The organism is Spirosoma migulaei, assembly GCF_054776855.1.
The window spans coordinates 346,343-404,013 of sequence record NZ_BAAHBG010000027.1; the positions used below are offsets into that span (position 1 = coordinate 346,343).

The 57,671-nt window shown below is 45.9% G+C and carries 46 protein-coding genes, 2 tRNA genes and 1 other RNA gene (1 of these 49 cut by a window edge); 23 read left to right on the plus strand and 26 right to left on the minus strand.

The features are described from left to right. Window positions 1–142 precede the first annotated feature (142 nt). The 3 genes from ACYVGO_RS26330 to ACYVGO_RS26340 all read left to right on the plus strand — a co-directional run bounded on the left by ACYVGO_RS26330 (window position 143) and on the right by ACYVGO_RS26340 (window position 4,135). Window positions 143–1,138 carry an XdhC family protein gene (locus ACYVGO_RS26330; protein WP_460971830.1) on the plus strand — a complete coding sequence of 332 codons (996 nt, stop codon included), beginning with the start codon at window positions 143–145 and terminating at the stop codon, window positions 1,136–1,138. A 160-nt stretch (window positions 1,139–1,298) separates the two neighbouring features. Further along, window positions 1,299–3,488: a penicillin acylase family protein gene (locus ACYVGO_RS26335; protein WP_460971831.1), complete on the plus strand. Its 2,190-nt coding sequence runs from the start codon at window positions 1,299–1,301 to the stop codon at window positions 3,486–3,488. A gap of 161 nt (window positions 3,489–3,649) precedes the next feature. Next, window positions 3,650–4,135 carry a GNAT family N-acetyltransferase gene (locus ACYVGO_RS26340; RefSeq protein WP_460971832.1) on the plus strand — a complete coding sequence of 162 codons (486 nt, stop codon included), beginning with the start codon at window positions 3,650–3,652 and terminating at the stop codon, window positions 4,133–4,135. A gap of 127 nt (window positions 4,136–4,262) precedes the next feature. Here the strand turns inward: ACYVGO_RS26340 and ACYVGO_RS26345 are convergent, their stop codons facing one another. After that, window positions 4,263–6,134 (minus strand): M61 family metallopeptidase, encoded by a 1,872-nt coding sequence (locus tag ACYVGO_RS26345; RefSeq protein ID WP_460971833.1) that lies wholly within the window; start codon window positions 6,132–6,134, stop codon window positions 4,263–4,265. Window positions 6,135–6,356: 222 nt separating this feature from the next. Between ACYVGO_RS26345 and ACYVGO_RS26350 the strand changes: the two genes are divergently transcribed. From ACYVGO_RS26350 to ACYVGO_RS26360, 3 genes are all read left to right on the plus strand, one after another. Next, window positions 6,357–9,428, plus strand: coding sequence for a tetratricopeptide repeat protein (locus tag ACYVGO_RS26350; RefSeq protein WP_460971834.1), 3,072 nt, complete (start codon window positions 6,357–6,359; stop codon window positions 9,426–9,428). A gap of 90 nt (window positions 9,429–9,518) precedes the next feature. After that, window positions 9,519–11,195, plus strand: a complete 1,677-nt coding sequence (locus tag ACYVGO_RS26355; RefSeq protein ID WP_142773013.1) for a TonB-dependent receptor — start codon at window positions 9,519–9,521, stop codon at window positions 11,193–11,195. Between the two features lie 20 nt (window positions 11,196–11,215). Next, window positions 11,216–12,373 carry an HU domain-containing protein gene (locus ACYVGO_RS26360; RefSeq protein ID WP_460971835.1) on the plus strand — a complete coding sequence of 386 codons (1,158 nt, stop codon included), beginning with the start codon at window positions 11,216–11,218 and terminating at the stop codon, window positions 12,371–12,373. Between the two features lie 116 nt (window positions 12,374–12,489). Here ACYVGO_RS26360 and ssrA read toward each other — a convergent pair. The 7 genes from ssrA to ACYVGO_RS26395 form a co-directional block, all read right to left on the minus strand. Next, window positions 12,490–12,863: a transfer-messenger RNA gene (gene ssrA / locus ACYVGO_RS26365) on the minus strand. A 188-nt stretch (window positions 12,864–13,051) separates the two neighbouring features. Continuing rightward, entirely contained in the window at window positions 13,052–13,252 is a 201-nt protein-coding gene (locus ACYVGO_RS26370) for a hypothetical protein (protein ID WP_142773011.1), read from the minus strand. 524 nt (window positions 13,253–13,776) lie between these two features. Beyond that, window positions 13,777–14,640 carry a sigma-70 family RNA polymerase sigma factor gene (locus tag ACYVGO_RS26375; RefSeq protein WP_009282104.1) on the minus strand — a complete coding sequence of 288 codons (864 nt, stop codon included), beginning with the start codon at window positions 14,638–14,640 and terminating at the stop codon, window positions 13,777–13,779. A 75-nt stretch (window positions 14,641–14,715) separates the two neighbouring features. Further along, window positions 14,716–16,842, minus strand: coding sequence for a polyribonucleotide nucleotidyltransferase (locus ACYVGO_RS26380; protein WP_460971836.1), 2,127 nt, complete (start codon window positions 16,840–16,842; stop codon window positions 14,716–14,718). Window positions 16,843–17,031: 189 nt separating this feature from the next. Further along, window positions 17,032–17,307 carry a 30S ribosomal protein S15 gene (gene rpsO / locus ACYVGO_RS26385; RefSeq protein ID WP_142773009.1) on the minus strand — a complete coding sequence of 92 codons (276 nt, stop codon included), beginning with the start codon at window positions 17,305–17,307 and terminating at the stop codon, window positions 17,032–17,034. A gap of 106 nt (window positions 17,308–17,413) precedes the next feature. Then, complete coding sequence (locus ACYVGO_RS26390) at window positions 17,414–18,922, minus strand: LptF/LptG family permease (RefSeq protein WP_460971837.1); 1,509 nt, start codon at window positions 18,920–18,922, stop codon at window positions 17,414–17,416. Window positions 18,923–19,035: 113 nt separating this feature from the next. Continuing rightward, the gene (locus tag ACYVGO_RS26395; RefSeq protein WP_142773007.1) at window positions 19,036–19,431 is read right to left on the minus strand and encodes an START-like domain-containing protein; all 396 of its coding nucleotides are present in this window, start codon (window positions 19,429–19,431) and stop codon (window positions 19,036–19,038) included. A gap of 109 nt (window positions 19,432–19,540) precedes the next feature. Between ACYVGO_RS26395 and ACYVGO_RS26400 the strand changes: the two genes are divergently transcribed. Beyond that, a tRNA-Met gene (locus tag ACYVGO_RS26400) sits at window positions 19,541–19,614 on the plus strand. Between the two features lie 444 nt (window positions 19,615–20,058). Here ACYVGO_RS26400 and ACYVGO_RS26405 read toward each other — a convergent pair. After that, window positions 20,059–20,130 (minus strand) — tRNA-Arg (locus ACYVGO_RS26405). A gap of 596 nt (window positions 20,131–20,726) precedes the next feature. Between ACYVGO_RS26405 and ACYVGO_RS26410 the strand changes: the two genes are divergently transcribed. Next, the gene (locus tag ACYVGO_RS26410) at window positions 20,727–21,128 is read left to right on the plus strand and encodes a LytR/AlgR family response regulator transcription factor (RefSeq protein WP_142773006.1); all 402 of its coding nucleotides are present in this window, start codon (window positions 20,727–20,729) and stop codon (window positions 21,126–21,128) included. A 93-nt stretch (window positions 21,129–21,221) separates the two neighbouring features. Here ACYVGO_RS26410 and ACYVGO_RS26415 read toward each other — a convergent pair whose 3' ends face one another. Further along, window positions 21,222–21,947, minus strand: a complete 726-nt coding sequence (locus ACYVGO_RS26415; protein WP_460971838.1) for a LytR/AlgR family response regulator transcription factor — start codon at window positions 21,945–21,947, stop codon at window positions 21,222–21,224. Then, window positions 21,919–23,013 carry a sensor histidine kinase gene (locus ACYVGO_RS26420; protein ID WP_460971839.1) on the minus strand — a complete coding sequence of 365 codons (1,095 nt, stop codon included), beginning with the start codon at window positions 23,011–23,013 and terminating at the stop codon, window positions 21,919–21,921. The genes ACYVGO_RS26415 and ACYVGO_RS26420 overlap by 29 nt, the downstream gene beginning before the upstream one ends. A gap of 277 nt (window positions 23,014–23,290) precedes the next feature. Between ACYVGO_RS26420 and ACYVGO_RS26425 the strand changes: the two genes are divergently transcribed. Next, window positions 23,291–24,553, plus strand: coding sequence for a retropepsin-like aspartic protease (locus tag ACYVGO_RS26425; RefSeq protein WP_460971840.1), 1,263 nt, complete (start codon window positions 23,291–23,293; stop codon window positions 24,551–24,553). A gap of 67 nt (window positions 24,554–24,620) precedes the next feature. Continuing rightward, window positions 24,621–25,397, plus strand: a complete 777-nt coding sequence (locus ACYVGO_RS26430) for a hypothetical protein (RefSeq protein ID WP_460971841.1) — start codon at window positions 24,621–24,623, stop codon at window positions 25,395–25,397. A gap of 1,093 nt (window positions 25,398–26,490) precedes the next feature. Here ACYVGO_RS26430 and ACYVGO_RS26435 read toward each other — a convergent pair. The 8 genes from ACYVGO_RS26435 to ACYVGO_RS26470 form a co-directional block, all read right to left on the minus strand. Then, window positions 26,491–26,967 carry an FKBP-type peptidyl-prolyl cis-trans isomerase gene (locus tag ACYVGO_RS26435; RefSeq protein ID WP_460971842.1) on the minus strand — a complete coding sequence of 159 codons (477 nt, stop codon included), beginning with the start codon at window positions 26,965–26,967 and terminating at the stop codon, window positions 26,491–26,493. A 1,685-nt stretch (window positions 26,968–28,652) separates the two neighbouring features. Further along, a complete protein-coding gene (locus ACYVGO_RS26440; RefSeq protein WP_460971843.1) occupies window positions 28,653–28,841 on the minus strand; it encodes an ATP-binding protein in 189 nt (62 codons plus the stop codon). Window positions 28,842–28,912: 71 nt separating this feature from the next. Continuing rightward, window positions 28,913–29,044, minus strand: coding sequence for a hypothetical protein (locus tag ACYVGO_RS26445; protein WP_460971844.1), 132 nt, complete (start codon window positions 29,042–29,044; stop codon window positions 28,913–28,915). Window positions 29,045–29,132: 88 nt separating this feature from the next. Next, window positions 29,133–29,369 (minus strand): hypothetical protein, encoded by a 237-nt coding sequence (locus tag ACYVGO_RS26450; RefSeq protein WP_460971845.1) that lies wholly within the window; start codon window positions 29,367–29,369, stop codon window positions 29,133–29,135. Window positions 29,370–29,479: 110 nt separating this feature from the next. Then, window positions 29,480–29,764 (minus strand): osmoprotectant transporter permease, encoded by a 285-nt coding sequence (locus ACYVGO_RS26455; RefSeq protein WP_142772999.1) that lies wholly within the window; start codon window positions 29,762–29,764, stop codon window positions 29,480–29,482. Between the two features lie 135 nt (window positions 29,765–29,899). Then, on the minus strand, window positions 29,900–30,829 hold the full coding sequence (hemF, locus tag ACYVGO_RS26460; RefSeq protein WP_460971846.1) for an oxygen-dependent coproporphyrinogen oxidase: 930 nt from the start codon (window positions 30,827–30,829) through the stop codon (window positions 29,900–29,902). Between the two features lie 21 nt (window positions 30,830–30,850). Continuing rightward, window positions 30,851–31,477 carry an AlbA family DNA-binding domain-containing protein gene (locus tag ACYVGO_RS26465; RefSeq protein ID WP_460971847.1) on the minus strand — a complete coding sequence of 209 codons (627 nt, stop codon included), beginning with the start codon at window positions 31,475–31,477 and terminating at the stop codon, window positions 30,851–30,853. Between the two features lie 232 nt (window positions 31,478–31,709). Then, window positions 31,710–32,198 (minus strand): hypothetical protein, encoded by a 489-nt coding sequence (locus ACYVGO_RS26470; protein WP_142772996.1) that lies wholly within the window; start codon window positions 32,196–32,198, stop codon window positions 31,710–31,712. Window positions 32,199–32,833: 635 nt separating this feature from the next. Between ACYVGO_RS26470 and ACYVGO_RS26475 the strand changes: the two genes are divergently transcribed. The 3 genes from ACYVGO_RS26475 to ACYVGO_RS26485 all read left to right on the plus strand — a co-directional run bounded on the left by ACYVGO_RS26475 (window position 32,834) and on the right by ACYVGO_RS26485 (window position 36,889). Then, window positions 32,834–34,744 carry a sensor histidine kinase gene (locus ACYVGO_RS26475; RefSeq protein ID WP_460971848.1) on the plus strand — a complete coding sequence of 637 codons (1,911 nt, stop codon included), beginning with the start codon at window positions 32,834–32,836 and terminating at the stop codon, window positions 34,742–34,744. Between the two features lie 171 nt (window positions 34,745–34,915). Beyond that, a complete protein-coding gene (locus ACYVGO_RS26480; protein ID WP_460971849.1) occupies window positions 34,916–35,854 on the plus strand; it encodes a sugar phosphate isomerase/epimerase family protein in 939 nt (312 codons plus the stop codon). Between the two features lie 96 nt (window positions 35,855–35,950). Continuing rightward, a complete protein-coding gene (locus ACYVGO_RS26485; RefSeq protein WP_460971850.1) occupies window positions 35,951–36,889 on the plus strand; it encodes a dienelactone hydrolase family protein in 939 nt (312 codons plus the stop codon). 605 nt (window positions 36,890–37,494) lie between these two features. On the opposite strand, the gene ACYVGO_RS26490 is transcribed toward ACYVGO_RS26485, so the two are convergent. The 5 genes from ACYVGO_RS26490 to ACYVGO_RS26510 form a co-directional block, all read right to left on the minus strand. Continuing rightward, window positions 37,495–37,722, minus strand: a complete 228-nt coding sequence (locus ACYVGO_RS26490; protein ID WP_460971851.1) for a hypothetical protein — start codon at window positions 37,720–37,722, stop codon at window positions 37,495–37,497. Window positions 37,723–37,883: 161 nt separating this feature from the next. Next, window positions 37,884–38,441, minus strand: a complete 558-nt coding sequence (locus ACYVGO_RS26495) for a hypothetical protein (protein WP_460971852.1) — start codon at window positions 38,439–38,441, stop codon at window positions 37,884–37,886. Between the two features lie 43 nt (window positions 38,442–38,484). Then, the gene (locus tag ACYVGO_RS26500; protein ID WP_460971853.1) at window positions 38,485–40,881 is read right to left on the minus strand and encodes a TonB-dependent receptor; all 2,397 of its coding nucleotides are present in this window, start codon (window positions 40,879–40,881) and stop codon (window positions 38,485–38,487) included. A gap of 210 nt (window positions 40,882–41,091) precedes the next feature. Beyond that, window positions 41,092–41,853: a LytR/AlgR family response regulator transcription factor gene (locus ACYVGO_RS26505; RefSeq protein ID WP_460971854.1), complete on the minus strand. Its 762-nt coding sequence runs from the start codon at window positions 41,851–41,853 to the stop codon at window positions 41,092–41,094. 6 nt (window positions 41,854–41,859) lie between these two features. Further along, on the minus strand, window positions 41,860–43,134 hold the full coding sequence (locus tag ACYVGO_RS26510) for a histidine kinase (protein WP_460971855.1): 1,275 nt from the start codon (window positions 43,132–43,134) through the stop codon (window positions 41,860–41,862). 194 nt (window positions 43,135–43,328) lie between these two features. On the opposite strand from ACYVGO_RS26510, the gene ACYVGO_RS26515 reads away from it, so the two are divergent. Both ACYVGO_RS26515 and ACYVGO_RS26520 read left to right on the plus strand, forming a co-directional pair. After that, window positions 43,329–44,966: a trypsin-like peptidase domain-containing protein gene (locus ACYVGO_RS26515; RefSeq protein WP_460971856.1), complete on the plus strand. Its 1,638-nt coding sequence runs from the start codon at window positions 43,329–43,331 to the stop codon at window positions 44,964–44,966. A 91-nt stretch (window positions 44,967–45,057) separates the two neighbouring features. Next, window positions 45,058–45,990 (plus strand): SPFH domain-containing protein, encoded by a 933-nt coding sequence (locus ACYVGO_RS26520; protein ID WP_460971857.1) that lies wholly within the window; start codon window positions 45,058–45,060, stop codon window positions 45,988–45,990. Between the two features lie 82 nt (window positions 45,991–46,072). Here the strand turns inward: ACYVGO_RS26520 and holA are convergent, their stop codons facing one another. After that, on the minus strand, window positions 46,073–47,107 hold the full coding sequence (gene holA, locus ACYVGO_RS26525; RefSeq protein WP_460971858.1) for a DNA polymerase III subunit delta: 1,035 nt from the start codon (window positions 47,105–47,107) through the stop codon (window positions 46,073–46,075). Window positions 47,108–47,406: 299 nt separating this feature from the next. On the opposite strand from holA, the gene ACYVGO_RS26530 reads away from it, so the two are divergent. The 8 genes from ACYVGO_RS26530 to ACYVGO_RS26565 all read left to right on the plus strand — a co-directional run bounded on the left by ACYVGO_RS26530 (window position 47,407) and on the right by ACYVGO_RS26565 (window position 55,973). After that, window positions 47,407–49,233, plus strand: a complete 1,827-nt coding sequence (locus ACYVGO_RS26530; RefSeq protein ID WP_460971859.1) for a CocE/NonD family hydrolase — start codon at window positions 47,407–47,409, stop codon at window positions 49,231–49,233. Between the two features lie 331 nt (window positions 49,234–49,564). After that, window positions 49,565–50,236, plus strand: coding sequence for an acyl carrier protein (locus tag ACYVGO_RS26535; RefSeq protein WP_460971860.1), 672 nt, complete (start codon window positions 49,565–49,567; stop codon window positions 50,234–50,236). A gap of 199 nt (window positions 50,237–50,435) precedes the next feature. After that, window positions 50,436–50,879, plus strand: coding sequence for a VOC family protein (locus ACYVGO_RS26540; RefSeq protein WP_460971861.1), 444 nt, complete (start codon window positions 50,436–50,438; stop codon window positions 50,877–50,879). Window positions 50,880–51,002: 123 nt separating this feature from the next. Then, window positions 51,003–51,626, plus strand: coding sequence for a class I SAM-dependent methyltransferase (locus tag ACYVGO_RS26545; protein ID WP_460971862.1), 624 nt, complete (start codon window positions 51,003–51,005; stop codon window positions 51,624–51,626). 347 nt (window positions 51,627–51,973) lie between these two features. Continuing rightward, window positions 51,974–52,732, plus strand: coding sequence for a DUF6597 domain-containing transcriptional factor (locus ACYVGO_RS26550; RefSeq protein WP_460971863.1), 759 nt, complete (start codon window positions 51,974–51,976; stop codon window positions 52,730–52,732). Window positions 52,733–52,762: 30 nt separating this feature from the next. Further along, a complete protein-coding gene (locus ACYVGO_RS26555) occupies window positions 52,763–53,923 on the plus strand; it encodes an FAD-dependent oxidoreductase (RefSeq protein WP_460971864.1) in 1,161 nt (386 codons plus the stop codon). A gap of 116 nt (window positions 53,924–54,039) precedes the next feature. Next, window positions 54,040–55,050: an aldo/keto reductase gene (locus tag ACYVGO_RS26560; RefSeq protein ID WP_142772979.1), complete on the plus strand. Its 1,011-nt coding sequence runs from the start codon at window positions 54,040–54,042 to the stop codon at window positions 55,048–55,050. 2 nt (window positions 55,051–55,052) lie between these two features. Further along, complete coding sequence (locus ACYVGO_RS26565; RefSeq protein ID WP_460971865.1) at window positions 55,053–55,973, plus strand: helix-turn-helix domain-containing protein; 921 nt, start codon at window positions 55,053–55,055, stop codon at window positions 55,971–55,973. A 149-nt stretch (window positions 55,974–56,122) separates the two neighbouring features. Here the strand turns inward: ACYVGO_RS26565 and ACYVGO_RS26570 are convergent, their stop codons facing one another. Next, window positions 56,123–57,671 carry the 3' portion of a serine hydrolase gene (locus ACYVGO_RS26570; protein WP_460971866.1) on the minus strand. Its footprint extends 977 nt past the window's final position, so the window shows 1,549 of its 2,526 coding nt (coding positions 978–2,526); the start codon falls outside the window, past its right edge; the stop codon is at window positions 56,123–56,125.

Consider the following 57,671-nt stretch of genomic DNA (forward strand, 5'->3'; position numbering starts at 1 on the left):
TTTGCCTTACGGAATGCGGTGCTGGCGTTCAATCCATCCGCTACTATTCCGTTTGATGCCCCCATGACGCCCGAAAAAGTCCTGCTGGCTTTATACAATGCCCCCCCTGCTCCTTGCCCCACGCCGTAATGACGGACCACCGATGCCAAGACCCAAACAGCTAACGACCTGGCAGTTAATCCATAAAAGTGGCCAACAGAACTTACCCGTCATGCTGCTGTACGTGCTCGAAAGCAATGGCAGCAGCCCCGGAAGGCAGGGCTTTCTAATGGCTGTCAATGCAACTGGTAAGATGGAAGGCTCCATCGGTGGGGGCATCATGGAGCATAAGTTTGTGGAAATGGCTAAAGAAAAGCTGAATCACGGTCCGGCGTTCCGGCACGGCCCTGAGCTTTCTATTCGAACCCAATACCACGATAAAAGTGCAGCCCGTAATCAAAGTGGCATGATCTGCTCCGGCGATCAAACCATTCTGTTATATCGTGTCCAGCCGAGTGATATGCCTGCGATTCAGACGATTATCACCTTTCTGGAGCGGAACCGTAATGGGTTACTCGAACTATCGCCCTCAGGCATTCATTTCTTCGCTGATCATCTGCCCGAAACCAATTATCGGTTCACGATGGAATCAGAAGAAAATTGGTTGTATCAGGAGCGACTAGGCTATAAAAACCAGCTTTTCATCATCGGTGGCGGGCATTGTGCGCTGGCATTATCGCGCATCATGGGCCAGATGGATTTCTATATCCGCCTGTTCGATGACCGCCCGGATTTGCATACCGTGGAATTGAATGACGCAGCCCATGAGAAAATTGTGGTCAGCAGCTATAGTGAACTAACCAATCAACTACCTTCCGGCGATCACCATTACGTCGTCGTGATGACTTTTGGTTACCGGACTGATGATCTGGCCATACGGGCATTGCTGGATAAGGAACTTACTTACCTGGGCGTGCTAGGCAGTAAGACCAAGATTGATAAGCTGTTTAGCGAATACCGAGCGGAGGGACTGGATGAAGAAAAGCTAAATCGTATTCATGCACCCATTGGCTTACCCATAAACAGCCAGACACCGGAAGAGATCGCCATTAGCATTGCGGGTGAGATTATCCGGGTGAAAAATGGAGCGAACCAATAATAATCTGTAAGTTTTAAAAAAACATGTCTACACAAGTAAATACACTCATATTATTCTACTAATAGAGCTATATTCAAAATTATAATTTGATTTTATCTTAAATACCTCATACAGTTCCTGTTAGGCTAATGACGCCTTAGGACCCAATCACAAACGGTTTATGAAATCTGTAGCAGTACTTATTCTCCTCTTTTTAGCAATCCATGTTCAGGCCCAGCCCTTCTCTCCCGAAGAAATCGGCGGTTTGAATAAACAGGCAAAACGGATCACCATTATCAAAGACAAATGGGGCGTTCCGCACGTCTATGCAAAAACCGACGCCGAGGCCGTGTTCGGCATGATGTACGTCCAGTGCGAAGAGTTTTTTGATAATGTAGAATCGTCCATTATCAGTCGGCTGGGTCGACAGGCGGAGGTCGATGGGGAGTCTGCTTTGTATAAAGACTTATGGTCGCGCATGTTCATCGACTCCAGCAAAGCCGTTGCCCTATATCAGCAATCGCCCAACTGGCTCAGGAAACTCTGCGATGGCTATGCCGATGGTATTAATTTTTACATGATTTCGCACCCCGGTAAGAAACCTAAGTTGATCACCCGCGTGCAGCCCTGGGTTGCTTTAATGAACAATATTCCCTCGCTGGAAGGCAGTAATATTAGCGAGGCCGATTTCCGGGCTTTTTACGCAGATGGCTTGGGTAAGGCACTGTCGTTTAGCCCACTTATTACTCAGGAATATCAGGAATCCAGTGGGTCGAACGGCTGGGCGTTGGCACCGTCACGAACACAGAGTAAGAACGCCATGTTGCTGATCAACCCGCACGCGGAGTTCTACGGTCGCATCGAAATTCAGGTCGTGAGCAAACAGGGGTTGAATGCCTACGGCGCTCCGTTTCTGGGTCAATTCAACATCTTTCAGGGTTTTAACGAATTTCTGGGCTGGATGCATCCGGTTTCACTTTCCGATGCAAAAGATCTGTTTACAGAGCAGGTTGAACAGAAGAACGGGCAGTATTTCTACCGCTTTGATGGCACCATGCGCCCGGTTGACAGTACAGCTATCACGCTACAGTACAAACAGGGAGGGGGGCTGTCATCCCGAAAATTTGTTACCTACCGCACGCATCATGGACCGGTCGTAGCCTCATTCGACAAAAAATGGGTTACGCTTAAAAACCTGGATGCGAACATTGATTTGCTGGCCATGCATTGGGAAAAGATGAAAGCCCGAAATTTCAAGGAATTCCAGGCGTCGATCAATAAGCGGGCCATGACGGGCAGTAATGTGGTCTATGCCGACCGGGATGGTAACATCGCGTACTGGCACGGAAATTTTGTACCCAAAAAGAATCCTTCCTTCGATTGGAAACGACCTGTAGACGGCAGCATCCTGACGAACGACTGGCAGGGCACGCATGAGCTGGCAGCTATTCCGCAGTACATCAATCCGGCCAACGGCTGGGTGCAAAACTGCAACTCGACTCCTTTATACGGCACGGGTGTATTCGACTCGCTGATGAGCAAAAAACCGGTGTATATGCTTCCCGATGGACAGACGCCCAGAGCGGTCAGTGCCATCCGGGTGTTGACTAACCTCACCAACGCCAGTATCGACGATGTGATCACCGCTGCCCATGATCCTTATTTGCCCAATGGTGAGCGCCATATTCCGAAGTTAATTGCCGCCTACGAAACTCTAAAAGCCGATACAGCTTATGCGGCTCTGGCTGCACCTATTCAAACGTTGCAAGCCTGGAATTTTCGGGCAGATAGTAGCTCTGTAGCAACGATACTTGCCGTCTCCTGGCTGGAAAAAATCATTGAATTAAATGTAGCACGGCTGAAAAAGCCCGTTTCAACGGAGGAACGCTATTCCATCACGAACGGGGCTACGATTTCGACAGATGTACTGTCGGCCAAAGAGATGCTCGATGCCTTTACGAAGGTTATCAGCGATTTAAAGAAAGACTTTGGCACCTGGGAAATCTCCTGGGGCACGATCAATCGCTACCAGCGAGTGGATAAAGGAACGTCATTTAGTGATGCTAAACCAAGCTGGGCGGTAAATGGCACACCGGGTTTTATGGGTTCACTCAACGCATACGTCAGCAAAAAAGGCCCTCAAACCCAGAAGCGTTACGGAATCACAGGAAACACCTTTGCGGCTGTCGTTGAATTTGGTAAAACTGTAAAAGGCAAATCGATTCTTACCGGCGGCTCCAGCTCTGACCCTAACTCATCCCACTTTACCGATCAGGTGGATGGGTATCGGAAGGGCGTTTACAAAGACATTCTTTTTTACAAGAAAGATGTCATGGCCACTGCCGAAAAAACCTACCACCCTGGCGAATAACAAACTTTGGTAACTGTGTTTTTTTAACCACAGAGGCACAGAGAACACAGAGTCTTAAAAGGCAAAAGCCAACCTTTTTATTACTCTGTGTTCTCTGTGCCTCTGTGGTTAAAATTTTTGTTTAACTAGCATGCTATCTTTCTTTTTCACGAGCTAACTGTATGATTGACATAAGAAAGGCAACCCCGGCTGATCAGGAGCCAATCTGGGAAATTATCAAACCCGTAATTGCCAGTGGTGACACCTACGTGTTCGACCCAAACTCATCGAAAGAAAAAATGCTGGCTTACTGGTGTGGCCCCGATAAACATACTTATGTAGCTGAACGAAACGGCATCATCGTCGGAACATTCGTGCTGAAAGACAATCAACCTGATCTTGGTTCACACATCGCCAATGGCTCGTATATGACCGCACCTAGTGCGTCAGGGCAAGGCGTTGGGAAAGCGATGGGCGCGTTTTCGATAGAGGAAGCGAAACGACTCGGCTATAAAGCCATGCAGTTCAATATCGTGATCAAGAGCAACGAACGAGCGGTGCGGCTCTGGGAAAAATTAGGCTTTACGATAATTGGAGAAATTCCTGAGGCTTTTAACCACCAGAAAAATGGCCTAACAAACGCCTACATTATGTACCGAAAGCTTTGACGGGTAAAACCAAAAAATCAACCAATTTTTAACCACAGAGACACAGAGAACACAGAGATAAAAATGCTAGATTGTTAGCTGTTTATTTCTTTGTGTTCTCTGTGCCTCTGTGGTTAAATCCTTTTACTCACTTGACATACAACCACTTGTTATACAATGCCTTCTGCTCTGCCGTTTGATTCGGCAAGGGCTCCAGGCGGTAACTCACCAAGGGGTTTGTGGTAAGCGTAACCGGAATTTCGCGGACGAAACCAGCGCGATTCACCAATACTTTTAACGTCTCGCCAACCCGCCGACCGCTGATAACCCGAAGCAGATCATCGCCCACCCGAACTTTATCGACCGAAATAATTTCGTCGCCCACGTTCAGTCCATCATTGTAAGCCGCCGACCCACGTCGAACACTCGAAATCGTTGATTTACCATTGGCAATCGTTGTGGCCGCACCCAGAAAACCATCCTGTGTTCTGCTCGCCAGATTCACTAATTGCATCCCAACGGGCGCAAAATACGCGTCGTAATTAATGGGCTCAGCCGTGTTAACGCCGATGTTAAAAAAGTCGTCGAGTTTACGCCCCGCAACCTGTTCAGCCGCTTGCCGAAATTCGCTATCTGTAAAACCGCGCTTCTGCTTTTTATAGTACTCGTTGTACAGGAGTCGCATCAGGTCGTCCATGTTGCGTTGGCCGTTGCTCCCCGCTAGAATAGCCAGATTCAACAGGGTTCCTAATACGCTACCCTTGCCGTAATACGAAATCTGGGTGTTAGCCGAATTTTCGTTTGGTCGATACCCTTTAATCCAGGCGTCCCAACTCGATTCGGCTGCCGACTGAATGCGCGTACCCGGCTGATTTTCAATCTCCGTAATGCCGCTGGCAACCAGAGTCAGGTAGGCCTCGGGCGTGTGGAATCCGGCCCGGCGTAAAATATATTCCTGATAGAACGACGTACAGCCTTCAGATAACCAAAGCATGTGCGTGTAGTTCTCATTCTCATAATCGAACGGCCCCAACGCAACTGGCCGAATACGCTTCACATTCCAGAGATGGAAATATTCATGCGCTACCAATGACAGAAACCGTTTGTAATTGGCTTCCGTAGCATAGGCGTTACGCGTCGTTTCGAGTGTAGTGGAGTTAAGGTGTTCCAGTCCGCCCCCGCCCGGTGGAATATGATGCACAATAAAGGTGTAGTGCTTACACGGATGTTCACCCACTACAGTAGTCGCGGCTTCACAAACCCGTTTGTAATCCTCAGCTAACCGCTTTTCGTTATACTCAACATCGCCAAACATCGATACCGTATGCGGTATATCCGAAGCGGTAAAGCTGAACGTTTTATGGTTTCCAATCTCGATAGGTGAATCGACCAGCAGATCAAAATCAGTCGCTTCGTAGGTAAAGCTGGCGTCGCGTCCGACTTGCCCGGATACTGGCTCCAGCGCCGTTGCCACGTTTTTCCAGGTTTTGTACGGTTGCACAACCACGCGCAAGGGAATGTTTTTAAGCGCGTCGTGGTACATAAACACGCCAGCGGGTGTCACGTAGCCGTGATCGATATCCACAAAACTCGTCCGCACTGTCAGTTCGTTGGCATATACCTTATAGCGGATGGTGAGGTTATCTTCATTGGTAGATACTCGCCAGGCATTTTTACGAATTTTCTCGCTCGGCACTTTCTTGTCCCCAACGTAAGCATTGAAGCTATCCACGTTTTTAGCATATTCCCGAATCAGATACGAACCAGGTGTCCAGACGGGCATTTTAATGTCTAAATAGCCGTTTTTCTTGGCATTTGTTGCGGCTGCTATGTTCTTCAGCTGCATTTCAACCTCGAAATAGTGCGTCTGTGGTTCGGGCATCGAAAGCACATACGTTACACTGGGAGAAGTCGCTGGGGGATTTTCGTCATCGGCCAGTAAGCCGGTAGCAGTTGATGAAAATGGAATAAAAAATGTCCAGACAGTAAGTAAATACAGAAGCCGGGCGTTTTTTTTCATACGGAAACAGGAATACCTTCGTTTTTTGTCCAGAATTGACCTGATATTTGTCAATTCTCAGGCGAAACTACGACGCAATCGGCTTATATGGTAGTTCCAGGTTCAAAGTTTACAGTTTTCGGTTCTCGGTTTAAGGTTTTCGGTTACAGGCGAGCCAACATGCTCACGCCATTTAGCTGAATACCGTAAACCGTAAACCTCAAACCAACCATACATTTATTTATGCCCTATTCAACCACCCAATCAGATCAACACCAGTCGAACCGCAGAATTTCGTATCGATTGCTGTTCGCTCTGACTGTTGGGTTATTTACTACACTACCAGCATTAGCTCAACGTACCCAGAGTAATGCCGAACCCGATTATCACTACCGAAATGGGCTTGAGCTTTTCGAGAAAGCCAATTATGCCGCATCCCGCTACGAATTCCGACAATATCTCGAACCCCGCCGGGGCGACGGCTCTCAGACTTTACTCAATACCGGTGACCAAAATGCGGTTGAAGCCGAGTATTACATTGCGCTGACGAGCCTTTACATCGATGAGCCAGGGGCAGAGCTGCTGGTGGATCGCTTCGTCAAAAACCACAGCCAGCACCCTAAAGCCGGGCAGTTATATGGCGATTTAGGAACGTATTATTACAACCGTCAGGATTATACCAAAGCCATTAGCTTTCTGGAAAAGGCTGTAGCGCAGGGTGGTAGTAGTGCCCAGCAGATCACCTATAAATATCAGCTTGCCCTCTCCTATTATAGTACGCAGGATTTACAGCATGCCCTGCCGCTTCTGAATGAAGTCAAACTCGACCCCAATTCGGCCGATGCGCCAGCTGCGTCTTACTATGCTGGGGTAATCAACTTCAGGAATCGAAACTACAACGAGGCCGTTGCCGATTTCCGCCGGATTGAAACCAACCCAACCTACCAAAATCAGGTTCCGAACTGGATTGCGCAGACGCTCTACAAGCAGGGCCGATTCGATGATTTATTGGCTTATACGGAGCCTCTACTTAAGCGAAACAGTGGTGGTAGCCTGAACGAAGTAGCTTTATTTACCGCCGAAGTCTTTTACCAGCAGAATCAGTTTGCCAGAGCCATTCCGTATTACAAGCAATATATCAATACGGCAGGTGCCAAAGCGCCCAGTGCGGTAAAGTTCCGGTATGGCCAGTCGCTGTTCCGTACCGGGGCCTATAACGATGCCATTACTCAGCTTAAACCCTTAGCGGGCGGGAAAGACACAACGGCCCAATACGCTGCTTATACATTGGGAGTAAGCTATTTACAGACTCAGAACCCAACCTACGCCCTGACAGCATTCGATCAGGCGGGCCGGCTGTCGTTCAATCGTACGATTCAGGAAGAAGCTCGGTTCACCCATGCGAAACTGCAACTGGATCAGAATAACGGGGCCGATGCCGTGAAAGAGTTGACTGCTTTTTTGAAGCAATATCCCGACAGTAAGTTTGAAAATGAAGCGAATGAACTGGTCGGTGAAGCGTATTATGCATCCAATAATTACCCTGCGGCTATTTCCTACATTGAAGGACTGAAACGACGGACGTCCAAAATCAACGCGACTTACCAGCGCCTGACCTACAATCAGGGCGTAAACGATTTCAATGCTGAGCGTTATCCGCAAGCGGTGGCGAATCTGGATAAGTCATTAAAATTCCCGGTCGATAAAAGCCTGGAACAGGCCGCCCAGTTCTGGAAAGCCGAATCGTATTCGGCAGGAAAGCAATATGATACGGCGATTCCGCTTTATGCCAGCATTTCCAAATCAGGCTCCGGCGATTATGCCAGCAAAAGCTTATATGCCCTTGGGTATGCGTATTACAATAAAAAAGACTACGCTCGTGCGCTCCCCTACTTCCGTGATTTTGTGAGTCGTGGCGCTGGCTCCGACGACAGAGCGCAGTTTCAGGATGCAACGATCCGTTTAGCCGATACCTATTTTTCGGCCAAGCAGTATGAAAACGCAATGCGTTACTACGATCAGGCCATTGCACAGAATGCGGCCGATAAAGATTACGCGGCCTATCAGAAAGCTGTCATTTTGAGCTACGTAGGCCGCGACTCTGAAGCCAAAGCACAGTTCGATCAGGTGCAACGTCAGTTTCCGAATTCCCGCTTTGTGGATGAATCACTCCTTCAGAAAGCGAACGTCGATTTTGAGAAAGGTTCCTATCAGGCGGCTATCCAGGGCTATACAAAGCTAATTCAGGATAAGCCCAATAGCACACTCGTTCCGGCGGCTCTGTTGAAGCGGGCTATTGCTTACGGCAACGTTCAGCAATATGACCCCGCCGTAGCCGATTACAAACGCATTTTAGATAATTACGGCGATTCGGAACAGGCGCAAAGTGCGCTGCTCGGTATTCAGAACACACTGAACGACGCCGGTCGACCCGAAGAGTTTTCGCAGGTATTGGGTCAGTATAAGAAAAGCAATCCGGGTAGTACGGATGTGGAGCGGGTTCAGTTCGAGAACGCCAAGAATATCTACGCCAACGAAAAATACCCACAGGCTATTCAGTCGTTGCTATCGTTCATGCAGGAGTATCCAAACAGTCCCAGCACCAACGAAGCTCGCTATTATCTGGCCGAATCGTACCGCCAGACTAACGACCCTGCCAGTGCACTTCGGTACTATAACTTAGTTGTTGCCGATAATAAATCGGATTATCTGGTTCGGGCAGCTACACGGGCGGCCGAGCTGGAAGCTAAACAGAAAAACTACCCACGTGCCATTCGGAATTACCAGATCATCATTAGCAAAGCCAATGGCAAAGCGGAACAGGTAGCGGCTCAGTTGGGCTTGATGGATACCTATTTTGCCTATCCAAAACCTGATTCAGCCGCAGCAATGGCCCGCGAACTAGTTGCCACGGGTAATGTGGTGCCTGGCGCGCAAAACCGGGCGCAATTGATGCTCGGGAAAGTAGCCCTGGGAAAAGGCGATTTCAAAACCGCGCAGGCTGATTTCGAGAAAACCATCGCGCTCGCCAAAGACGTAAACGGTGCTGAAGCCCAATATCACCTCGGCGAGATTCTGTACAAACAGAAAAAGTACAAAGAGTCGGTGGCACTGCTGTTAAAATTTAATGAGCAGTTCAGCGATTTTGAATACTGGAAAGGCAAGGCGTTCATTCTGGTATCCGACAATAATGTCGCCCTCGACGAACCCGCCCAGGCTAAAGCCGTTCTGAATTCCATCATCGAAAACTCATCCGACGAAGCCATCGTTGCCGAAGCCAAACAAAAACTAGCCACGCTGGAGTCTAAAAACTAACCAATGGATAATGTAAAATGACTAATGGATAATGCCTTGCGCATATCGTATCATTTTACATTATCCATTAGTCATTCTACATTATCCATTATGCACTACCGTCTCACCCTTACCCTCCTTTCCCTGTCGGCAACGCTTTATGCGCAGCAGCCTAAGCCTACGCGGCCGGTGAAAGAAGGCGAAGTCGATAATCAGGAAATTACTGTCGAGAAAAGCCGTAAAATTGAGCTGCCACCCGCTAACCGGATCTTTAATAAGATTCCATCGGTAAAACCGTCGGCTGAACAACGGAAGCTGACATACGAATTCGAAGATCGAAAACTAACCATTGGCGACCCTAAAATCACGCCCGGTGTACTGGACCCCGCCCTGGGGAAGGCCGATGATACCCCTGCCTATAGCAACTATGTGAAGCTGGGTGCCGGGAACTACAGTTCATTTCTGGGCGAAGGCTTTGTGGGTATCAATGCGCTGTCGAATCTTGCGTTAGAAGGATCAGTTCGACACTTGTCTTCAGGACTTGGTCCCGTCGATGGCAAGAATTCAGCGCAAAGCGATACACGGGTTCGGGTAACGGGGAAATACCTGACCGACGCGTTCAAACTACAAGCCGATCTCGGCTTTGATCGTAACGCCTATAATTTTTACGGCTATAGTCGCGAATATGCCGCCCAATCTACCTTCAATCCTGACCTGATCAAACAGCGGCTCAATACAATCAATTTTAAACTTGGCATTGAAAATACGAATTCGGACAACGCGATTGATTACTCGCTTCGTACGGGAATTACCTCACTGAGTGACCGATTCAATGCGTCTGAAACTGACTGGGGCACAAACCTCAATGCGTCGCTTGGCATTACCGACAACGTTTACGCACTCGTAGCCGCCGATGCCTACGTAACCCAACGAACGGATGGTTCCATCATTGATAACCGCAACCTGTTTCGGGTAAAGCCGACATTTAAATACGCATCTTCACTCTTCACGATAACGGCGGGTATCAATGCCGTGAACCAAACCGATCAACGGCAGGGTATCAATGAAACACGTGCGTTTCCGGTGATTGATGTTGACGTGGCTCCAATTGGCAACATTCACATTTTTGCGGGTGTCGACGGTGATATCAATCGCAATACACTCCGCTCGTTACTCGGTGAGAATAAGTGGCTTGCTCCACAAGTCCTATTGGCTAACACTGTTAAGTCAATCGATATTTACGGAGGTACAAAAGGAGATTTGGGTGGCGGTTTTTCGTACGAAGGCAAAGTGTCTTATGCCCGGTACCGAAACTTTTCGACTTTTAACAACACCATTCCTGATACTACAAAATTCTTTGTTCTGTACGATGGTGGCATTACAAATGTGCTGACGGTATCGGGTCAACTCAGCTATGCCCAGAAAGACAAGTTCCGATCAACGCTGAAGGCTAACTTCTTCAACTACGGTCTCGACCGGCTCGAAGCCGCCTGGGGACGCCCTCGCACAACGGCAACCTGGACGAACTCATACATCCTGAATAAAAAATTATTCGTCACTGCCGATTTGTATTTTTATGAGGGCATCCAAAACAAAAACTTCACGTCAGGCATCACCTATACGCTGAAACCCATTTACGATGCGAACCTAAAAATTGACTATTTCTTAGGGAAACAGGTGTCCGCTTTTGTGGCGTTGAATAATATCTTTAGCCAGAATTACCAGCGTTATTTGTATTATCAAACACAAGGACTTAACTTTCTCGGAGGAATCAGTTATTCGTTCTAATCGCTCCACCGATGCACACTATGGCTTCCGTCAACGACTACCTTAAAAAGCTGCTGTTTCAGTACGACTGCGTAGTCGTACCTGAGTTAGGAGCTTTCCTGACCCATTATCAATCGGCAAGTTTTACGGAAACTTCTGGTCTGTATTTGCCCCCCCGCAAACGGGTTGCGTTCAATGAAGCCCTTCGTTTCGATGATGGCATTCTGGCCAACTACATCATGCTGCATGAACCCGTTACCCGCGAAGGTGCGCAACGGCATGTTAGTATGTTTGTCGCTGAATTACGGCAGCAGGTGGAGTCAACGGGGAAGTTTGAATTGGAAGGCATTGGTACTTTCACCTATAATGAAGAAAGTCGCCTGCAGTTTTCTCCAAGCTTACGTCATAACTTTTTTGGCGAAGCCTACGGGATGAGTGCCCTGTCGGTTCAGGCGATCAATCGTCAACCCCAACTTGAACCTGCTTTCGAAGCGGTACCAACTACAGCAGTTGGCCCAGTGCTGGTTCGGGAAGATGAAGTAATACTGACGCCTTATCGCCCAGCTCGCCCGTACTGGCGGGTAGCAGCCATTGCACTACTGGTTGGTTCGTTAGGCGCTATTAGTTATTTTTCAGTTATTCAACCAGGACAACCTTTTCAAAGCAGTCTTGATCCAGCCAGCCTGTTCCGTGTTACGGCTTCTTTCTTCGAGCGAACAACGGACGTAAAAGAAACAGCAAAGCTGGCTGTCGTAGAAAAAACGACTCCTGTTGTCAATCCAGACGTTAAATCGACAACTACCCTGCCAACGGAGCCGGTAGCCGTGACGCCGACTCCAGCACCAGCTGAGACACCGGCACCTGCTTCGGTTGACGTAAAAGCGAAACCTGAAGCGCTACCCGTTGTAAAATCAGAAGCAGTGGCAAAAGTCGTAGCGCCTGCTATCAAGCCTGTTCGAACTGGGCCCCACTTCACTGTGATTGCCGGTGTTTTCCTGAGCAAGCATAATGCGTTGAAATTACGACGTCAATTACGTAAAGCGGGCTATGACGATGCGTTTGTTATTATGCCTGCTCCCAACGAGAAAGAATTATATAAAGTGGCTGCGGCTGGCTCTGCCGTTCGGGATGAAGCGGTTGCCAAGATGGCGGCCATCAATGAGCTATCCGGTGCAGAATCCTGGATTTTAAAGAATTAAAATTTTATCCTTATACACAAAAAAGACAGCTATATATGGCTGTCTTTTTTGTGTATAAGGAAAGATATATACAACGAAAAGCCCAAAATCAAGTGAATTTTGGGCTTTTCGATTTAAAGTGGAGACGGAGGGATTTGAACCCTCGTCCAGTCAAGGAAACCAACGCGCTTTCTACATGCTTAGGTACACTTAGGATTGTCGGGAATCGGCCCGGTGTATACCAGACCAAGCTTCATCCGTAGGTGCTTGTGTCTCACTCGGCCGTTAACACCATAAACCGAGCCAGCGCTGCGAGTCGATGCCTCCTGATCCAGCCAGCAGCACGTAGGCCGGGGAGACAATGGCTATTGCTTAATCCTCCGGATTAGGCAGCCATGGCGTAGTTATATTCGCCAGTTATTGTTTTGACGATTTGTTTGGGCGGGAAATACCGTCAACTCCCGGCATGCTTACACGCGACCTCAGCAAGCTGTCAATTCCAGTCGCCCCCATATTGACCACATCACAACAAAAAGCGTTTATAGCCATCTTATCATGACGTGTGTTTGAATTAACTGGTACCCCGCCTGTTTAGTTCACCAGCAGGTGCTTTTTGTTCGTATAAAAATGGACTATAATGATACCTAGTTGACATTCAGCTGAGTCGCTGACTCGTGGTCTTGATCTACCAGGCCTCCATCAATCAGGCATTTCGTTAATAAACGATTGAGCTGCTTCGGCAGGTGATAGGTCGTACTTATCCCAGGTAGTAAAGAGCCAGTTGCGTTCTTTGATCGTTAGCTCCTCAAGGTGGCCAAACTCAGAGAGTTCACTGATGACTTGTTCCAGCCATGGTCCAAAGGGTTGTGATTCAGATAAAGGATTATAATTAGATGTCATAATGGATTAGATTAATCATGCCAAAGGTAAACTTATTACCTACCTATTTTCTGGGCCTTTGTGGAATGAACCTGAATAGCCAACGAACCGCCATTAGCAATCACAGCGTTCTGGCTAGCTATAAAAAAACCGGCCACAGGGTAGCCGGACTTTCCGGATTATTCCACACCGTGAGTGAAAACTAGTTAGATAGCTTCCACTCTACTAACGTTGGCCTTTCAGCCTATACGTATCGTGTTCAAGATAGGGGCTACAAAGCGAAAAACGTATATAGATTATCGTCCAATTTATTAAACGGCAAAACTAGCTGATGTTAAAGGAGATCAGATTAGTAAAACGGGGTGTACAGAACGGGAATAGAAGTCATTTAGACCGGTAGCCGTGTTATGTAAAACCATCCAGCGCTAGTCTACGGAGACAGAATTGCAAATTGAGTCATGTCCGTGTCTGTTTCCAGAACCTCTTTAAAAAACAAAACGGATCCCACTTTCGCAGGAACCGCTTTGCCTAAGCAAACAGGAAGTTTAGCCCAAGTAAGTCTTCAACGCCTTTGACCGTGAGGTATGGCGCAGACGACGGATGGCCTTTTCTTTTATCTGCCGAACCCGTTCGCGGGTCAGGTTGAATTTTTCACCAATTTCTTCAAGCGTCATGGCATGCTCACCATTCAGACCGAAGTAGAGTGTGATTACATCGGCCTCACGCTGTGTTAGCGTTGAGAGAGCACGTTGTACTTCTTTACGAAGCGAATCGTTTATAAGGCCCGAATCAGGCTTATCCTCGCCGTCGTTTTCGAGTACATCGAGCAGGCTGTTTTCTTCACCCTGTACAAACGGTGCATCCATTGATACATGGCGACCCGAAATCTTGAGGGTATCGACAACCTCTGCCGCCGAAATCTCCAATACAGCCGCCAGTTCTTCGGGCGATGGTTCGCGCTCGAACTTTTGTTCCAGATCAGAGAACGTTTTAGAAATCTTATTCAGCGAACCAACCCGATTTAAGGGCAAGCGTACAATCCGGGACTGCTCGGCCAAAGCCTGTAGAATAGACTGACGAATCCACCAAACAGCGTAGGAAATGAATTTAAATCCACGCGTTTCATCGAACCGTTGGGCGGCTTTAATCAAACCAAGGTTACCTTCATTGATCAAGTCACCCAGAGATAAACCCTGATTCTGATATTGTTTGGCAACCGAGACCACAAAGCGCAGGTTTGCCTTCGTTAACCGTTCCAGCGATAGTTGATCACCTTCCCGGATCTTTTGGGCCAGAGTTACTTCCTCATCGGGCGTAAGCAGGTCCACTTTACCAATCTCCTGTAAGTACTTGTCTAACGACTGACTTTCACGGTTGGTAATCTGTTTTGAAATTTTTAGCTGTCTCATATTACGTTGCCTCCGGTGGAGTGACTATATAACGCTAACTTTTGACGTTGCATTACACAAAAAAGTAACAATGACTTACGCATTTTTGTTCTCTGGCTTAGGTAACAAAACTTTGCGCGACAAACGGTACTTTCCTGTCTTTTTATCCACGTCAATCAATTTTACCGTTACTTCCTCCCCTACCTGCAAGACGCCATCCATCGTTTCTAAGCGTTCCCACTTAATCTCGGAAATGTGCAATAACCCATCCTTGCCTGGCATGAATTCCACGAAGGCACCAAAGGGCTGAATTGTTTTAACTTTACCTACATATGTTTCACCAACTTCCGGTACTGCCACAATACCTTTTACACGCGAAACGGCTTTGTCCATGCTTTCTTTGCTCGTTGCAAAGATGCTTACCCAGCCGGCATTGTCGTGTTCATCAATGTTCACTACAGCACCCGAATCTTTCTGGATATCCTGAACAACCTTACCACCGGGTCCGATCACGGCACCAATCTGGTTGGTGTCGATCTTGATAACCATGGCACGGGGTGCATGCGGTTTCAGATCAGCACGCACTTCGGCAATGCCTTTCTTCATTTCCCCAAGAATGTGCAACCGGCCTAAACGAGCCTGTTCCAGCGCCTGGGCCAGTACTTCGTACGACAACCCATCCACTTTCAAGTCCATCTGGCAGGCAACGATCCCTTTTTCGGTACCAGTTACTTTGAAGTCCATATCGCCAAGGTGATCTTCGTCGCCGAGGATATCCGACAATACAGCATATTTGTCACCATCCGAAATCAGCCCCATCGCAATACCGGCTACGGGTGCTTTGATTTTGATACCGGCATCCATCAGCGCCATTGTTCCGGCACAAACCGTCGCCATCGACGATGAACCGTTCGATTCCAGGATATCCGATACAATCCGAATGGTGTATGGGTTATCTTCGGCTGGTGGCAATACTTTCTTCAGTGAGCGGTGCGCCAGGTTGCCGTGACCAATTTCACGCCGACCGGCTCCCCGGTTTGGTTTTACCTCGCCGGTGGAGAAACCAGGGAAGTTATAATGCAACAGGAACTTACTGTATCCCTGATACATAGTCTGATCCACAATTTGCTCGTCTGTTTTGGTTCCCAGCGTTGCCGTAGTCAATGACTGCGTTTCGCCACGGGTAAATAGGGCCGAACCGTGCGGACCCGGCAAAAGGCCAGCTTCAGCAGTAATTGGACGAATTTGATCCAGCTTCCGACCATCTAAGCGTACACGCTCATCAAGCACTAATCGACGGGATGCTTCCCATTCCAGATCGTGGAAATAAGTCTTTATAAGACCCACGTTCACGTCCGAACCTTCCGGAAATGACGCTATATATTCATCACGAATCGCTTTAGCCGCTTCAGAACGGCCTTTTTTGCTTGGATTCTGCCGACTAACCGCTTCATAGATTTTATCGTACGTAGCAGCACGAACTGCGGCACGAAGTACTTCATCGTGCGTTTCGTGGCTGTACTGCCGTTTTTCGGTTTTGCCTACTTTGGCTTCCAGTTCTTTTTGAGCCTGGCACTGTTGTTTGATGGCATCATGAGCGACTTTGAGAGCCTCCACCACTTCGGCTTCAGAACATTCGTCCATTTCGCCTTCTACCATACAAATGTCTTTCTCGGTAGCCGCTACAATCAGATCAATGGTAGCGCGTTCGAGTTCCGACGTTTTAGGATTGATCTTATACTTGCCGTCAATTTTGGCAACGCGTACTTCCGAGATCGGACCGTTGAAGGGAATATCCGAAACAGCCAGAGCCGACGAAGCAGCCAGCGCGGCCAGCGCATCGGGCTGAACTTCGGGATCAGCCGAAATCAGAGTAATCATTACCTGCGTGTCCGCATGGTAATTATCCGGGAAGATGGGCCGCAAGGCGCGGTCAACTAAACGGCTAATCAGGATTTCGTGGTCCCCCAGGCGGCCTTCACGCCGTTGGAAGCTACCAGGAATCCGGCCAGCCGAAGCAAATTTTTCTTGATAATCAACAGATAATGGAAGGAAGTCAACACCTTCTTTGGCATCTTTACTCGATACGACAGTGGCTAACAGCATCGTGTCGCCCAACCTGACAACCACCGCTCCGTCGGCCTGACGGGCCATTTTTCCGGTTTCGATGGTAATTTCCCGCCCGTCGGGCAGCGCAACGGATTGCGTGGTGATTTGAAACATACAGCAGATTTTGAATACGTCTTCTTACAGCTTTAAACCGCTTCGGCGGCCCAGCGCACCGGAAATCTCCGACTGTCGGGCCTGCCGTTTTTTTTTTAACTCTTAACGGGTTTTCACCACATCCCTGTAGAAACAACAAAAATGAGGGAATCTACTATGTAGCAGATTCCCTTTTTTTGAAGTAGCCGATTACTTCCGCAATCCTAACGCGGCCAGAATAGCCCGGTAACGCGTGATGTCTTTGTGAAGGAGGTAATTCAGCAACCGCCGACGCTTACCTACTAATTTTAAAAGACCCAATTGGGTGCCGTAATCGTGCTTGTGAACTTTTAGGTGCTCAGTTAAATGACTGATCCGGTAAGTGAACAGCGCGATCTGGGATTCGGCCGACCCGGTGTCCGTTGCGCTTTTGGCGTGGCCCGAGGTGGAGAATATCTCCTGTTTTTTTTCGGTCGTTAGATACATCTTCAGACAGCTAATAAAATGAAAAAATGAATTTGGGTGCAAAGATAGGGAAATTAGCCAATAAACGATAGCCTAAGTCGATAGTTTTCTAAGACGCATACCCTATCTATTGACTAACGACCATTGCCTGCTGGCTTTTTCGCTCATTCCATTTCCGTTTCAATCGTTCCCAGGCAATTACGTACACATCTTTATCAAACAATCGGGAATCGTGTCGGGCTCGCTGCATAAGTAGCAGGCCAATGGGTAGTAACACGATGTTGGCCAGCCAGGCACCCAATGGGACCCAGACTAATCCGTCTTTGGCGTACTTATCACCTGCAATAGTCAATACATACAGGAAAATAAAAAATACAATCGCAATCAAAACTGGCAGGCCAAACCCACCTTTTTTAATAATAGCGCCCATGGATGCTCCAATCAGAAACATCACAAAAATTGAAAACGACTGTGTGAATTTGTGATGTGTTTCTAACTGATATTTCCAGACTCCCTTTTCTTTTTCGGTCAGGTAGGTTACGTTAGACGTTGAATAAGACAGAATATTTTGAGCCTGGCTCAAGGCCGCCTGTGCTAAATCGGGAGTAGCAACAGCCCGCTTTTTTACTAAGGAGTCAACCCACTTTCCATCTTTCACTACCTTTTGCCGAAGGGCTGCATCGGCCTTAAATTGATAATTATAGTATTGTCTCGATGTGCTGGCTACATTCAGGCTTGTCTTCGTGTAATCTTTTCGTAAAGAGTCGGTTAGCGTTGATAGTTCGTTCAGGTTTTTCATGTACTCATGGTACTCAAACTGATTTTCATCCGTACGCTTAATACCAAACGACTCAAGGCTAATGACAAGCCGGTAATCCTTAAAGCCATTCCGCATGAACTGGGCGCCTTTGTTAGGTACTCCACCGCCGGTGAAACTAACAGAATTATTGTCTGAATATTCCTGATAATCGTTGCCGTTGAACAGCTGAAAAACAAGATACGAGCGGTCTTTATCGGTATACATCCGCCCCGAATCGGCCAGGATAATTTCGCGATTGCCAGCATCCAACCCATTTGTCGGATGTTTGTAAATAACCAACCCTTTCAGCAAATCACCATTTTTACTGTCTTTCGGCCCCTTAATTTTATGGTCTACCTTAATACTATAACCAGGCAAATCATTGTAAAAAATACCCTCTTTTAAGTTCAGCGTAGCTTTGGCGGTTTTTATATCGTAGAGCAGACTGTATCCTTTCAGGTTTGCCCAGGGAGATACCGAATTATTAAACCAGAACGAGAAAGCACTAATACCTATGGCGACAATAAGCAGCGGCCGCATGGCTCTTGTAAGCGAAATTCCAGCGCTTTTGAGGGCTGTCAACTCAAAAAATTCACCCAGATTTCCGAATGTCATCAACGATGATAGTAATACAGCTAATGGCAGTGCAGTCGGGATAGTGAGGAGGGCAAAATAGAAGAGCAATCGACCGAAGGTGGCCAGATCGAGGTCTTTAGAAACAAAATCGTCAATATAAAACATCAGTAGCCTCATCAGAAAAATAAAGATGACGACACCGAGAGTCAAAAAAAACGGCCCCCAAAACGAGCCGAGTATTAATTTATCTATTTTTTTCATTCTAATGTATAATGTGCCACACAGGCGGCTCCGAATGAGAAATGGCGATTGGCTTACTTATAGAACGTCAATCAGTTGTTCATTAATCATTTTCCATTATTCATTAACAAAATTTAACTCCCCACAATTTCCTTCAGTTTATCCATTAAACCATCCCAAAGATCTTTGAGTTCTTCTTCGTCGGTAGTACTGGAGTAGTCGGTTATGCGGAGAAAGGTCGATTGGGTTAATTCGCTCTGATCAACCCGAAAATCCACATAGTTATTGTCGGAAGCGTTATTCTCATCTGTATCTAAAAATTCAAAGCGTACTCCTTTGTTTTGCCGCATAGATACCTGACGGGCGATGTGGCTTTCATTGTCCCACTGAAAATCGAACCGTTGTTCGGGCATGGTATTCACTTTGCTGGCAAACCATTGCGACAGGCCTGATGCCGTGCTAATGTAGGGAAACAGCATTTTGGGAGAGGCCCGAAGTTCATATTCGGTGATGAATTTAAATTTCTCCATAACTTATTATACTAAAAGGGACATTGGCAAAGGTAAACGATTTTTTTTGCGAAAGTCAACGCTGTTTTTTGTCTTAAGCCGATTTTTCCTTACTTTTGTGAAATCAAACGGCGGGGTAGCTCAGATGGTTAGAGCGTAGGATTCATAACCCTAAGGTCGGCAGTTCGATCCTGCTCCCCGCTACAGCTAAACGCCTAATCAATTGACAACTAATTGATTAGGCGTTTTCTTTTATCCAAAAAGTACGGATTGGCATACAAACTCAATCCTTTCTCTCCCGCCAATTCGGCGTATCCATATGCTTCTTCTGGCCGCTTATAGCTATTATCCGGGCTTACGGCCTGCTTTAAAAAGCCGTATTATCCGCGAGTCAAGCAAAAAATAGACGTTTCGAGAAGTCTCCGGTTTTTTTCATTTACGATGGCCTTGAGGATACGAATTCGAATGACGACGAAAGTATCAGCGTAAAACCCGGAATTGATTAGTAGGTAGGGTTGCCAAGCTGATTAGAACAAGTCAGTTTTAACGTATCTGGCTAGGCACGTGCAGTTGAAGGAGTTACCTTGGGTCTACCAATAAACCAGCACAGCCCTCTCGGTTAAAATACCAAGAGGGCTGTGCTAATAGTGGCCTTATAGGGACTCGAACCCCAACCAACAGTTCCGAAGACTGTGATGCTATCCATTACACCATAAAGCCATCTCTGCAAAAGTAAGCCAATTTCCCTGATTTCTCAGAAAAAAGGTCATTGATTTAGGCAAGGACTTTATGGTTAGGATAAAAAGCTTGATTTTCAGAGGTCAAGTACCTCACGTTTAGACTTACTTATAAACCCATCTTTTAAATACAAAATACAGCGGCCGGATAACTTACGGAAAAATTTTGGGCCGTTTAATCAAGTTTTGAAGCTGCGGCCTTGGGAGACTAATTCGACACCCATTATATCCAAAATGTGCATTTATAGCGTCTTTGGTCTTTTTTTATGTAAACTATCAAGCATATTATTGGACTATTTCAGAAGTTTCTATTATACTTGTATGTATATACTTTACAAAAAGTGTATCAAACTCCTCAAAAATCACTTTCCAGTTCTCTAATATTAGTTATATTCGCATAACTATATAACTTATTACCTTTACTGAACATGTAGTAACTTACCTGCAAGTACATACTAGTTTAATTCTTTGTTTTTGGATTTTATTTGTGCTTCTCAGTTACCAGTTCCTGTTGTATTTTCCTATTTTTTATCGATACGTATTGTAGAAATTTTACCACCCATTTTAGCCATTTATGTCATGAAGCGATTAGCTGCTGCTCAACTTCAGCATAAGTTTGATCCAAATCAGGTCCTCTATTTAACGGGGGATGTAAATTACTGTTCCGTACACCTCCTGAATGGTAAAGCCATCTTATCCAGCAGGACATTAAAATGGTATAATGATCGCTGGCCCCATTTTATTCGTATTCATAAAGCCAATCTTATTAACCCACAACATATTCATAGCTGTATAGTCGTTTCTTCCATTGTTGCCCATTTGATTATGCGCAATGGCGCTCGGCTTCCTATAGGGCGTAGACGAATAAGTGCGGTTGTCGATCAATTAGGTATTGAACTCCCCAAGAATTCCTATACCGGTTCATACCAGGCCAAACCAGAATGGCGTGATTATGTGCAACCCCATTCAAAAGCTGCCTAGACCAAACGAACATAAACTATACTTATCTAGCCGATGACGATATAATTTACCTGTTTACCAGTAACCAGATGGACCAACAGGAGGGTTTTCAGGTTAAACCTGGCCCCGCCTGAAGAAATGCCGTACCTGTAACTGCTCTAACACCTGGTTCCTATAGTTTCTCCCAACTGGAAGTGTCTGCCCAGGCACCTCCAGTTGACAATCAGTAATTGCCCTGATTTTAGCTAAGGCCACCAAAAATGATCGGTGTATCCGCATAAACTGTTCGGCGGGCAGCAGTTCTTCATAGTAGCTGATAGACTGGCGGGTTACGATCTCCTGCGTACTAGTTCTGATCTTTACGTAGTCTCGTAAGCTTTCCAGCGATATAATGTCGCGGAGATCGACACGCACTAATTTCCGGTCTTCCTTCACAAAGATAAATGGCTCTTCATCGGGTTGTGAGTTCGGGAGCGAAATGGCCAACCTCTGAGTTATCATCTTCCCCACCGCCTTAATAAACCGGTCAAAAGGTATTGGCTTAATTAGGTAGTCCAGTACATCTAATTCATATCCTTCTACTGCGTATTCGCGGTAAGCGGAAGTAATGATGGTTTTGGGTGGGTTGGAAAGTGTTTTGAGTAAATCCAGGCCCGAAAGCTGGGGCATCTGAATATCCAGGAATAATAGATCGACAGGTTTGCTTTGTAAAATGGTAAAAGCCTCAACCGCCGAACTACATTGACCAACCAAGTCCAGTATGTCTATTTTCTGAACGTAAGCCGCAAGTATGGTCAATGCAATGGGCTCGTCATCTACGAGCAAACACTTGATTTTCATAGCCTTTCTGTAGACAGTAATCGTCAGCGGTTAATCCGATAGTCAACGTACTTAAAAACGAGCCCACGCCATTTAGTTGCCGAAGCCGGTGGCGGTCGGGATAAATTAATTGGAGCCGTTTGGCAACATTGGGCAGACCTATACCGGGGGACGTTGCTGGGCCAGCCAACTCGGGCTTGCTGTTTTCAACCTTGAAGGTCAACTGCGTGTGGGTCACGTTTAGCTGAATCTGTAGCCAGGCATCACCCAATTGACGGCTTAGGCCATGTTTAAACGCATTCTCGACAAATGGGAGTAACAGCAATGGGGCAATCATTAATTTCTCGGTAGGCCCACTGATCTGAAATGCCAGTTGTAGACCCTGGCCATAGCGAATACGCTCCAGGGCCAGGTAGTTTTGTAAATACTCGATCTCTTTGAAAAGTGGCACCTTTGTCAGGCTTCCCTCATAGAGCATATACTGCATAAGTTGCGATAGTCGTAAAACTACTTCGCCGGCTTTATCGGGGTTACTACCGGTTAGACCATATAAGTTATTGAGGGTATTAAACAAAAAATGCGGGTTGATCTGGTCTTTAAGCGATTTCAGCTCAACCGCCTGATTGACAATCACTAATTGCTGGTTTAGTTGTTGCTGTCGAAAACCGTACCGGATCATATGGAAAGCAATCAATAGACCGCTGGTACAGAGCATATAAAATGACGACAGAACCAATCGGTGGAGATCCCATGGACTTTCCTGATCAAGTTGAGCCGGGTCAAACTGGGCTAAAAACAAATAATAATATCCCTGCCAATACAACACTCCGCTAACAGCCAGTACTACTAATGTCAGCAAGCCAAATGTCACATATTTCAGCGTTAACAGATAGGTCGGAATCAACCAGTAAAGCGTAGTATAGGTAAATAGAAGCTGGGCAGGCAGCTCTGATAACGCAATCAGCAAATGATCGATATACTGATGTTCAAATTGATCAGTTGCCAGAATTTGCAGATTCATATAACATAGCCAGGCTACTACATGGATAGTGATTTCCCGATAGCTGAGCGTCTGAAAATGAGTCATCTTCCTGGCGTTAATAAGCAAATTTACTGAATAAACACGACTGTCGGCTCAGGATCCCATCCCCTATCCTGCTATAACGTCAAACAACAGGTCAGGTAAGATAAAGGCAGATCAGAGCGCGATAAACGACGTTGGTAGCTCTCAGTCATGCGTTTGTCGATATGATGATGTTCTCTATCTGATTAAGTTGATAAGTCCAGTCACATACTGAAGATTTAACGGACGATTCGAAAAAACATCAGATGACTGATATTCATATTATCATATATATTAAAAAATGAAAACCGTATCATTTATACTGATTTTGCTGGTTGTCACTCAGGTTACTAAAGCTACCGATCAATCCTGTAAAATCATTGATGATACATATGGTTTTTTCTTCACTGGTAACCGTACCCAGACACGCATTCCTTTTCAGTTTCAGTCAAATCTGATTATTGTTTCGGTGTGTATGAATGATGTTGACTCACTGCGATTACTTGTTGATACAGGAGTTGCTCATACGATCATTACGGATCGGCATGCGTTCAAAAAACGTCCGCTTACTTTAAGTCGCCAGATTAAGCTTACAGGTATGGGTGCAGGCAGCGCAACAACAGCATCTGTGTCTATTAACAATACGCTGAGCATAGGATACCTCCGGGCAGAACATCACAATGTAGTTATTCTGGAGGAGGATGTATTAAAATTGTCAGAGTATGCGGGTCTATCCATCCACGGCCTAATTGGCTATGAACTATTTGCCGATCTCGTTGTAACGATTGACTTCCAGCGTCGAGAGTTGGTCCTAATGCAACCCCAGCAGTATCGATACCACCACCGGAAAGGTGAACGCTATCCAATTACAATTCTGGATCGAAAAGCCTATCTGGATGCGCTGTCAATTTTTGACGGGATTCGGTTCAGGCCGCTCCGTGTAGTGCTTGATACGGGTGCGGGTCAGGCATTATTACTCAATCGGTTTCATAACGGACCAACGCTACCACTCCCCGATAAAGTTGTACAGGTTCCGTTGGGATCGGGATTCAACGGATTGATTAGTGGGGCAGTTGGCCGGTTTCAAAAGGTAAACGTTGGTCGCTTTCAATTGGATGATATGCTCGTCTCGTTTCCTGATAGTTCGGATTTTAGTCTTAAGATCCGAGACATGCCCGAACGACAAGGCAATATAGGGTGTGAACTGCTGCGTCGGTTTCTCGTTACGATCAATTATCCGAATCGGTATATTGTATTAAAGCCAGTTAGGCGAATCATGCGGGAGCGTTTTGAACACGACATGAGTGGGCTGGAACTTCGGGCTAAAGGCGAAACGCTCCGTACTTATTTTATTAACAACGTCAATTCGAACTCACCAGCAGAACAAGCAGGGTTACAGGTTGGAGATGAATTATTAGTGGTGAATAGAAGCCTGGCTACTACAATGACTATCAGCGATATATACCGAATGCTTCAGGCAGGAGAAGGAAAGTTGGTTGCGTTGGTTATCCAGCGAAATCGCCAGCGCTTTACGGTTCGCTTTACGCTAAAACGACTTATATAAGTTCTCCTGACTTATCTCGAAAAGTTGCCAGGAGTTGGTTAGGTCAGGATCATTATAGAAAAATACGATGTATAAACTGATTAAGTCAGGCCCTTATCTGTATGGCTCTTCTATCTTTTTGCTGGGAGTTGAACAATTCATTACAGGCAATTTTCCTGTAGCCTTACTACCAGTTCCTTCTGATACACCAGGCCGACTTATTCTGGTGTATGTTGTAGGAGCTATCCTGGCGATTGGCGGCCTGGGTATAATTATCCAGAAAAAGCCGACCTGGGCTTCTATCTTGTTAGGTTCACTGTTCATCCTGCTCGATCTGGTTATTCATTTACCCAAATTGTTAGCCAATCCATATAATGGAGGTGAATGGACGGTATTTACGGAACTCCTTGCACTAGCTGGTGGGGCTTTTCTGCTTGTTGAGCACTTCTCCGCGGATTTTTCAGCTATACATGTAAGCCGCATTAGTAGTTCACTCATCCGTTCAGGACTTCTTGTATATTCGTTATCTCTTCTAATTTTTGGAATTCAACACATCCTGTATGGCCAATATGTGGCTACGCTCATCCCGTCGTGGATTCCAGTACATTTGTTTTGGGCATATTTCGTAGGAATTGCCTTTCTGGCGGCAGCGATAAGTTTTCTGTCGAAAAAATTGGCTCAGTTGGCGGCAACGTTGCTGGGAGTTCTATTTACCTTATTGGTCATTGTTCTGCATATACCTCGGGTTGTGACCCGTTTACATACAGAAACTGAGTGGACTAGCCTACTTATCGCTTTGGCAATGGGAGGAATTTCATTTACCCTGGCAGCTAGTTCAATGATCAGGAGTACAGTAAAGAGATAAGCATATACAATTAGCTATGGGTAGCTAATCTGGAGTACTTGTTGATTAATTTTTCTGTAGGCTTCAAAACTAGTGACGTATATACCCTGTTGTAGCATTTTCTCTATCGCAGCCTTCTGCTTACAGTTGAACCTTCTATATTGACTTCATTTTCTGTATCCCAATTACTCGTTAACTGTCGGATAGCACGAGATACATTTTATTTTTAACAAAATGTGACTTTCCGTTTTTTTTCTTGTCTTAAATCCGAATTTCACCATCGACCGTACGTACGTAGTGAATCTGGTCCATACCCATCATTAAGTTTTTACACCTCAATTAATTCCATGGTTATGAATCGTTTGCACATCACTTCGCCTGACCCTATCCGGGCAATAACCTGGTCAGTTGTTTTTGGCATTAGTCTTATTTTCTTCATGGAAGCAGTTGCCTTATTGTTCCATTCGTAAGCTTTTACGGCCATGAGACTTACTCCTAAAATTTTTTTTTTCGGCCCTGGCCGCCATTGCTTCACATTACCTGTTAGTGTAACTGGCTCTCTCTGGTCTGGATTCGGTGGCTGGCACTACCGCGCCTGCTCGTTTTCACTCATTGATCCCACTCATCGACGCTCCCGAGTATCCCCTACAGCTTGCCAAGTTATCCAGCCGGGTGTTGATTTTCTGGCTAGCCTTCCTTGAAGTTAATACTCTCATTTTCAAGTTTTTACGTAATTCCTACCAACAAATAGGCTTCTTATCGGGTAAAAGTGAGTAGAAAGTGTAATGTTCCTGTTTTCATGGATTTATTTGTTACTATTTTTTCCTTTTCCTAACCATGAATCGCCTACAACGTTCAACTTCTTTTGATCTAGTAAACTTTATAACCTGGGCATTAGCGGCCATTATTTGTTTGTTGTATGCTTATGGCCTGTTGACGTTGCTGCTATAATCACTCTATTATAAATCGCCCAGCATTAATCAGATTTTCATTCTACAGAGAGAAATATCTGGAAGTCTATATTACCTCAAGGGTGATACTTTTTACTACCTCCCTCCTGTTTAGATTCCGGTAGCTTTGTCTGGTCCAGCTAGGTTACACCTTTACAACTGCTCTAATTAATTTTAATAAGGTCAATCTTAAAAACAAGAATTGAGTTAGCTGGAATATCATTCTGCTCCTGAGATCCATAGGCCAGACTTGGCGGTAAATAGAGTGTAATACTACCGCCTGGCGCCACGAGCGGTATACCTTCCTGCCAGCCCACAATTAGTTGATTTAAGTCAAAGCTTATGCCACTACTGCTATCAAATGTTGCCCCATTCGTCAGCATACCTGTGTAGTTAACAGTCACATTAGAGCAAACGGTTGGCTTGGCACCCAAGCCAGGCGACTGAATAGTATAATAAAACCCACGATTATCCGCTTTTGCCGCAATCCTGTTAGTGCCGATATACTGTTTCAGGGCGGCAATCTCCTCTTGCGGTGCTTTGGTGGTAACGGTTGTTAGGTTGCAAGGTGACTGGTCGGCTTGCCGACAACTACCAGCGAGTAGCCAGCAAACGGCCAGCACATATCCGTATTTATTCATTAGCAAACGCCTGATGGCAGGTTATTTTTATTGATAACGGATTTTACGATTGAACGTTCGTGCATAATACCCAAACCATGTGCGTATCCTTATTTATTTTATGGTAACATCTATACCCTACATTGGCGTAGATATTGCTATTTCTGGTCTAAAAAACACAATGGTATGGCTACAAAGAATTCGCTTATACCTAACCCATGGGCAATTTGCCTGCTTATTATCTTCTCATTGCTGCTATTAACCTCAAAATGGCTCTGGGCAAACCTGTAGTCAGTTGGCCTCTTAATGGATGCAGCTTATTTAGAGCTTTCTAAATTTCTGTTGTCCCGTTTAATACCATTTTTTCGAATCAGGAGTCAACTCAGCGCATTTTTTGTTTAATTGTATACCAGGACAGTTCGTACTATGGCTATACGATTTTTCATGACATCAGTCAACCTAATCAAAGTTTTGGTCTGGTTGTGTATGCTGAGTATCTCCATACTGTTCTGGGTGATGATCATCCGGTTTTTCTTTTAATCAGTTTCCAGGATTCAGACAATCCGTACCAGTCCATTTTACGTAAATGTTACAGATTTACTTGTAGCATTGCACGCATGTCTATTAAAAATTTCCTGAATCGCACTAGGTTGGGTTATTGGAGGACGTTTACTGATCAGACCACCTTTTCTCCTACTTGATGCACTCCTACTTTGTATATTCTGAAATTTATTAAGTCAATTCCAGTGAAAACCAATGATAAATAAGGGTTGCCAGAATACTTTATCCCGCATTTATAACGTTTATTCTTTATTTCATCTTAAATTTGTATACTTTTCACTTGTGTTTTGGTCTCTATGAGACGTTTTTTTGAGGAATTTGACTTTGTTGCGTTTATCGCCTACCTGCTTGCGTTTGTTGCTATGCTGGGTATTGCTTTTTGGCTCGTTAAGGCTGTCGAGTAAGTTTGCCCTACTATACCTACATGTGCATATACCTCTCACTATCAGCATGTTATTAAAAAATATAACACGGATCTATTTTTGGCATTAGAATTGCTTTAGGTTATTGGTATCGCTCTCTCTTTACCATGACTATTCGCATTCGTATTACATATTCTGACGCCATAAGTGTAGGTATCTGGTTAGGTATGTTAGCTTTTTCAATAGCCTGCTGGGTAGGTATCATTAAACTCATTTTTTAACATCCATCCATCCCAGCGCCTATAGGAACCGCTTCTGACGCGGTCATTAGGTCTGATATTGAGCGCCTTATGGTGACTTATTCCACCGAATAATAAATTCAAACTACATATTCTTACTACTATCAATTGTTGTTGTTCAATTGATCTATCTTGCTCTCACAACCTGATAGATAAGCTATGCAACCACGACTGACACTTCCGCTTGTCGCTACTAGCTTTCTGCTTTTTTTGGTCTATCTGTATCGAAAAATTGCGTTAAAAAAACAGTGCCCGATCTGTAAAGACAATTATCCGGATCGAGTGCCAAGACCTAAGTTGTTAAAATCTTTGCTGGGTATTGTACCTTTAAAGGCGTATCACTGCAAGGCCTGCGGACATCACTTTTACATGATTTAATCCTGCCTGGCCTGGAACTTATTCTTCTCTAAGCCTCTATTTTCCGGCAGCAATGTTTGGGTATATTCTCACTCCCAGGTCGGAGCTATAATCCTTTTTTACTAGGCTAACAATCCAAGTGTATAGTTGCCCAGTTAATCTGCTTAACTGGGAATAAAATATAAAAGGTTGTGCCCTGATGTTCAATTGAGGTTGCGTAAAGCTTGCCACCATGATTCTCAACGATCCGTCGACAAATTGTTAATCCAATACCATGTCCTTCGTAGCTGTTTCGGTTATGAATCCGCTGGAACATGGTAAAAATCTTTTCGGCTTACTCAAGCCTGAAACTAATCCCATTATCCTGAACGATGATTTCATCACAGTTTAGGTTCGTTGTAGAACAAGTTCATCCACTTGTTTCTGTGCCATCACCTGCTCAGTTACTTTATTGGCGAAGGCAAGAATGCCATCTGTTTCTCCGTAGTGGGTAAATGTGGGCTGATAGATTATATCCACATATGCATCTCTTGCATTTCCTGATGTACCATCTAACTCGATTAAAATTTCTTGCCAATAAAGGACTTACGGGTAGTATATACGTTATTCAAAAGTCCATAAAATTATTAACAGGAATTGGCGCTTCCAGCATACTTACTTTCTCGTATTCATACTGAATTAAAGCATGGCTATAAATCCACTTACCAACAGGGCAGGCATACTGCGATAAAACAGTTGTGTCTTCAACATCGCCCTCATCGTACAGAATAGCTCGTAAACGACTTTTGAAAAGCAAATGCCTGGTTTTCGCCTGCTGAAAATCGAAGGTTGTAAACGGTTCCACTAAGAGTAAAAAATGATGGTACGGCTTAGTGGTAAAACTAATAAATTAACTAACCTCAGTAGTCAGCTTTACCTAACAGGTGTTGAGAATATCCTGGTTACATAATCAGGTTAGTTCCAGCGGGGATTGGTCAGAATAAGAATTAAAAAGAAAAGGCCACATAAGAGACCTGGTATAGCCAGTAAACCTAACAAAATCTTAGCTCCTTGCTCATGTTGATGGGTATGAAGCCAATACCCTCCTATTAATACTGCTCCCAGAACAGTAAGTAGTAAAAACCACAAGCCCGCATTAAAAGATGATACAGAGCCATCAGCTATACCGACAAAAAAGAAATAAAAGAAAATGAGAGCAATCACAGCGTCGATACCCCAAAAAATCCAGAAGAAGTTCATGTGTTTTACGGTTTAATTGGATACGTAGCTCATGTGCTTTTGTTAGCCTACGTTCTGTTGGTAAAATTGACCCGTAAAACCCCGACATGCCAGGATGGATAAACAACTGGTAGGATTGAGTAAATAACTAACTAATTACACCCAGTTGATTCCTTTTTGAAGTTGACGTACCGTTTTTTCTTCCTGACTACCAGCTTCGGTTCGAAAATCATAGATCCAGTTGGCTTGTGGCGGCATACTCATCAGGATAGACTCGGTACGGCCGTTGGTTTCGAGACCAAATTTTGTTCCCCGGTCCCAAACCAGATTGAATTCTACGTAGCGCCCCCGACGTAGCAGTTGCCAGTCTTTCTCTCGTTCGCCAAATGGTAGATCCCGATTCTGCTTCATAAAGTGCGTGTAAATTGGTGCAAATGCGTTGCCCACATCCTGTACAAAGGCAAATAGATCCGCTTTATGGGCCGTATCTGTCGGTTTAAGGTAATCAAAGAAAATACCACCTATGCCACGCGTTTCCTGTCTGTGAGGAATGTAAAAATAATCATCGGCCCAGGGTTTAAATTTAGTATAATACGCCGGGTCATGACGGTCGCAAACCGTTTTGAGCGATTGATGAAACCAGCGAGCGTCCTTGTCCACTACATAGTGGGGTGTCAGGTCAATACCACCACCAAACCAATTATGGCCAGTACTCATCTCAAAATACCGCACGTTCATGTGAATAATGGGCACCATTGGGTTGCGCGGATGCAGTACTATTGACACACCAGTAGCATAAAAAGTAGGTAAGGCTGTATCGGTTCGATCCATCAACTGCAAGGCCCGCAGAGTAGCTTCTGTAGCCTCACCATGTACTGCCGAAAATCCGACACCACCTTTTTCAATTACACTACCGCCAGCCAGGATTCGTGAACGCCCACCACCCCCGCCCGGCCGCTCCCAGCTATCTTCGCGAAACCGGCCCGTACCGTCGGCTTCTTCTAAAGACTGGCAAATACGGTCCTGCAAACCCTGAAAAAACAGGGTAACTGTTTCTTTTGTTAATTCTTGTTCTGATGTTATCATGTTGGCAAAGATACGGCTTGATTAGTCGGTCAGCTTAAGCGAATAACGTACAGGCCGGGGTTTATCAATTAACATTAGCAAACCTCGCTCAGCTAATTGGCGCAATAGTTTACCTGCCCGGTAGTCAGAAATATTAATGAGCTTGGCAAATTTATCAGCTGTGATGTGGTCGTTCTTACGTAGGTACTGAATCAATGTCCGAGCCATTGGCGATCTGAGCAATTCAGTTGTTGCCATATCCGGCGTGATAATGAGTTTACTGGTTGGTACAGATTTATCCTTCGCCCGAATATAAATTGTGCGCTTTCCTGCTTCATCTACTACATAATGTGGTTTTTCATCGCTTTCCTTAACGTTGATTATCAATACAATTCGTCCATCGGGAGTGATTGTTTCATAACTCACAAGCAGTGCAGGTTCAACTAGTTGATCTGTTGCTTTTTCAATTTTTTCAATTTCCCGAAACTCCGACGAAACGCCTACAATGTTGCCATTATCAGCAACACCAATAAGTATTGTTCCGCCCGAGGTGTTCGCAAAAGCAGCTAGTGTACGAGCAATACGGTCGGCAGCCGACAACTGTCGTTTAAATTCTAATCGGGTGTGCTCGCCCTGTGAAATAAGATTATCGAGTTGATCGCGGGTCATAAACAGAAAACCTTGTCTGTAGCCTGTTGTTCAAGTTTTAAACAGATCGATGGCATTCACGTAAATTGCCAAAAATCTAATTTTTAGGTTGATTTTTAATGAATAGTGCTGCTAAATAACATAGATTTTTTCTTTATTTGGCAGCACTATTCATTAAAAAAGCGGACATATGTCCGCTTTTTTAATGAATACAGAAAGTACATTTTTAGGTGTACGTGCGCTATAAAATTCCTTATTCAGCCGCTGGATTCAGGCGCTTACGGCCTCGTGGTTTGCCTGTATATTCTGGCTTAGGGCCTGTGCTTTCAGCAGCTAGTTTGAGTTCGTAGCCAGTTACGCCATTATCATAATCAAATGGCTTAACAGTAAATGTATGTTTTGTATTTGCAAAGTCGATTCCCCCTTTTTGAAGAATATAAGGTAATGAAATACTGTGACTTTTGGCAGCTTTCTCTAGTTCAAATGCTTCCTCGTTTTCGCCCGCACCAGGTATAAGGTATAATGATTTTATTTTCCGCTTACCGTCCTGTGTACCTACCTTAAAAAGGTTGTTTTGCGGATCAAACCCTAATTGAGCGATCGTTTTGTCGGGAAATACGACCTTGCCAGCCGACGAAATATACCCTGTAACAGGAACAGGTTTAGCGGCACTTTTCTTCTTCTGTTTTTTAGATTCGCTGTTCTCGTTAGGAGAAAAGAACCGAATTTGCTTTGCTTTCATTCGACAAATATTTATTGTTAATGGGATTCCTCAGCTGCAAATATAGTAAGTATGGATACGAAAAAGTCAAATCTATTACTAAGTATTATTAATTTAAATCTACAATTTATTTTCAGGCGCGCATATTAAGGAGATAATACGCAATAAATTTGTTTTATAGAGATTGTGTCAATAGCGCACTCAATATATTTCGTTTCCTAATTCGTAATTTTTACTTACTAACTCGAACTAGCACGTAGTATCGGATAAGATGAATTAGAAGTAGTTAGCTAATATCAAGTTTCTTTCAATAGATACATTACTTGATTTTCTTAGACAAAAATAAAACCCTTAGTACCCATTCTTCATGCTTTCAGTAAGTAAAGACGCCAACTTTCTTTAGTGGAATTTTGCTATATTCCAACTAAATTAGACTGGTCGTAACCGGTAAATTTTCCACATAAATTGACAGTATAGTCAAAATCCTAACCGATTTAACGTAAGCTGGTCGATTTACAGTCTATGTAGTTAGGTGGTAATTAAGCAACTAACAAAGAATCGCATTTTCACGTATTTTCCGATTATACTTGTAACCTTTATATCAATTCCTGTAGGTATCAATAAGTAGCGTACGGTGGTTTATTGATTTATTAATCATGAAAAGGTTCTTTCTCTGTAGCCCTGTACTTCGGTTTATTCTGTTTTTCACCTTAGCTGCTATTTCCCTACAAGCTCAGGTAATTCAAGTTGATAGTATTGTAAGCAGCGAATGGCAACGCTCAAAAAGTGACATTGGTCGCCTGAAAGCAGCTTTGAGCCAGAATATGACCTCTAGTCCCGTAGCTGATTCCCTGCTTATAGTAGCTAGACAACTTGCTTACCCCCCCGGACAAGTGATTGCTCTCTGTCAGTTGGCTGGTATTCGCTTGCAGCAACAGCAAACCCAGCAGGCGGCAGGACTTTTACAGGAAGCCAGCCAACTTGCCGAACAGACCCGCGATTTAAAAGAATCTGTCTGGATGATGAATCAGGTTTCCAGAATTCAGCGAATGAGTAGCCGCACATCGCCTTCGTTTTCCGCGTCATTTGTCCCGGTCCTGGAGTCACTTGGGCGAGCAATGAGCGTAAGTGCATCAATGCTTGGAAGAGGCAAAGGTGCCCGAGCATTCCCGTTTGAACCCCCAACATCAACTAGTAAACAAATGCCTGACAGACGGGCATTCCAGGCCAATCCCTCTGATTTTGTCGTTCAGGTACCAAATTCAGCCTTCGAACCACTCCAAAACCGCCATTTTCGCTTTAAGACCGATATCGTCGACCGTTTGCTCGACACACTGATCCATTTTGATAAAAGTAGCCCGCAGGTTGTAGTCCAGCTTACTGAACAAAAGAAACGTCGTGATTCGAGCCATGAGCTAAGTAAGGCATTTGCCAAAGAGGGCGATTATGCAAAGGCTTATCAGTATTTTTTGCAATACAGTGCCTACAAAGACAGCTTAACCGCTGAAACCACTACCCGCCGACTAGCCTCTCTTGCTTACAAACAAAATCTGCTCAAAAAGGAAGCTCAAATAAAGCTGCTGACAAAAGATCGGCAACTACGCGAACAGGAATCGAACCGGCAACGACAATTTGTGTTAGTCCTGGTGGGTTGTATTGCTTTACTAGCTGCGTTTTCGATTATTCTGACCCGAAACAATCGGGCTAAACATCTGGCAAACCAGCAGTTGCATGAGCAGAAAGAGGCTCTTCAACAAGCCTTGGTCGAGTTGAAGACCACCCAGGATCAGCTTATTCAATCGGAGAAGATGGCTTCTCTGGGTGAACTAACGGCGGGGATAGCTCACGAAATTCAGAATCCTCTCAATTTTGTTAACAACTTTTCGGAAGTCAGTTCCGAGTTAGTCGATGAATTGAAAGAAGGCCCTTTTCAAAATTTACCGGAAACCGATAAGGAGTATGCCGATGAGATTTTGGGAGACCTAACGCTGAATCTTCAGAAAATCACCCACCATGGCAGCAGGGCATCTGCCATTGTAAAGGGCATGTTAGAGCACTCTCGCACCTCTACCGGAGAACGACAACCTACCGATTTGAACGCCCTCGGCGATGAATACCTACGGTTAGCTTACCATGGTTTACGGGCAAAAGACAAAACATTTAATGCTGAGTTGAAAACAGACTTTGACCCTAAATTAGGCAAGTTAACGGTGGTACAGCAGGATTTAGGCCGGGTTCTACTCAATTTGTTCAACAATGCCTTTTATGCCGTTTCGGAACGAAAAAAACAGCAGCCAGACAATTATCATCCAACGGTAAAAATCAGTACAAAACGAACAGCGAATCAAGTTACTATCCGAATCAGCGATAACGGCACAGGGATACCCCAGGCCGTGAAAGACAAGATATTCCAACCTTTTTTCACGACGAAACCATCAGGCGCGGGTACCGGCTTAGGCTTGTCGCTTTCCTACGACATCATTACGAAAGGGCATAATGGTTCACTACTTGTCCAGAGCCAGGAAGGAGAAGGTACGGCATTTACCATAGAGCTGCCAATTTCATAAGGAGGAGTAACGGTGTAATGTAACTAGCTAGGTTTAGTTGACTGAGCAGCTCGGCTTGCTGATTCTTTTGCTATTGATTATCAATACAGTAGCATCAATTGAGCCGGGTAAAAACCAAAGAATCTAGTTTGATCAATCACTAAAAATTTAGACTCCACTTTTCAATATCTCATGGATACGCATACGCCAGCGCCAGACAGAAGGACATTTCTCAAAACCGCGGTTGCCAGCCTCCCCCTGCTGGCAACCGCAGGCACAATGCCACTAGCGGTGGGGCAAGTTGGTTCATCAACGGCTAAGTCCAGGCTTTTAAAGCTGAGTTGTAACCTCTATTCGTTCAATGAGCCCCTTATGAGTGGACAGATGTCTCTCAATGAGGTTCTGAAATTTTGTTCCGATCTGGGTTTTACGGCAGTCGACCCCACAGCCTACTACCTCTCAAACTACCCTGCCTTACCTGATGACCACTATATATATCAGATCAAACGAGCAGCGTTCAGACTAGGCCTCGATATTAGTGGTACAGGTGTTCGTAACGACTTTACAATACCCGACCTCACCCGCCGAAAAGCGGAGGTTACCTTGGTTCAGAAGTGGACTGATGTGGCAGCTCGACTGGGAGCTCCCGTTATCCGGATTTTCGCAGGTACGGGCAAAGAACTTCCAGTGGGTTATAAACGGGAAGAGGTTACGACCTGGGTTGTTGACTCTATTAGAGAATGCACGGAATACGCTGCCCGGAAAGGCGTGATGATTGTGGTGCAGAACCATGCTGACTTTATCCAGACAGCCGATCATATCCTGGATATTATTCGGCAGGTCAACTCAGACTGGCTGGCCGTCAACCTGGATATTGGTAGTTTTAAAATCGGTGATCCCTATCAACAAATTGCCCGAGTAGCGCCCTATGCAGCCACCTGGCAACTCAAAGAAAATCTGTTTGTAAATGGCAAGGAAGTGGAAACCGATCTGACTAAAATTATGCAGATTGTTCGCGAATCGGGCTACCGGGGTTATCTGCCCATAGAAACGCTTGGCAAAGGTGATCCGCGCGAAAAAGTACCGGCCTTTTACGAAAAAGTAAAAAAAGCGGTAGCAGTAAGTGAGTAAGTGCCTTGGAGTTAACGGTTCTTTGGATTCTGTATATCCTTCAGAAACACAATGTATTAAGCGCTATAACCTACAACAGTAGTAGTCAGAATTCGTATGTCCAGACATAATTCCATACAGGCGTTAGCACAGAGTAAGAACAGGCAACGTAAGGAACTGTACCAACTGTTAGGAAAACTTCCTGACCGCCGACGTCCGATTACGGTAGAACTTATCTCAACTCAAGAAACTGATGAATTGATAACCGAGAAACTCCTCCTGGATATAAACGGACTGGAGAAGGTACCGGCCTACTTTACGAAACCCAAAAACCGAACGGGTAAATTACCCCTGATTTTATTTAACCATTCACATTTCGGCCAATACGGAGTAGGAAAAGATGAATTTGTGAAGGGACGACCTGAGATGCAGAAACCGCCATATGCCCTGGCGTTAGGGCGAGCAGGTTATGCGGGCTTATGTATTGATAGCTGGTGCTTTGGCGAACGACAGGGGCGTGGAGAAATGGATACCTTTAAAGAAATGCTCTGGAATGGTCAGGTATTATGGGGCATGATGGTTTACGACCATATTCGGGCACTGGATTACCTATCAACCCGGCCAGACGTTGATGTCCGCCGGATAGGTACCATGGGAATGTCGATGGGCAGCACGATGGCCTGGTGGCTGGCCGCTTTAGACGAGCGAATCAACGTATGTGTTGACTTATGCTGCCTGACCGATTATCAGGCGCTTTTAGAGGCAAAAGGCCTTGGTTTACACGGCATCTATTACTACGTTCCCAGCTTACTAACTCAGTTTACCACCGCGCAAATCAACGGGCTGATCTCACCACGCCCTCACTTCAGTTTAGCAGGCCGATTCGATCCGTTAACCCCGCTGGCAGGGCTTGAAAAAATTGATGAACAGTTAACGAAAGTTTATCAACAGGATGGAGCGCCAACCGCCTGGAAGCTTACAATTTATGAAACTGGTCACCAGGAAACAGAAGGGATGCGAGCTGATATAATGGCCTTTTATAGACAATGGTTATAAGTTTAACCTGATAGCTAACAACCTAACGCAACCTTTACGTCTTACCACCCGTACTCTGATTAAGTGGGAGTCACAAGCCAATTAAAACGGATTGTGAAGCAAGTTAAATTTGGGGTTACAAACGCTGGGCCTACTAGACCTGGCGTTTTTTGTTGCCTTCCTTTTGCGCCTGTTAAACAAGTATATAAAGTTCAGCTAGTGACTTGCCCCCTGTTTTTCCGCCAGTCAGCACCTATAAAGTTACTAAAAAGTGAGGCAATGGTCCGTTTCGTGCTATGAATTGGCCCAATTCTTGCATAAAAATTCATGTTCATTGTACGCCTGTTTACAGGCTGCAACGAGCTACATATATGGGTATATGGGAAACGCTGACTCAAGAGAGTCAGCGTTTTTTTGTTATGTTCAAAAGCCGTGCCACTATTTCCGGTTTCGCATAAAAATAATAACAGCAAGGCTTCAGGGGTATTGATATACAGATTTGTTCCGTTTTCAGCAGGAAATAAGCCTAATGGTACACTTTCCACAAAGTCATTAACAGCAGAGCCTCTCTATTGATGGAGAGGCTCTGCTGTTTTATTGGTAAACTCATCATGACAGTTACTGTATTAATCTGCCTTTTTCAGTAATCCCTTTCGCACCTTGTCAGCGGCTGCTAAATCCATTAAGGTAAGATTGGCTTTTTTCCTGAGCGTTGGGGAAGCTGTTAGTAGTTCGGCTGCCATCTTAATCAATAGTGCTGCCGTAGCTGCCCCATTAACCTTACGCCGAGTGGCACGCGCCGTTTTCAATTCCGGCGTATGAGTTGCTATACTATGCAGGTGAATAGACTCCATTTGTTCGTCAAATTTGTTGTTTCCCTTCTATGAGAAGAACAAAAAAAACGCAACTTTCAGCACGAAAAAGGGTACTTTTTTAGTACAAAAACTTTATTCCAGGAAAGTCAAATGGCAACTACATTCTATTGAATATCAACAACTTAATAAGTTATAGTTCTTTATTGAACTACCACTGTAAAATCAGTATCTAAATCGGATGAACCTGGTGTGGGCGTACCGTTTTTGGCATTCGGCTGGTGACGCAGCACAACCTTCAATTTACCCGAACCGGCAGCGCCCGTTTTTATTTCGGTTGTCAGCCCGATGGGGTACGGACCTGGTGAAGGGTTCGTATCTTTATCAGTCAGCGTTACGGTTAACAGGTTCGACGGCGTTGGCGTATAAACGAATAGGTGCTCATTGGCCTTCTCCTTGATTTCTTCCGTTGCGTCAAGTACAGGCGTCTTTGTTTTATCAAGTAAGCCAATTACGCCCGTATAGGTCGTATTCGCTTTCAGATTCAGCGTAGCCTTGCTAAAGTCAGCCGTTGTGTTCAGGTTTTCGATGGTTGCCGTTACGCTCTCTGTGGGTGTAGCCTTATTCGTTAGCATGAGCGTAGCGGTGGTAATGGCTTCGTTATCATCGGTAGGTGCCACATTTTGCTCATCCTTAGTACAGGCCCCGGCCAGAACTACCACACTTGCTAGCCAGATCAACTGGTTTTTACAGTACTTCATAATTTACAGATTTTAGAGGTGAAACAGGTTGTATTTAATTGATTCAGGAGCGTTTACCCACCGAGAAGGGTAATTTGACTTTGAGCATGATAGTACGCCCCGGCTCATCGGCGAAGTATCGGAAGCGGTTCAGGTAATCGCGGTAGGCCACATTGGCCAGGTTGGTGCCACTTATGCTAACACTCATCGGCTGGCGACCCACCTGTGTTATGAATCCCAGCTCGGCTCCAAGTAGAAAATAAGCGGGCGGAGGGGTCGCAAAATCACCAGTAAAGATGATCTGCTCATTTTCCTGTCGGGAGGTCACGGCGGGGGCTCGGTTTTGGCGGGCTACATACAATCCAGTTACAGAGATATATAGATTCGATAGCTTTCCTACCTTCGACCAGTCGTATCGCAGGCTATTGTCAGATCGATTGGGCGGAATAAATACCAGGTATCCATGATCGGTCTGATTATAGGCATAAAGCAGGGAGTTCTTGGTCGTTAGCGTTAACTGATCCGTCAGTTTATAGGTCAACGTGGCATCGATACCTCGAAACGTAGCCTGTACCTGCGTGTAGGTGTAGGACGGGAATGCGCCCCGCTGCCGAATAATGGGCACCGAATCGGGTTTGAGATAGATATAATTGTTGATGAGGTTGTTATAAACCCCAATTTCTCCGCTTAGTCGCTTGCCTGCATAAGCCAGCACGAGATTGCCATTATATGCCTGCTCAGGCTTTAGATTCGGATTGCCCCGCTCATAGGCGACTGCGCTTTGGTGCAACCCATTCGAATACAGATCGGCTACATTGGGCGCGCGCCAGGCAGTACTGAGGTTGGCCGTCAGGGTTAGCGCAGGGCGCAGCTGATAGGCTACACCCAGTGAGCCATTTGCGTTCTGCCAGTTATGGGTTTCATGGTAGGTCTGTTTGGTCGCATCATCCAGAAAGTAAGCCCGCAGCCACCGATAATCATAGCGCAATCCAGCTTCTACCGTCCAGGGCCCAACGGCGTAGCGTTCAATAGCAAAGAGACCAGCGCCATAGTTTCGGAAATTCGGGATTAAAAACAAGTACTGCCGAACGTTCCCCTGGGTAATTCCATTAAATCCAACGCTCCCCGACCACTGCCCCGCTGATTTCGTTTTAATGGGCGCATGTTCCCAAACCAGATCGGTGGTGTGCGTAACCAATTTGAGATATAATTCAGGATTCAGTGCCCCACTGAATGAAACGTAATCGTATTCCCGACGGCTATTCTGCTGACGGGCAAAAGTTGCCGTCAATGTTCCCCCTTTAGGGCCGTGAACATAGGCCCGCGCTTTCAGCAAATCATGCTGAACATCCTGATAGGGACGGCCAAGCGCATACGAGAAGTTCGGCTGAACCAGTGGCTGTGGATTGCTAATGGCTGCGTATAGATCGGCCAAACTACCTACCTGAGCTCCCGTAAAGAGCCCCACTTTGGTATCGAACTGACTATAAAACACTTCTGCTCCCCAATTTCGGTGATCGTAATGGACATCGCCCGAAACGTTATTTTCGTGGTAACTGGTATTCTCCAGATAATAGTTGGGCGTTCGTACATAACCCGACCGCTTGAGTGTTCCCTGTAGCCGCCAGCTTAACCCCGCTAGTTTCTTATCAAAAGCGCCTTCCAGCATTCCCGATGCCACACCCAGCCCCCCGTTGGTCCCTCCTACTATGTTTAGTTCGCCACCCATTCCCGGTCGTGTAGGCATGGGTTTGGGCTCCACCAAAATTACCCCGCCAATGGCATCGGAACCATACCGGATACTGGCGGCTCCCTTAATAACCGTCAGCCGCGACGCCAGAAACTGATCGACTTGGGGCGCATGTTCGGTGCCCCATTGCTGATCTTCCTGCCGAATGCCATTGTTCAGAATTATGATCCGATTACTGTAGAGGCCGTGAATAACGGGCTTAGAGATGCTGGGCCCCGTTTGAATGGAATATAAGCCCGCGAGCGATTTCAAACTCTCGCCCAATGACTGCCCTCGCGTTTGATCGAGCGCTGCACCTGACAAACTAACCTGCGTTTGCAGTAATTGCTGGGCTTCGGACCGGTGTTCAGTTACCACAACTTCCTGCAATGTCTGGCTATCGGGAATAAGTTGCACCGAAGCGGCAGCGGTCGATGAATCGGCCCCAACGCGAACGGCCAATTCTTTCGTTTTGTAGCCTACAAACTGATAAACAAGCGTGTAGGTACCCGGACATAGATGCTCAATTCGAAACGAACCACTCGAATCGGCTATAGCGCCTGTCTTTAGTTCATGTACGTATACGGTAGCCCCCGTCAATGGCTCATGATGCCCACTACCGACAATCGTCCCGCTTAGCGTAGCCCTACACTCAGCCGACTGCGCCAGTCCTGATGTCACGATACTGATCATTAACCCACACCCTACACTAGCTCTCCAAAAATTCCGCATTAGTTTCCTCTTCTCAGCCCGCTACTAAAACAAACAGCAACGCCATTTATGCAACAACGTTGCAATAATAGAAAAAAGAAGTGATAGTAGCTAAATCAGGAGGTTATTTTCAGCGCCAGAAATACAAATACGACTGCAACAAGTAGCTATAAAGGCTTGTCAACAAAGGCCAAAGGCGGTGGGAGTATGCTAAACGCTTTGTTTTTACAATCAATTCCGTTTTTTTCGCTCGGCCAGAAACGCATCCCGGTATTGCTCGTTAATGTCTATACTGCGGGCATAGCCTTCCAGAATCAGCGAAACGGTGTTATAGCTCACAAAAGTTACTCTGGCTACATTGACCACTTCGCTCCGGTTGACCCGCACTAATCCGGCTGCCTTGTAGCTTTCAGTATAAAAACTCAGGGTATGAACTGGCGCAGTGTTGTTGCGGGAGGCCTTTACTAAAAACTCCTGCTGGTGTACGGTCAGGATTTTTACGGCGTCATACCCTACCGTATTGGTGGCGCGAATCAGGACAATATCCCGCAACAATACGTGTTGTGGGCCCATAAGGCCATCCTTTTCATAATGAAACTCAATGGATTCGTCATTTTCCAGGCGTAGCAGTTTTCTGATCACGGCTACCAATCGGCCTTCGCTAAACGGTTTGGTCATGTAGCGCACTTCGGCCTCATCGGCCGAGTCGCCTAAGTCAGGGTGGCTGGAAAGTAGAATTGTGGGCGGTAGCTGGATATTCATCAACCGTTGCGTGAGTAGGAAATCAACTCCTTGCCGCCGGTTGCCATCCATTTCCGAATCCATAATGATTAGTGAAATATCCGACCGGTACTGCCCGATTACAGCAGCTGCTTCGCGGATATTGGCACACTCCCAGCGAATGGTAAGCGAGAGCTCGGGATGGTTGTCGCTAAAATCAATGATACGCTGTCGACCCGACAATTCATCATCGACGACTAAAACGTTAAACATGATCGGTCAATTGTTTAAATGAAGGGCTACGTAGAAGTGACCATTTTCGGTCTTTACCAACAGGTCGTCATCTCGAAAACGAGCGCCATAGAACAACCGCAAACGCTCTCGAATATTGGGAAGCCCCTCGCCAGTGCTGACTGCCACCGATTCGGCCGATTCGGACACGTTGTTCTGCACGGAGAAATAGGTATGTGTGGTTTCGATAAACAACTCAATTTTGACGTAAGGTACCGGCAGGGGAACCGTTTGCTGAAGCGAGGCTAAATAATCGCGGCCATATTTCTCCACGCCATACTTAAAACTATTATCCACGAATTCGGCAAAGATCATGGGCGGTACGCGCACCGGGTTGCTCATGTTGGCCCGAAAATCGAAGGTGATTAGTGGCTGTAAGCCTTGTCGTTTCGCTTTTTCGTCACGAAAGCTGATGAGTTTATTCAGAAAATCGACCTCGTTCAATAACGGAACCCCCTCCATAAACTCCTGTTCACGGCTATTCTTGATGACATAACTCATGAAGTCCCGAATCTGAACGATGGTTTCCTGCAAGTCGGGGTTACCACGTGCCCGCGTGTGCAGGGAGTCAATAATATTGAACAGGAAATGGGGTTCCATCCGACGCATAAAGTTGTCGTAGAGCAGCCGATTATGGGCAATTGTGAGCTCTAGCTGGTGATTTTGCAAATCGAGCTGCTGGTTTTGATGTTCCAGTTCATGCCGAACATCGGCCAGTGTTTTACGGCGATGAACCACCGTTAGCGACCACATAATGATGATGGCTTCCGGAAAATTCCGAATCCAGATAGTATGATTATCCGACGGCCGATTTCGAGCTACCGACTGCCCAACTTCCCCTAAATACTTCCCAACCCAGCCGATGGGCGATTCATTCAACCCAGCCCGGTCATTACTGCTGGTGGGCGTAATATCGAGCAGAACATAAGGCGCACTATCAATTGGAATGTTAGCAATCCACCAGTACAGTGTGCTATCAACAAAACCCAGGAACCCCAATCCAGCAAAATACCAGCCCATATGCTTTCCGTAGAATCGGTCGAACCAGTACAGATGCGGATAAGCGACTAGTACACCTAATCCCACATTTAGCAGAGCGGAACCAAACCCCTGGTTGAGTTTCCAGCCCCAGATCGACACCTGGTCGATGTAAAAAATCAGGAAAGCGACCAGCCAGTACGCCCAGTCCTGGCGCTGAGGTAAATAAAACGACCGACTTGCCAACGAAGCACTTGTTTGCATCTGCGTATACAGCTGTCTCACAAAAGTAAAAGGGTTGCTTTCCGGCATAAGTACGCTCTGGATAAAATGGATTCAGCTCTGGATGAAGCAACCTTTACGGGGGTTCATCGGGCAGGGCTTTGCTTCTGTAGGAAACAAACAAAGTTTGGTCCGGCTCATCAATAGTAAACAAAAATACGGATTTAGGTTTACATCACACTTAAACACCTACGTCCATGAAACGTTTCACCATTCAGGTTGCCCTTCTGGTAGTTGTTAGTTTAGCCGTTGCCAACGCACAGCGTACTGTCTATAAAAAGGCCATCAAAGCCTTTGTTACGGTACGTACCGACATTGGGTTTGGGTCTGGCTTTTTTATCGATTCAGTTCATGTGGTTACGAATCGGCATGTGATAGCCGGTGCCACCAGCGTAACATTAATAGGCTCAAGTTTGCCTAAGCCGATTGTGGTTCGTCAGTTTGCCGGACTTGATTCGAAGAACGATATAGCCATACTAAAAACCGCCGGGTATCAACATCCGGAGCCACTGGATCTGGCGAATCAGCCCGCGGAGGTGGCCGAAGCAATTTTTGTTATCGGCTCACCCGAGGGGTTCGATGCCACCTTTTCGAATGGGTTGGTGAGCGGCTATCGCACCAGCGAAAATCGTACACGGCTTCTTCAGTTTACGGCCCCAATTTCGCCGGGAAGCTCTGGGGGCCCAGTACTCAATCATCGCTCCGAGGTGGTCGGTGTGGTCGTTTCGCAGCAAAAGGACGGACAAAACCTGAATTTCGCCGTTCCGCTCGACATGTTGAAAGCCGTCCGAGTAGGGCAGTTACACCCGTTGGATGACATCCAGATCAACAACGACCAGGAGGCATTTGCCCTAAGCAGAGCCTATTTTGAAGGAGGGAAAGCTGCTTTTAAGCAAGCCGATTTTTTACGGGCCGAGCAGTTTCTGCGTCGATCGCTTACGTTCGATAGCACCAGCAATCTGACAAAAATTGGGCTGGCCGATGCCCTCTACTCCAATAAAAAAGATTCGACCTACTGGCATTCGATCCGAAAAGCGTTTGTATCACTGCGCCCGATCCGGCTACGCGAAGCTGGCAAATTGGCCCTGTCGGTACTAGCCGATTCAGATAGGCTGGAGCGCGATCTTCTGGGTGGGGCCTGGCTTTTAATTGGCCGCATTCGGGCTGAACAACAACAGTATATCCAGGCCAGGTATGCCTACAGGCAGTTTATCACCCACTCAGGCAGCGAAGAAGTAGAAACGCTGATGCGTGCCGAGTATGATACGGTTACTAAACTGGCGCGGAAACAACAGGCAGAAATACTTCTTGCCCAGGCAAAAACGGCCCAGCCTAAAGATCAGGTTGGATTAGCCACAAAATCAATTTGCTACTACCCCCTGTCCGATGCCTATTATATACGAGGAACAGCATGGGCAGATCAAAACCAGCTACTCTGGGCGCTTCGGGATCTGGATTCATGTCTGCTGCTAAATCCTGACAATCAGTTGGGCTTATTCAAACGCGGCTATTACCGCATCCAGATCCAACAACCTCAACTAGCCGTTAACGACTACCTTCATTTTATTGACCTCAATAAAAACTCCTGGGGTGCCTGGTGCAACTTCAGTGTTGCACTACTTCAACTGGGTCGCCATGCCGATGCGGAGCTGAAAGCCGATCAGGCGGTGCGCCTGGCCCCCAAAGAAGCATTAAGCTGGCTAAATCGGGCACAGGCGCGGTTGGGCCTTGGTAAGATTCCCCTGGCCATCGACGACCTGAACATGGTTCTCAAAGTCGACCCTAAAAACGAAACGGCTAAAAAACTGCTCAAAGACACCGTCTCTAAGCTCTAGCTCATTTCCTGTCAATAGCTTCTCTCAACTAAGGTGTCCCTTTATCGTCTGTAAAAATAAATTTATTTTCCATCTAAAACTCCTAAAACACATGTTCATTCTAGCCATTTTCGCCGTATTTATTCTGTTTTTAATCATCCGCTCGGCGGGGGTTACCGTAGCTGAAGGTAACGTAGCCGTCACCACTTCATGGGGCCGCTTTGAGCGGGTTCTCTATCCGGGCTACCACGGCCTGACTCCTTTTGGGGAGTCCATCTTTCGGCAGATTTCTGTTCAGAACCAATCTGAAGAGCTTTCGTTTCAAGCCATTACACTCGACCAGGCAAACGTGTATTTCAAGACCATGCTGCTTTATACGGTTCGCGACAGTGAGGAAGAAACGATTAAGAGCGTTGCGTTTAAGTTTATCGACCAGCGGTCGTTCATGCAGGCCATGACCCGCACTATCGAAAGCTCGGTTCGGGCGTTTGTAGGCACCCAAAAGCAGGCTGAGATTTTGTCGCTACGCTCCGAGATAACTCAGGCTGTAAAAGCCAATCTGGATGAAACCCTGGCGGGCTGGGGCTATCATCTGCTCGATTTACAAATCAACGAAATGACCTTCGATCAGGTCATTACCAGCTCGATGGCACAGGTAGTAGCGAGCAATAACCTGCGTCAGGCGGCTATAAACGAAGGCGAGACGATGCTCATTAAACGGACCAAAGAAGCTGAGGCAGAAGGAAATGCGATTCGCATTGCGGCCGATGCCGAGAAAACAGCCATGCAGTTGCGCGGGCAGGGTACTGCACTCTTCCGCGAAGAGGTGGCCCGTGGGGTGGCCCATGCCGCCCGCGATATTACCGGGGCTGGCTTAGATCCCAGCTTTGTGAGCTTCCTGATGTGGACCGAAACCATGAAGTATATTGCCCGTGAAGGCAAAGGCAATCTGTTACTCATGGACGCATCGGTGCAAAATCAGCAGCAACTGTTGCAGGAACTGACAAGCATGCAAATGAGTAAGGGCAACCAGTCTATAAAGTAGGTAACTAATCCGCAGCTATCATGAACCGGTGCATGGGTGTTAGGCCGTTGCACCGGTTCTGTCGTTATAGCCACTTGGCCTCCTAATGCAGCACCTCGAACACCAACTCCCGCAGGATATCACTTTCATTCATAGTCGGTGCATCGATACCTTTACTTTGCGCGTCAGCCCGGCGGATGGCATGAATGATAGCAGCTACTTTGGGTAACGGAAACGTACGGGCGGCTGATTGATAATCCTTCACAAAAAACGGATTGACCCCCAGTAAAGGAGCCAGCCCTTTGTCGGTCTGGTCTTTAGACGCCTGCACCAGCAACACCTTACTAAAATACCCGAACAATTGCGCCAGAATGACCACCAGCGGATTATCTTTCGGGTTACGCCCGAAATAATCCACGATCTGGTTCGCTTTCACAACATCGCGCTGAGTAAGGGCTTTTTGAAGTTCAAAGACGTTATATTCTTTACTGATTCCCACCAGTCGCTCAACGGTTGCCGCCGAGATTTCTTCGCCAACGTGTAGGTTAATCAGGATTTTGTCGATCTCACTCGCCAACCGTTTGAGGTCATTGCCGATGTGATCAGCTAATAACTGGCAGGCTTTGGGGCTAACCTTCGCCCCCTGTTCGCGGCAATACTCCCCTACCCAATCAGGAATTTTGTTATCATAGAGTTTCTTGACACCCAGCAATTTACCTTTCGCTCCGAAGGCTTTCACCCACGCTTTCCGCTCGTCGAGGGCGGGTTTCCCGTCTTCCCGCGTATAGCACAACATCAGAATGGTGCTGGGCAATGGATTCAGGGCGTAATCTTCAAAAAGCGTTTGGGTCGATTTATCGTTGATGCCATTCATCTGTTGGGCTTCTTTCACCAAAACCAACTGCCGCTCGGCCATGAATGGATAGCGTCGGGCGTAATTCAAAACGGCTCCGGCATCCGTGTCTTTCCCGAACAGGACGAATTGATTGAAACCCCGCTCAGCAACCGGAACCGCCACTTTTTCAAGCTCTTCGGCAATACGGTCGATGTAAAAAGGCTCATCGCCATGAATCAAATACACAGGAGCAATCCGCTTGTTGCGGATGTCTTTCAGCAGGGCGTCGACGGCAGGAATCAATGCAAGAACAGTTTAATGGTTCAGGTTCTTTGTGTGATGTCAGGCTCTTAAACCTGACATAAGGAGGTTTCTCAAAACCGATTGCAGCATTTCTTAGTCAACTAAAGGTTTTGAGAAACCTTTAGTGCCAGGTTTAAGAACCTGACACCACTTAAAGAACCTGAAATAGTGAATCTTCAAACCACAAAATTAACGCTTAACAATCATTTGTATCGATTTAAAACGGTACAACGCAATTTCTACGAAAAGTATCGCTACGTTTTCTATCTTTAGTGCTTGACTTACAACCACTTTCTTCAATGAAAATCTTCCTCATCTGGCTACATGGACTACTTCTACTTTTATCCCACTCAACACTTTCTCAAAACTCAAGTCCCTACGAACGCCAGGAAGTGCTGATTCCGATGCGCGACGGCGTTAAACTGAATACGGTGATTTATACGCTTAAAAACAGTAAAGAGCCGCTGCCTTTTTTGCTGACCCGAACGCCCTACGGCGTCAGTGAAACCGATAGCCCGGATCGAATTTCGTACGTGAAAGACATGGCCGACGATGGGTATATCTTTGTGTACCAGGATATTCGGGGACGATACAAATCGGAGGGAACGTTTGAAATGCAGCGATTTACCCGAGACAAGAAAAATTCCAAGGCCATCGACGAGAGTACCGATACGTACGACACCATTGAGTGGTTGCTGGCGCATGTTCCCAATAACAACAAAAAGGTGGGCATGTATGGTATTTCGTACGCTGGCTGGACTACGGCAATAGCGGCTATTGATCCGCATCCGGCTTTGGTAGCCGTTTCGGAACAGGCAACGCCTTCGGATATGTTTCTGGGCGATGACTTTCACCACAATGGGGCTTTTCGGCTAAGCTATGGGTTCGAGTACGCCTTTATGGAAGAAGCCACTAAAACGGATTCACTCTTCCCATTCCCGAGCTATGATACCTACGACTGGTACCTGAAACTGGGGGCGCTTTCGAACGTAAACAAGCTGTATTTCAAGGACAAACTACCCACCTGGAACGATTTTGTAAAGCACCCGAATTACGATTCGTTCTGGCATAAACAATCACTCATTAACCGAATTGATAGTAGTCCTAAAATACCAACCATGAATGTGGCGGGCTGGTGGGACCAGGAGGATTTCTATGGCCCATTAAAAGCCTATCAACTGTGGGAAAAGCAGGATAAGTCGAATAAAAACTTCCTGGTAGCGGGTCCCTGGAATCATGGGGGCTGGGGCCGCTCCGATGGGCGTACACTGGGCAACATCAAGTTCGATACGGCCACGTCGGTTACGTTCCGAAAGGCCATTCAGGCACCCTGGTTTGCGTATTATCTGAAAGGAAAAGGCACCGGAAATTTTGCGGAAGCGGTCACGTTTCAAACGGGCTCCAATACCTGGAAACGCTACGATAGCTGGCCTCCGAAAGAAGCGACGAAACGGAATCTGTATTTTCAGGCCAACGGAAAACTATCGTTCGATGCGCCAAAGGCCGCGTCCGGCTCTGATGCGTATGTGTCTGACCCGTCCCAGCCTATCCCCTACCGAACGCGCCCCATCGAAGCCACCTACGGACCGGGCTCGCGCTGGCGCACCTGGCTTACCGAAGATCAGCGGTTTGTCCATAACCGCCCCGATGTGCTTTCCTGGGAAACCGATGCCCTGACCGAAGACGTAACGGTTACGGGCGAAGTCTTGGCAAAACTGTTTGCTGCCACCACTGGCAGCGATGCCGACTGGGTTGTCAAGCTGATTGATGTGTATCCGGCTCATTATCCGCAACAACTCGCTATGAGCGGTTACCAGTTAATGGTGGCCAACGATGTATTCCGGGGCCGGTTCCGAAACAGTTTTTCAACACCCGAAGCTATTACGCCCAATAAAACGGAAACGTACAGCATTGATTTACACTCGATCAATCACGTTTTCCAGAAAGGCCACAAGATGATGGTACAGATCCAAAGCACCTGGTTTCCCATTATTGACCGAAACCCACAAAAGTTTGTTCCGAATATTTTCGAAGCGAAAGAAACGGATTACCAGAAAGCCACTCATACGATTTTCCGATCAACTGCGGCTCCTTCGCATTTGGAGTTGAGTGTTGTAGGAAAGTAAAGCTGGATTTAGATGTTAACCACAGAGGAACAGAGAACACAGAGTTTTAATACCAGTAGTTGAGACTCCGTATTCTCTGTGCCTCTGTGGCTACTAACTAGTGAGTTGAAAAAGATGCGCATTTTGTATTGTCGGCAACTGATCCGGCAAAAAAGTATACGCTTTCATTTTGTGATACCACTCCACAAAGCACATGTTCACATATAGCACAAATTACTGACAGTCAATAATTTAACCCTCAATAATGCTTTAAATTTGGCAAGACAAGAATTTTGCATAGCATTGCGTGAGGATGCGAACATGCGTCTATTTACGAGTTACCAGTAATGCTATGACAGACTACGAACTAAAAAATATCGACCCAGATGACATTAGCGATTTACTCGTTAAAGTTGAAAAGTCATTTGACATTAAGTTTGGCGACACGGAACTAATGCACATTTCGACTTTTGGTGAACTGTGTGACCATATTGCAAATAAAATCCAACTTGACAATTCAGATGACTGCACCAGCCAACAAGCATTTTATAAATTACGTGACGCAATTTCATCGACACTTCAAATCGACAATAAAACTATCTCAACAAACCTTTCACTTGCAGACATTTTGCCAAGAGCAAGCAGACGTTCACGGACACGAAAGCTTGAAGAGCAATTAGGTTTCAAACTTAATATCTTACGACCACCACACTGGGTTACAGGGACATTTGTAATTATATTACTCGCTTCTCTTGTTGGAATTTTCTTTGAATGGCAAATCGGACTTTTAGGACTTGTATTTTCAATCGCTGGACTTTGGTTTGCAAATAAAATCGGAAACGAACTTGACTTGCAAACGGTTGGACAAGTAGCTGAAAAAATGACAAGAGAAAATTATTTAAAATTAAGACGAAACTCAAAGACATTTAATAAAAACGAAATAGAAAAAGTATTGACTGACTGGTTTAGTAACGACCTTGACTTAGATAAAAGTAAATTAACAAGAGAAGCGAAATTTGTATGACGACATAAGAAAGCACTACTGGTAACACGGGTTTTGCGTCAGGCGGGCTGAAGTGCAAAGCTCAACAATAGTTTTTCAATTAAACATTAGTAATAATATCGGCTTTTACGCTTTGATTTTCCGCCCGAACGCAAAGCCCAAAACCGTTATACGTCAACTTAAAAAACATCTACAACTCGACAAATAAAAAAACAAAAAAATGGAAGACCAAAAAAATGAATCGACAAAATCAGCTCCAACGAACGACACAACGCCTAAGGTGACCGGAATTGGGGGCATTTTCTTTTTTTCCGACAATCCCAAAGAAACGAGAGAATGGTATGCCAAACATTTAGGACTTGATATCAATGACTGGGGGTCGACTTTTGAATCCAGAAACGTTAATAAGCCTGACGAGATAAACTCGCTTCAATGGAGCCCTTTCAAAAAAGGAGATGACTATTTTGCTCCATCTCAAAAAGAGTTTATGATTAATTACCGGGTTCAAAATATTGAAGGACTTGTTACCAAACTCAGTGAAAACGGTGTAACCATACTTGACAGCATTACGACATACGATTACGGAAAATTTGTTCATATCATGGACGCAGAAGGCAATAAGATTGAACTATGGGAGCCAGTTGATGCTGAACTCAATGGGTAGTAAAACCATATGCTAATGAAGTAGCTTGACAAAGTTTGACGGAAATTAAAGCTGGTTGCTAAGCGTCAAAACATTGCAGGCTATTCTAAGATATTATAAGGCTTAATATTATATACAGTGTCTATGGCAGCTGAAAGCGTAAAACCTGAATTTTGGGAAACGAGCTTTACCGAAAAACAGGAAATGTGGGGCTTTGAGCCATCAAATTCAGCCGTATTGGCAAAGGATTTTTTCGTTCAAAATTCAGCAAGAAACATACTTATCCCAGGAATTGGGTATGGAAGAAATGCGCAAATTTTCCGAGACAATGGGATAGCAGTAACGGGGATTGAGATATCAAAAACCGCTATTGAAATGGCCAGAAAGCACTACGGCACAGCTATGACTATTTATCATGGTTCTGTAACGGATATGCCATTTGATAATTGTCAGTATGATGGACTATTTTGCTATGCGTTGATCCATCTATTGGATAGTAATGAAAGATGGAAACTCATCAGCGATTGCTATAATCAACTGTCGGCTAATAGCTACATGATTTTTACAGCTATTTCGAAAGAAGCTCAGACATACGGAAAAGGCAGATTTATCAGCAAGGATCGCTATGAATTAGTCGATGGGGTGAACCTGTTTTTTTATGACAGCGAATCAATTCACGCAGAGTTTGGCAAATTTGGATTAGTTGAAATTACAGAGGTTATGGAGAATTATCCCTTCTATCTAATTAAATGTAGAAAAACAAAGTAGACGGTTACTAAAAAATTCACCTAACAAGATCTGATCAAAACCAGTATCATTCATTTTAATAATAGGCATGACATTTTCAGTTGAGCCGTACTTCCAGCCGGTGTCGGTACATTACTGGCATTAATAAATTCGGTACTGTATCTATTGATCTGGTCAGGAATTCGCTATAGTTTATCGAAAATTTCCACTTCTGTTAGCATCAACTAAATAACAAGCTTCCAGTTAATAAACCAGAATGGTGAATAAATTATTCACCATTCTGGTTTATCGTTGGTTTTCATTTTTGAGAAGACAGGGTATAGTAACAAGTTATTACAGAACAATACGTTTCAAATTATTAGCAAAAAATGCCTGAAAACGACGTAGACTACAAACTAAGAAAACCAGACTCATCGCTTTCCGATTTTGTAGAAAGTTTTTGGATGCTTGCCAATCCATCGGATCAGGAAAAGGAAGTTGTAGTTTTGCCAGATGGGCGAATTGATATTTTCTTTTCCTATTCGGCTACCGAGCCTTTCCATAGTACACTTATGGGTTTGGGCACCGAGCCGGATGCAACCGCTATTCCACCTAAAGCGGTCATGTTTGCGGTCAGTTTCAGGCTGCTGGCCATTGAGTATTTGCTAGGCATCAAACTGTCGTCACTTGTTAATTATGCGACCAGATTGCCAGCTGATTTCTGGGGCATTTCTGAGCATGATCTGACTGATTTTGACAGCTTTTGCAATAAGGTTTCTGCTACACTGACTGGTTTACTCCAGCAGAATATCGATGCCCGTAAACAAAAACTGTTTGACCTCATCTATTCGTCAGCTGGAGCCTTATCTGTAGCCGAATTAGCAGACAACGTAGGCTGGAGTAGCCGCCAAATTAACCGGTACTTCACTACGTATGTTGGCATTTCGTTAAAAGCGTATTGCACCATTTTACGATTCAGAGCATCCCTGAATCACATCAAATCAGGCAAGCTATATCCCGAGCAAAACTTTGCCGACCAAACCCATTTCATAAAAGAGATAAAAAAGTTTTCAGGCGTAATTCCAAAAGAATTAGCCAGGAACGCCAATGACCGATTTATACTATTATTGACCTTGCCCGAGAACTAGTTTTGCAGCGTACTAACTATTTCTCAAGCTATGTTACTCAACAATAAATCAATCGCCATCATTGGCGGAGGACCTGGTGGCTTAACCCTTGCCCGGCTTTTACAACAAAAAGGTGCTCAGGTAAAGGTCTATGAACGGGACGTTAACAGGGATGTTCGGGTGCAGGGGGCCACACTTGACCTGCATCATGAATCAGGCCTGGCCGCCCTCCGTAAAGCCGACTTACTGGATGCCTTCAAAGCTGCCTACCGGCCCGGCGCAGATCTAATTCGGATTCTGGATAACACCGCTACCATCGTATTTGACGAGCACCTGCAACCGGCAGAAAAAACGTTTGACAGTGAGTGGTATCGGCCCGAGATTGACCGTGGGCCTTTACGGAACCTATTGGTAGATTCGTTACAACCTGATACCGTTATCTGGGACAGTCAATTTGTATCCATGTCAGCCCTGGATCGTGGCTGGCAACTTACTTTTCAACATGGTACATCAGCTACGGCAGATCTGGTCATAGGGGCCGATGGGGCAAATTCAAAGATTCGTCCTTTACTCACCCCAATTAAACCCATTTACTCAGGAGTTACTGCTGTAGAGGGGACTATATATGAGTCAGCGATAAACGCACCCAACATCCACGAACTCCTGAAAGGGGGCAAACTATTCGCGTTTGGCAATGGCAACTCCCTGATTGTTAGTGCAAAAGGCGATGGCAGTTTAGCCTTTTATACAGGTTGTAAAACGGATGAATTCTGGGCACGTAATTCGGGAATCGACTTCAACGATACAACGCAAGTGTTGGCTTGGTTTAAGCAGGCGTTTTCAGCATGGGCTAGTTTCTGGTGGGAACTGTTTGAAAACGCTACAACCAAATTCATTGTCCGACCGCTATACTATATGCCCCTGGATCAAACCTGGCCCGCACTTTCCAACCTGACGCTGTTGGGCGATGCCGCTCATTTAATGCCCCCGTATGCTGGAGAAGGCGTAAATATGGCCATGCAGGATGCATTAGAGTTAAGTGAGTGTCTGACATCTAACCAGTTCCCCGACCTGCAATCGGCCATAGCACATTATGAAAACCAAATGCGAACGAGGGCATCCGAAGCCGCGCGGGAATCGTTACACAACACGGATATACTACACGCTGAAAATGCCCTGTCTTATATGATGGGGATGTTTAGTCAACAGTAGACTTCTCCAACTACCACCCCCATTCTGGATACAACAACAAGAGATTGGGCTACTTTTCTTCCTGTGAGTGCGCTGACCTTTGTAGGGTTAAAACTCACAAGAAAAAAAAATAATCAATGAACAGTCTTCAAAAAACAGATTTAGGAAGTCAGGGGCTCGTTGTCCCAGCTATTGGGCTTGGTTGCATGGGCATGACGCAAATTGCCGGTAATGATATTTACGGAAAAGCCGATGAAGCTGAATCCATCGCCACCATTCATCGCTCGCTGGAATTAGGCGGCAATTTTTTAGACACGGCCGATTTATACGGACCGCTACACAACGAGCGGTTAATCGCCAAAGCCATCAAGGGTCAACGGGACAAGTATATCATAGCCACTAAGTTTGGGTTTGAGATCGACGATAACGAGCAACTTACCTGGCAATTCAACGGACAACCCGCGTATGTAAAAAAGGCCGTGGAACGGTCGTTAAAGAACCTCGGCACGGATTACATTGACCTGTATTACCTGCACCGCTTAGACCCCAACACGCCTATTGAGGAAACCGTTGGTGCCATGGCCGAGCTGGTAAAAGAAGGAAAAGTTGGGTATATCGGTCTCTCTGAAGTATCATCGGCAACGATCCGAAAAGCACATGCGGTTCATCCACTCACGGCCGTGCAAACCGAGTACTCGTTATTTGAGCGAAGTGTGGAAGAGGCCGGGATTCTGGCTACGCTTCAGGAATTGGGGATTGGATTTGTGGCCTATTCACCGCTAGGGCGAGGGTTTGTTTCCGGAGATATCAAAAGCCCGGACGATTTTCCGGCTGATGATTTCAGACGGAGTATTCCCAGGTTTCAGGGCGAGGCTTTCTATAAAAACATTGAGCTGGTCAATGAACTGAAAAAACTGGCCGATGAGAAACACATCACCCCATCGCAGTTAGCCATTGCCTGGGTGGTTTCAAAGGGATTTTTACCGATTCCGGGTACCAAACGCGTCAAGTATGTTGAGCAAAATATCGAAGCGGCCAGCATACCCCTAACGGCTGACGAACTGGCTCGAATCGAAACGATTATCCCCCTGGGTACGTTAACAGGCGACCGCTACGATGCTGCGGGTATGGAATGGATTGATCAGTAAACATGAAAAAAGAAGCCAGCCACCCCTATATCATCAATTCAATTTCTGAATTGCACCGCCTGCTCGCCTTGCCCAAACCAGAGCATCCGTTAATCAGCGTTATCAATCTCAGTGAGGTAACCTGCCATTTTGATGAAAGCCTAAAAAGTGTTGTCTACAACTTTTATTCGATCTGCATCAAAAAGGACTTCACTGGGAAAATGAAATATGGACAGAACTACTATGATTTCGATGAAGGAATCATGACCTTCTTTTCGCCAGGTCAGGTCATTGCAACAGTTACGCCGGACAACATGGCGCTTAACGGTTGGTGGTTGGTTATCCATCCTGATTTTATCCTGAATTACCAATTATCCAGGCGCATTAAAGACTACGGTTTTTTCACGTATGCCGTGAATGAAGCTCTGCATTTGTCCGATAAAGAAGAAACACTCATGATGGCCATTATGCAGAACATCGGGCAGGAATATCGGTCTGTTATCGATAGCTACAGCCAGGACGTAATCGTGTCGCATATTGAATTATTGCTCAATTATTCCAACCGCTTTTACAATCGGCAATTCATCACCCGTAAAAATGCCAGTCACGATATACTGACCAAGCTGGAGGCCCTTCTTTCGGATTATTTTGACGGAACTACCGTACAGGAACTGGGGCTCCCGACTGTTCAGTACATCTCTGAAGCACTGCACGTGTCGCCGAACTACTTAAGCGATATGCTGCGGCACCTGACCGGGCAAAGCACTCAGCACCATATTCATAACAAACTGATTGAGAAAGCGAAAGAGATTTTATCAACTACCTCATTGTCTGTCAGCGAAATAGCTTACCAGCTCGGCTTTGAATACCCACAGTCGTTCAATAAACTATTCAAGAGCAAGACCCAGGTTTCACCCCTTGAATTCAGGCAATCATTCAACTAACTAGACTACCCGTGGTGTCGGTTACTTATAACCGACAGTGGTGAGGTTTCTCAAAACCTATTGAAATTGCATGAATAGGTTTTGAGAAACCTCACTAGTGTCAGGTTTGGAACCTGACACCACCTAAACACCATACGAACAACGCTTAACTACCGCCGAATCAACACGCCTGGATGCGCACCCGTAGCTTTCTGGCCCTGATAAACCAGTTGCCCAGCTACCCAGACGGCTTCGATGCCGGTTGAGAGCGCCTGATTGTCGCCAATACGGGCGTTGTCCTGTACGGTATCTGGATTGAACAGCACCAGATCCGCATAGTAGCCAGACGTAATAACACCCCGATTTTTCAAGCCCAGGTGTTCTGCCGAAAGCGCTGTCATTTTATATATGGCGGTTTCAAGCGGCATCAGTTTCTGGTCACGTACGTAGCGGCCCAGAACGCGCGTGAACGCTCCATAGCCGCGTGGATGGCCATCGTTGGCCCCGTCGGAGCAGATATTTGTGTGCGGCCAGGCCAGGAAATTCTTCACGTCGGGCTCGTCCATGGACTTACCCATGATGGCTTCAACTCCGCTGGCATCGGGATTCTTTTCGGAAAACGCCGACGCTTCAGCAACTAACCCCATCAGTGTTTGAGCCGGTTTTTCCTGACGCATTTGTGCCACTTCGCCAACAGTTTTTCCGGCATAGGCAGGATTGGCCGCAAAGCGCACAAGCACCGATTTCGATGGATCGAACAGTTGATTCACCGCAAATTCAGCACTGGCCAGATTGGTATAATCCCGCTTGGGAAACAGTACCCGAAGTGTCGAATTCCAGTAATCATACGGGTAACAATCGGCGGTAATAGTAATCCCTTCGGCGCGGGCTCGTTCCAGTTGAGCCAGCAAACTAGACGACTGCCCCCATTTGTCGCGCAGCGCGATTTTCAGGTGAGAAATCTGAACAGGCATCTTCGTTAAGCGTCCAATCTGGATAATTTCGTCAACGGCATCATCAATCTGTATATCCTCGCTACGAATATGGCTAATATACCGTCCACCCGAATCAGCAGCAACCTGCGCCAGTTGCAGTACTTCATCACGATTCGAGAAGAAAGCCGCTTCGTATTCCAGTCCCGTCGACAGTCCGAGCGAGCCCTTTTGCATCTCTGCGCGCAGGAGTGTTTTCATTTTGTCGACCTCCTCGGGTTTGGCCGTGCGGTAAAGTCCATTGACCCCCATTGCCTGTTGCCGCAAGGTGGCATGTCCGGTATAGGTGGCCATGTTGATGGCCACCGGTTGCCGTTTCAGTAACGCCTGTAAGGTATCCATCGAATAACTACCGCCATCCTGCCCGGACACGATGGTGGTAATACCCTGATTAACAGCCGCGAGCGCATCCGGTTTTAGTCCCGAAACATGGTGACTATGGCTATCGATAAATCCGGGGGCCAACACAAACCCTTTACCATCCGTGACGGTCTCGTTGGGAAAAGCGGTTAGTTCGCCAATTTCACGAATCCGATCGTTTAGCAGTCGAACGGAGGCTTTTCGGGGAGCGGCCCCGGTTCCATCAATCAGTCGAATATTTGAAATTAACTGAGTTTGGGGTAACTGGATTGTTTTCCCTTCCAGGATCTCCCGCGCAACTCGCCCGGCCGCATTAGTCCCGTTCGTCAAAACGATCAGCGTTTGTTTTTTGTCGATATAGCGGATA

Coding starts and splice junctions, on each gene's coding strand:
- ACYVGO_RS26470 (WP_142772996.1), bottom strand. CDS start 32,198: ATGAAAGCAAAGCAAATTCGGTTCTTTTCTCCTAACGAGAACAGCGAA.
- ACYVGO_RS26350 (WP_460971834.1), top strand. CDS start 6,357: ATGCCCTATTCAACCACCCAATCAGATCAACACCAGTCGAACCGCAGA.
- ACYVGO_RS26500 (WP_460971853.1), bottom strand. CDS start 40,881: ATGCGGAATTTTTGGAGAGCTAGTGTAGGGTGTGGGTTAATGATCAGT.
- ACYVGO_RS26390 (WP_460971837.1), bottom strand. CDS start 18,922: ATGAAAAAAATAGATAAATTAATACTCGGCTCGTTTTGGGGGCCGTTT.
- ACYVGO_RS26395 (WP_142773007.1), bottom strand. CDS start 19,431: ATGGAGAAATTTAAATTCATCACCGAATATGAACTTCGGGCCTCTCCC.
- ACYVGO_RS26535 (WP_460971860.1), top strand. CDS start 49,565: ATGACAGACTACGAACTAAAAAATATCGACCCAGATGACATTAGCGAT.
- ACYVGO_RS26490 (WP_460971851.1), bottom strand. CDS start 37,722: ATGGAGTCTATTCACCTGCATAGTATAGCAACTCATACGCCGGAATTG.
- ACYVGO_RS26485 (WP_460971850.1), top strand. CDS start 35,951: ATGTCCAGACATAATTCCATACAGGCGTTAGCACAGAGTAAGAACAGG.
- ACYVGO_RS26415 (WP_460971838.1), bottom strand. CDS start 21,947: ATGAAAATCAAGTGTTTGCTCGTAGATGACGAGCCCATTGCATTGACC.
- ACYVGO_RS26495 (WP_460971852.1), bottom strand. CDS start 38,441: ATGAAGTACTGTAAAAACCAGTTGATCTGGCTAGCAAGTGTGGTAGTT.
- ACYVGO_RS26455 (WP_142772999.1), bottom strand. CDS start 29,764: ATGAACTTCTTCTGGATTTTTTGGGGTATCGACGCTGTGATTGCTCTC.
- ACYVGO_RS26560 (WP_142772979.1), top strand. CDS start 54,040: ATGAACAGTCTTCAAAAAACAGATTTAGGAAGTCAGGGGCTCGTTGTC.
- ACYVGO_RS26425 (WP_460971840.1), top strand. CDS start 23,291: ATGAAAACCGTATCATTTATACTGATTTTGCTGGTTGTCACTCAGGTT.
- ACYVGO_RS26420 (WP_460971839.1), bottom strand. CDS start 23,013: ATGACTCATTTTCAGACGCTCAGCTATCGGGAAATCACTATCCATGTA.
- ACYVGO_RS26435 (WP_460971842.1), bottom strand. CDS start 26,967: ATGAATAAATACGGATATGTGCTGGCCGTTTGCTGGCTACTCGCTGGT.
- ACYVGO_RS26515 (WP_460971856.1), top strand. CDS start 43,329: ATGAAACGTTTCACCATTCAGGTTGCCCTTCTGGTAGTTGTTAGTTTA.
- ACYVGO_RS26410 (WP_142773006.1), top strand. CDS start 20,727: ATGAAGCGATTAGCTGCTGCTCAACTTCAGCATAAGTTTGATCCAAAT.
- ACYVGO_RS26430 (WP_460971841.1), top strand. CDS start 24,621: ATGTATAAACTGATTAAGTCAGGCCCTTATCTGTATGGCTCTTCTATC.
- ACYVGO_RS26355 (WP_142773013.1), top strand. CDS start 9,519: ATGCACTACCGTCTCACCCTTACCCTCCTTTCCCTGTCGGCAACGCTT.
- ACYVGO_RS26545 (WP_460971862.1), top strand. CDS start 51,003: ATGGCAGCTGAAAGCGTAAAACCTGAATTTTGGGAAACGAGCTTTACC.
- ACYVGO_RS26555 (WP_460971864.1), top strand. CDS start 52,763: ATGTTACTCAACAATAAATCAATCGCCATCATTGGCGGAGGACCTGGT.
- hemF (WP_460971846.1), bottom strand. CDS start 30,829: ATGATAACATCAGAACAAGAATTAACAAAAGAAACAGTTACCCTGTTT.
- ACYVGO_RS26330 (WP_460971830.1), top strand. CDS start 143: ATGCCAAGACCCAAACAGCTAACGACCTGGCAGTTAATCCATAAAAGT.
- ACYVGO_RS26440 (WP_460971843.1), bottom strand. CDS start 28,841: ATGTTCCAGCGGATTCATAACCGAAACAGCTACGAAGGACATGGTATT.
- ACYVGO_RS26465 (WP_460971847.1), bottom strand. CDS start 31,477: ATGACCCGCGATCAACTCGATAATCTTATTTCACAGGGCGAGCACACC.
- rpsO (WP_142773009.1), bottom strand. CDS start 17,307: ATGTATCTAACGACCGAAAAAAAACAGGAGATATTCTCCACCTCGGGC.
- ACYVGO_RS26340 (WP_460971832.1), top strand. CDS start 3,650: ATGATTGACATAAGAAAGGCAACCCCGGCTGATCAGGAGCCAATCTGG.
- ACYVGO_RS26370 (WP_142773011.1), bottom strand. CDS start 13,252: ATGACATCTAATTATAATCCTTTATCTGAATCACAACCCTTTGGACCA.
- ACYVGO_RS26480 (WP_460971849.1), top strand. CDS start 34,916: ATGGATACGCATACGCCAGCGCCAGACAGAAGGACATTTCTCAAAACC.
- ACYVGO_RS26360 (WP_460971835.1), top strand. CDS start 11,216: ATGGCTTCCGTCAACGACTACCTTAAAAAGCTGCTGTTTCAGTACGAC.
- ACYVGO_RS26475 (WP_460971848.1), top strand. CDS start 32,834: ATGAAAAGGTTCTTTCTCTGTAGCCCTGTACTTCGGTTTATTCTGTTT.
- ACYVGO_RS26375 (WP_009282104.1), bottom strand. CDS start 14,640: ATGAGACAGCTAAAAATTTCAAAACAGATTACCAACCGTGAAAGTCAG.
- ACYVGO_RS26335 (WP_460971831.1), top strand. CDS start 1,299: ATGAAATCTGTAGCAGTACTTATTCTCCTCTTTTTAGCAATCCATGTT.
- ACYVGO_RS26345 (WP_460971833.1), bottom strand. CDS start 6,134: ATGAAAAAAAACGCCCGGCTTCTGTATTTACTTACTGTCTGGACATTT.
- ACYVGO_RS26540 (WP_460971861.1), top strand. CDS start 50,436: ATGGAAGACCAAAAAAATGAATCGACAAAATCAGCTCCAACGAACGAC.
- ACYVGO_RS26550 (WP_460971863.1), top strand. CDS start 51,974: ATGCCTGAAAACGACGTAGACTACAAACTAAGAAAACCAGACTCATCG.
- ACYVGO_RS26565 (WP_460971865.1), top strand. CDS start 55,053: ATGAAAAAAGAAGCCAGCCACCCCTATATCATCAATTCAATTTCTGAA.
- ACYVGO_RS26505 (WP_460971854.1), bottom strand. CDS start 41,853: ATGTTTAACGTTTTAGTCGTCGATGATGAATTGTCGGGTCGACAGCGT.
- ACYVGO_RS26530 (WP_460971859.1), top strand. CDS start 47,407: ATGAAAATCTTCCTCATCTGGCTACATGGACTACTTCTACTTTTATCC.
- ACYVGO_RS26380 (WP_460971836.1), bottom strand. CDS start 16,842: ATGTTTCAAATCACCACGCAATCCGTTGCGCTGCCCGACGGGCGGGAA.
- ACYVGO_RS26520 (WP_460971857.1), top strand. CDS start 45,058: ATGTTCATTCTAGCCATTTTCGCCGTATTTATTCTGTTTTTAATCATC.